Genomic DNA, 56,897 nt, shown 5'->3' with positions numbered 1-56,897 from the left:
GCTGCGCTTTGCGGCTTCGTGCCCCTAGTGTCTTTTAGGCCTGGTGCGATGGGAGGGGGTGACGCGAAGCTCGTTGCGGCACTAGGTGCCAGCGTCGGTATCCAGCACGGTCTGGAAATCCAGTGCGTGTCGGTGGCTCTGGCGGCCATGTACGGCCTGGCCCTGCTCGCCTTTCGCGGACAACTCCTCAGCGCCCTGGGCGGCATCGTGTTGCGTCCCGTGTTGCTGCTCGTGTGCCCGCAACGGCTACCGGCGCGACGCGCAGTTGCACCGCTCAGTCTGCGCCTTGGGGTTCCAATCTTGGTGGCCACCGTGCTCGTGCTCGCAGCACATGGATCGGTGCCCGACCACATCCTGTGAGGACCAGCGTGCCGTACGAACGTGCCCCAGCAGCTCCGCAGGCACGCGCGCAGCGCGGCATCGACACCGTTCCCAAGCAGGCACACCGGAAGCTGGGGACGTGCGCGCGCGGCTTGCGCCTGGCGATCCGCCGAAGCTCGGAGCCCATGAACGAGTCCGGATCGAACTCCCGGCAAGGAGCACAACGCTCCTGGTACCGCAACAGCGAAGGGAGCGTCTGCGTGGAATTCGCGATCGTCCTCATCCCCCTTTTGTTGTTCGTGATGGGCATCGCCCAGCTCTGCTTGCTCTACGCAGCAAAACTGGTGGTGCAGCACGCCGCGACCACCGCAGCGCGAGCAGCCATCGTGGTGCTGGACGACGAACCTAAGCGCTACGGCGGGACGCCCCGAGGGACACTCGAAGCTTCTGCAACAATCCGGTCCGAGCCTCGAGGAGGAAAACCGGGCGAAGCGAAATCGCTAACGAGCCTGCTCCGGGACGGCCTTGCAACCGGTAGGGGACGCCGGAGCGCCATCCAGCACGCCGCACACCTACCCTTGCTGTCGATTGCTCCGGATTACCGTCGGATTCTCACCGATCGTCATCGCAGCGTCCGAGCTGCCATCGGTGACCACGGCTCGACGCGACTGGTCGGCAGCATGCTCTATAACCGCGCCGCTGCTGCGGTCACCTTCCCGAATCGTCCTTCGGCTTCGGATTTTCACGGGCTTAGCTACGGTCCCAGCGACGAGGTCACCGTGCGGGTAACGCTTCTCTTTCCGTGCGTAGTGCCGCTGGCCTCCGCGTTTGTCTGCACCGAGGGACGCCGACTGCTTGCGGACTCAGCACGCGGCGCGTCGGGCCTGGCTTCGCCGAACACCGGCACCGGCGGCCGGCGCAACTCGGGCTCAGGCTCTTCAGCGTCAGGCTCGGCTCTAGCTTGGCAAAGCATGAAGGAGCTCAAGCGAGTCTTGTCGCCGGCGCTGCTGACCCCACTGCTCACCTCTGGCAGGCGTTTCGCGATCCTGCGCGCGGAGGCGACCCTTCCGAATCAGGGAGCGAGCTATGCGCGCTAGTGCTCGCGGCCGGATACCGGACGGGAATTGTCTGACCGATCAGCGCGGCGCGATCGCCTTTGCCGCAGTCTTTCTCGTGCCTCTCATGGTGGGGATGCTCTACCACGTGATCGGCATTGGGAACGTGATCTTTTTTCGAGAGCGCCTGCAAGACGCGGCCGATGCCGCAGCGTTTTCCTCTGCCGTGACCCACGCGCGAGGCATGAACCTGCTCGCGCTGGTCAATCTGGTCATGGCGGCGCTGATGGCGGTGCTGGTAGCTCTGAGACTGGCATCGGCATTGATCATTGCCGGCATCGCCATTTGCCTCGCGCTAGCTTGGCCCACCGCAGGCAGTTCGCTCGCGGCAGTGCCGAAGCTCCGCGTGGCCCAGCAGCAGACCGAGACCGCGTTTCAGCGCGTCAAGAAGATCGTCGACCCCATGCTCGAAGCGCTCAACCGAACGGCGACCTTCGTTCGCTACGCCACGCCCGTCACGGCGGAGCTGCGCGTCGTCAACGACGTAGTGGCACACTATGGAGACCAGGCAAGGCTCGGATTCGCGCTGCCTGCCAGCGCCGCCTTGCCGAGCGAGGATGGGGATTTCGCACAATTGTGCGGTAAAGCGGGCGAGCAGGTCGGTAACCTGGCCATGATGCCGCTCGACGGCGTCATGCCCGCGACCGTCAAGCGGCTGGTAGGTAAGGGCCTCAATCGGCTTGCGCACTCCATGTCCACCTGGTTCTGCGGCGAGTCCGGCGATCCGCCTCGCATCGAGCTGGCGCATCGATACCCGGCGAAACTGCCCAGGTTGCACAGCACCGAACGCTGCCTGAGCGCCCAGCTGGCGAGCCAGCAAGGGAGGGCGGCCAACACCGGGCGCTTGTGCGATCGCGCGCAAGCCGACATGAAGGCGGCCGCTGTCAATGAGCGTACTGGATTGTGTCAGGGCACCGGGGGCTGTGAGCGCAACGGCCCCTACAACGAACGCTTGGCGCTGGCGCGAACTCAATGCGACCCGACTCGCAACGAGGGGCTGTTTGACTTCGAGTGGCAAGAGCAAAGCATGGCAGTGGACTACGTGTGGGACCCTGCCAGCCGAAGATGGCGGGAGCGCGAGCGTAGCAAGCTCGGACTGCCCCGCCGGGTGACACGCAGCAACGGCGACGGTACGCCGCCGTGCGGCAAGGGAGGTAGCATCTCCGGGCATTGGCAGACCGCCCTGGAACGACCTGTTTGTTCGAACCGCCCTCGTCCGCCCGACCCCCCTGGTGGCTCAGCGATCACGGGCTGGGTCACGAAGCGACAGCGTTACACCGACGTGGTCCACGTCCTGGGTTGCTCGCGGTGGGAGAAGGGACCCAGCACCGTTCCTGCCCGAGGTAAACGCCACCAGCCCAGGCGGAGCTCGACACTACGCTGCGACGGCAAGAAAACCAAGAAAGCACCCCAACGGATGCTGCCGGGTATCGAGCTCGGCGGCGACAGGTTCCAGCAGCGGGCGGTCGTGATCGCCAGCAAGACCCCGGCTTGGGCTCGAAGCATCCTGCAGCTGGCAACCTGGAGGCAGGACAAGAAAGCATCGCCTCCTACCGCCGGCGTCTACTTCGCCCAGGCCGAATACTACTACGCTGGCGCGGAGCCTCGGGAAAGCTGGCTCTGGCATATGAAGTGGCGGGCACGCCTCAGGCGCTTTCGCCTGCCGGACCCCACAGCCGGTAGGCGCCAAGGCCGTCCTAACGGCCGAAGCAGTGCCACGCACGCGGGATCACGCTGCGCAGGCATGAGCCCAGCGAGCTCCCCGCTCGATGCTTGCCTGAGAAGCGGCAGCCATCCGGATCCGGCGGGCGTAGGAAACTCGACAAGCCTTGGCAACAACAACGCTGGACGACCGAGAATGTGTCATGGGGCGCTCGACACGCTCGCGGCACTGCAAGGGCTTGTCTTGCACTAGAACTGGACTCGAGGTCGCGCCTTGAACCGCCAGCTTTCGCGTGGATTTCGCTTCACCAAGAGTGCTGAACTCGAGACTAGCTCCTCACTACGGAACTTCATGACCAACACCCGTCGCACGATCGCAAGGAGGCGCACCAGAATAGACGATCCAGACCGGGCGTGTGAGCGGAGCGCGATCGGGAGCGCGCCTGGAGAAAAAGCCGCAGGAATGGCAGCGCTATTTCGAGGTTTTTTTCGAGGACGTAAGCCGTGAGCGCGCCCGCCGCGGTAGCGTCTATTCTGGCGCGCCTCCTAAGCGTTCAGGTCCCAGCAAGCCGGGTTTTCAGGCGTTTTTCTGGGCGAGTGCACCCGCAGGAGTCGCCCGAGGAGTACCAAGGCACTTCGCAGGGCAGCGACGAGGACGTAAACCGCCCAGAAAGGCGCCCGGGAAGCCGTCGCGGAAGCGAAGACCCCGGTGAACGGTTACGCACGATCTCATCCGAGCGGCCAGCCTGTCCGCCCATGGACAAGGACGCAACGGATCGCCGCTCTTGGGATGGACGGATGGAGGGCCGATGCGAATTGCGCACCGACACGCGGGGTGTCGCGTCCCTTGAGGCCGCGCTGATCCTCTGCATGTTGATGGTGATCTGGCTCGGAATCGCCCATTTCGCTCGCGCGCACGAGGCGCGGCAACTTGCGCTCACCACAGCTCGTAGCTGCGCTTGGAGCTATTCCAATAGGGGCTGCGTAGGACCGGCACCGCCGCAGTGTCAGGCCACAACCAAAGGAGCTCCCAAGGCCGCAGGCTGGAGCCGCACAGGCCCCGCGCTCGCTTCCAGCCAGTTGAACGAATCGCTGCTGCTGGGGGCCAGCGTCACGGTGGCGGGCGAGCACGATATCCCACAACCACGCCTCTTCGGCGGCGGCCTGCTCGAGATCAAGGGCCGCTATTACGTATCCTGCAACGAGCGGGAGCAAACGCTGGCTCAGATCGCGAAACGAGGCTTTGAATCCCTTTCGGCCGTTTTCTAGTCTCAAGGAGGCGCCCGTCGCGCCTTTTCGCAGGCGACTGACCGTCGCCGATTCGGAGCAGTGGTTTGGCAGCACCTCCCAAGACCCCCAGCGAACACGGAGCAAGCATGCTGAAACGGATGCACGAGCCCGCTCTCACGCAACCGCCAAGGCGTCGGGTCAAAATGGCGTTGCCATTACGATCCACCCCACCTAGACGCCGATCTGGCGAAGCTACTGTGACCCGATCATCACGCCCGCGGCAACGCAAACGGTTTGCGGGAACCCTGCGTGTGATCGTGATGTCGGGTGCAGTCACGGCGGCAACGGCAACGTGGCTCGTCAACGCGGCCTGGGTGCGAGCACAGGAGCTGTTGGCGGCTACGGGTGACCAGCTGATGCACTACGCCGGCGCAACCCAACAAGACGGCGAGCGCACCGTGCACCTCAACGGCTCGACGCTGAGGCTTCGCACCGGGACGACGACCACGCATATCAAAGAGCTTCTCGACGTGTTTCACGCACGCTGCCGCCAGCGCAACGGTCGTTTTGCGCAGCAGCTGCAGGAGCTGCAAGGGACCCGCGCTGCCCACGTCCCGGCCTCGGCCCGGAGCTGGCCCTTCGCGGACGGCGTACTGAGATTGGAAGCCGCGTCGGAGGGGTTCGTTGCGTGCCTCGACGCCGGCGGCGGACGGGTCACCGTTCCAGAGCTGCTGCGGCGCTTTGGAGCGCTGGCGGCAACAGGTGATCTGTCCCAACTCGGCCATCTGCGCTACGTGCGGGCGCGACGCGGGGGGGACTCCACGACGTTCGTAGCCCTTTGGACCGACGGTCCCATGAACCTGGCGTCGATGTTCCCAAACGAGGGTGACGCACCCGGACAGGACCTGCGGGGCCTGCCCCGCCCCGGGGGTTCCAGGCGACTGCTTTCCTTTTGGGAGCAGGACCAAGCTCCGTGGCTTGGGATGTATGCAAGCCCCTTGGGACGCCAACAGTTGCTCGAGAAGTACCTGGTGCAACTAGGCGAAGCCGGGTGGACGCCCTCGCAGCAGAAGCTGCTGCAGCCGACCGGAGGCTTCGTGGTCGGCCGTCACGGTGCTCTCGCTGCCGTGGCCGCTGCAGGCGGGCCGGATGCAACACTGGTCACCGTCTCGCTACTTCGGTGAAGAAGGAGCGATTCGCGGTAACCGTTCACCGGGGTGTTCGCCTCGACGACGACTTCCCAGGCGGCTTTTTTCCGGCTTTTGTCCTCGGCCTCGCCCTGCGCTGCAGCTGATTCCAACCGCAGCCGAGCAGTACACCTCGGGCGATTCCTGCGGGCGCGCTCGCCCGGAAAACCGCCTGAAAACCCGAATTCCAGGGGCCTGAACGATTACGATTCGCGCAACCTGCCACGCTGGCGATCGATAACGCAGACGTGGAAACGTCAAACGGCACGAACAAATCGGATCCGGGGGGGCAGCGACGCGCCTTTGTTGTGGCGGTGCTTGCCGCACTGCTGGGCATCGCGCTCATGACCGTCTACATGCGGAAGTTTGAACGCGAAACCTCGGGAGGACCCCGCGTGGATGTGCTGAGCGCGCTTCGCAACATCGCTCCCGGAACACCGGTCGACCACAGCGTGCTGGGGGTGCGTCAGATTCCCCAGGCATATCTGGAAGCGCGACACATACCCGCAGCAGATGTGGACGCTATTGTAGGCGTGCGCGTGGTGACCGCGCTTTCGAGCGGCGATTCCCTGCTCTGGACCGATATCGCCAAAGGGCAGTCCGGGACGCGCACGCTGGCCGCCCTAGTACAGCCGGGAATGCGGGCCGTCACCATTCGAGTAGCCAATGGCAGTGCACTCGGCAACATGCTGCGGCCGGGGGATCGCGTCGATGTGCTCTACAGCTCAACCAAACCGGCTGCGAATGCCACACACACCATCCTGCAGAGCATGCTGCTGCTCAGCGTGGGTGGCCGCATCGAGGGAGATACCGGCTGCAAGTCAGGTTGGGGCCTTGGAAGCGAGGTCACCCTGAGCGCGAGCCCGCAGCACGCTCAGCTCCTGACGCACGCGCAGCAGCACGGAGTCCTGACGCTGGTGCTGCGCAACCACGACGACGTAGTTCACCTGAAGCAACTGCCTGCGAGCGGCGTGAAACAACTCCAGCGGGTTCATGCCCCACCAAGCCTGTACCGCCAGCTGCAGCGGGCCTTGGCTCGCCCGCTCGACGGCGCGCAAACACCCAACCGGGAGATCGAGCATGTTCAATAGGGAGCGTTTCAGATCACTTGCGTTCGGCTGCGTGTTGGCCGCTTCGAGCACCGCATCGGTTCTGGCGCAAGCACCCGCAGAGCGGCGGGAGCTTGACTTGAAGGTTGGCGAGCAACGCGTGCTGCCTAGCGAAGGCGTTCGAAGCTACTCCGAAGGCATAGAGGGCATCGTCGATGTCCGGCTCACGCGTGACGCGTCCCAGTTCGTCTTGGTCGGGATGCAGCCCGGGCGGACCACATTGTTGTTCATCATGAACAACGGCAGTGAAAAGCACTACCACATCACCGTCGGATCACCCCAAGAAAGCCCGCTGCTGTCAGAGGGAGATTCCGAGTCGCTCCTCAAACGCGACAACGTTCGCCTCGATTTCTACTTCGTCCAGCTCAACCGAAGTGACCACTCGAAGCTGGGCGTCGCCTGGCCCGGGAGCATTGGAGGTGCTGGCTTGAACGCGTCGTTCGACTTCAAGACGGGCGCACTGCAAAGCGCCAACGCTTCGCTCATGGGCCAGGTGCTTCCGCGTCTCGATCTGGCCGAAGCGAGCGGTTGGGCAAAAGTCATGAAGCATGCGGCCGTGGTTACCGCGAATCGCTCGGAAGGCACCTATTCGGGTGGAGGCGAGATCAACCTTCCGATCCAGGGTGCGCTTACCGCCGACGTGGAGCAGATCAGGTTCGGGAGCACCATCAAGGTGGTGCCACGCTACGATCGCGACCTGGGACGCATCGAGCTCCAGATCGAAGCGGACATCTCGGAGCTCAGCAGCGACGAGGGGACCGGAATCCCGGGCCGGCTGACCTCGAACTTGAGCACCGTCGTCAACATGGAGCTAGGTCAAGCTCTTGTGTTGGCCGGCCTTCGTGCACACCACGAGAGCAAGTCGCGAGACGGCCTGCCATTCCTTAGCCGCATTCCCATCCTTGGCGCGCTCTTTGGCTCGCGTGCATCTCGAACTCAGCAGGTCGAGAATCTGATTGTGGTCATTCCGACCGTAGTGGAGGCGGTGCCACCTCGAGCCCGCAGGTTGGTCCACGAGGCCCTCGAGAGCTTCCGCAGGTTCGCGGGCGACCTCGAGCAGCCGCAGCTCCCTACCGACCATAAACGCAGCCGCATACGAGGGACTGGAAAATGAGCGTGCCACACGTCCTCATCCGGATAAAGCAGATCGAGTCGGACAAGCAGGAGCGCGACCTACGCCTGCAAGGCTCGGACTTCATCTACTTCGGTCGCGATCCGAAATGCGGCGTAGTGCTCGACTGCCCGTCGGTTTCCCGCCGACACGCCTCGATCGAGATCGTAGGCGAGCAGCTCCGTGTAAGCGACAGCTCTGCCAACGGCACGCGAATTGGGACAGACGGGGCAGACGAGCTGCACCACGAGAGTCGCCTTGTGGGACCCGAGGTGACGTTGACGATTGGCCCCTACGAAGTCACCGTCGCTCGTGGTGATGAACCGAAGCCTGCCTGCGGCTCCCGATCCGCCACCCCGGGACTCGACGCGCCCGAACGACGGAAGCTGCGTCGCCTGCTGCTCGAGCGCGTCGATCCGCGAAGCTTCGAGCTGCGAGGTCCGAGCGGTGATGAGCTGCGATCCGAGGTGCGTGCCGCGCTCTCCGAATTGGTGGCGGCGCACTGCGCCCACGTCCCCACGGCGGGGCACGCGCGTCTGGTGGACGAGCTGTGCAACGAGGTTCTAGGGCTCGGGCCGCTCGAGCCGCTACTCGATGATCCGGGGGTCTCGGAGATCATGGTGACCGATCCCAGGACGATCTTCGTGGAGCGCGATGGACGTGTCGAGCGAACCGACTTGACCTTCACGGACGACGAAGCCGTGCGCGCGGTCATCGAGCGCATCGTGACCCCGCTCGGGAGACGAATCGACGAATCCTCGCCCATTCAGGACGCGCGGCTGTCAGATGGATCGAGAGTCAACGCGGTCATTCCGCCACTCGCAATAAGAGGGCCCTGCATCACGATCCGCAAGTTCGCAAAGGAAGCGATCACCTTCGAGAGACTGCTCGAGTTGGGTGCGCTCGACTCACGTATGCTCAAGTTTCTCAGGCGAGTGGTGCGAGCCCGCAAGAATCTGGTGATCTCGGGAGGGACAGGGAGCGGCAAGACAACGCTCCTCAACCTCCTGTCGGGGCTGATTCCGAAGCAGGAACGGATCGTCACGGTCGAAGACGCAGCAGAGTTGAGCCTGGCACAACCGCACGTGGTCTCTTTGGAGTCGAGGCCGGCCAACATGGAAGGCAAGGGCGCGTGCACGATTCGCGATCTCGTGCGCAACGCGCTTCGAATGCGGCCTGACCGCATCATCGTGGGGGAATGCCGGGGAGGTGAAGCGCTCGACATGCTTCAGGCGATGAATACGGGGCATGAGGGATCGATGACGACCGTACACGCGAACAGCCCACACGAGGCCGTCGCACGACTCGAGACACTGTGCCTCATGTCGGGAGTCGATCTGCCGGCGCGCGCCATTCGCCTGCAGCTGGCGGCGAGTCTCCACGTTATCGTGCAACAAGCACGCTTCGCCGATGGCTCGCGGCGCATCACCAGCATCAGCGAGGTGGTCGCTTCAGAGCATGAGGGACTGGAAGTCAGAGAGCTGCTTGGTTTTCGCCGCAGCGCCGCGCAGGACGACCAGCGCGTGCGCGGCGAGTTCTCCGCGAGCGGCTACCTGCCGACCTTCGCCAGCGAGCTATTCAACCAGGGGTTGGTTAGCGACGGGGAGCTGCTGTGACCTTGACGAATGCGCTCGCGGTGCTGGGACCCGCGATAGGCGGCGCTGGAGCGGCGGTCGCGTTGGTCCTGGCGCTGCTGTCGCCCCGTTTCGCTCCCGGCAGATGGTTGCGGGCTCGCGCGCACGCGCTCGACAACGAGCTTCGATTCCTACGCACGCGGGTAAAGGCACTCCAAGTCCTGGCCTTGGCTGGCTGCGGTTGTCTGTTCGTGTTTGGGCTCACCAGCCAAATCGATCTTCCGGCCCTGCTTCCTCTTGCAGCTGTTCCCTTTTGGCTGCCTGGCGTGGTGGTACGTGCGCTGCGCCGGAGGCGGGCCGAGCGCATTGAGGCCCAACTCGACGGCTGGCTGCTATGCCTGGCCAACGCGCTGCGAGCCAACCCGTCTTTGGCCGCGGCCCTCAGTGGCAGCGCAGGCGTCACCCGTGATCCGATGAGGGCCGAAATCGTCGAGCTGATCAAGGCGTACCGTCTCGGCACGCCTCTTGGCGAGGCGCTGCGCGAGCTCGCTGGGCGGGTCCCCAGCGCCACGCTCTCGATGACGCTGGCGGCGCTGCGCGTTGCAAGCAACAGTGGGGGAGAGCTGCCCAGGACCCTCGAAACGATGGCGGCGAGCCTGCGCGAGGCAGCGCGGCTCGAGGGAGTGCTCAAGAGCAAGACTGCCGAGGCTCGCGTGCAGGCGGTGGTGGTCGCTGTGTTGCCGTTCTTGGTGATGGCATTGCTGTACGTCCTTGCACCCCAACTGATTACGCCCCTGCTCGAAGACACCATGGGTCACCTCGTAATCGGGCTGGCACTCATTCTGTGGCTGGCTGCTGTACTCACAGCACGCAAGGTGCTCGCGACAGCGCTCTAGCACGACCATGAGCCTGACCATGGAGCGAGAACAGATGTACCGCCACGGAGCCGAGCTCCTGTTTTGTGCAGCCATTGCGATCGTGGTCTACCTGATGGTTCGCGCCGGACCGGTGGCGCGACCCCAGCGAGGTATCCGGGGAGCCCGCCGCGCCCAAGCGCTGGGTAAGGTCGGTTGGTTCTGGATCTACGAGCTACCGATACGATTCGGCGCCCGCTGGATCGCATTGCTTCCCATTGGATCGCTACGCGCAAGGGTCCAGTGCAAGCTGGAACGCGCTGGGGACTACCTAGGTTTGGACCCAGACGAGTACATCAGCTTCGTCCTGCTCGTGGGCTGCGGCTTGGCTCTTCCGACTTGGCTCCTGCTGGGCAGCATGGCCGCCGGCGTGGCGCTCACCGCGGGTCTCGTGCTGGTATCGGCCCATCTGTCTGATCTGGCGCGACGCAGAACGACCGGCATCGCTGGGGCCTTGCCCCAGGCGATCGATCTTCTCGTCATGTGCATGAGCGGTGGACTCGATTTCTCTGGAGCCCTGCGGTTGCTTGCACACGAGGCTTTGGAGCCCCGGACGCCGATCGGCGCGGAATTCGCTCGCATCGTCAAGGAAATCGAGCTGGGTCGCACGCGTCAGGAGGCTTTGCTCGTCTTCGAGCAACGAACGCCTTGCGTTGCCGTGCAGGAGTTTGTAGGCGCCGTGGTCCAGGCGCTGAACAAGGGTACGTCCCTCACGCAGGTCCTGCGCATTCAAGCACGCGTGCTGCGCATTAGGCGTTCGATCGCGGCGGAGGAAGCCGCGGCTCGTGCCGGTGCGCTCATGATGCTGCCGTTGATGCTGCTCATGGCCTCGACCATGGTCATTCTGTTCGGCGCGCTGCTCATCGATGCCTCGAACGCGGGGTTCTAATGGGCCGGGAGCTCCGAGACATGACAGGCGCAGACGCTCGTTTAGACGGTTCGGTCGATGAAGCTAGGGAGGCGCCGAAGCGCCCACTAAGGCAGGTGAACGATGCGTGGTAGGATGCAGGGTGCAGTAGCTTGTGTTGCGGTGTTGGGGTCGGTGGCCGCTGCGGCCGGCTTCTGGGGCTGGTCGCTCGACCAACGGAGCCCAGCACCAAACGGTCCGCCGCCACAGGCCCCGGAAAGTCCCTTCGCCGCCGTTAGCGACTGCGGCCATGACGGGACTCGGGCGGTAAGGCGAGCCTTGGGCGCCGAAGCGCAGGGGTCGAGCCTTGCCGAGCGCTACGCCTTCGATCCGGGAGATGGAGTCGATGCGGTGCGTCTGCTGTCCCTTGCGGAGCGCTGCTACGACGCTGCGGGGCGATCCGATGACGTTGCCAGGATGCGCAGATCACTGGCGCAGCTCGAAGCGATGGTTCTCGCGGACTACAAGCGCACGCTGTTGCGACTCCGCTACTTCCTGCGGCGAGGCCAGCACGCCCAGGCAAAGGCAGAGGCGCAGTCGCTGCGTCGGATGCTCCTGCATCGTTCTGGCATCTTTCGTGGCTGGTTGGATCGCATCGTCTCCAAATCGGCCAAACCTGCGCAACCCGCAACCTGAGCGGCCGAAAACACCTGGGACTCATCCAAGAACAACCTTCCCGTTTCGCCGGCTCCGACCACCGCTGGCTGTGTTGCTTCTCCTCGAAATACCACCACTATTCCTCCTCGTCGCGCCTTGCCAGCGGCGCCCGGCCCTCGCCGATCCGGAAAAGTTGTTCTTGGATGGGTCCTTGACGGAGACCGTGATGACACACTCACCGATTCCCCAGCTGCTATCGGCCGCCATTGCGAGCACGCTCCTTGGCTGCGTCGGGACGACGGTCCACAAACCACCGCAACCTGCAAAAACAGCAGCTCCCGCTTCGTTCGACGACGTCCGCAGCGACGCTCTGTACCGCCGGGGCATGCTCCTGGCTGGAACGGGTGATCTTGTCAGGGCCGAGCAATACCTGTCAGCCGCGATCGAACGAGGCTACCCTGCAGACAAGGCGCTTGCCGCGTTGCTCAGCGTATGCGTTCGCGCCGGACGGCTGCGCAGAGCGCTCATCCACGCCGAAGCGAGGATGCTCAACCAGCCGGACGCCCGGCACTTGCGTCTGCTGATCGCACACATCGCGCTCGCGTTGGGGCAGCGCCATCGAGCTCACCACGAGCTTGTGCGTTTGACGAGCGCGGGCACCGGTAGCGCTCAGGCCCATTACCTGTTGGGTACGGTTTTCTGCGATCGCCTGCCAAGTCTCGAAGCAGCCCATGCTCACCTGCGGGCCTACTTGAGGCTCGCCCCTCGAGGCAAGTACGTAGCCGACGCGCGCGCAAGGCTCGGCTCGCCCGACTTGCTCTGCGAGCGAAACGAAGGAACAGGGCATGCGTCCACGGAGAGTCCGATATGATCCCGACCGAAGTCTATACGAAGACCCTGATGTCGTTTCTGACGCCCATCCGGCTCCTGCTCGAAGCGCCGGACATCAGTGAGGTCATGATCAACGGCCCCGACGAGATCTTCGTGGAGCGCCAGGGCAAGCTCGAGCGCAGCGAGGCCAGATTCCCCTCTGAACAGGCTCTGGTAGCGGCGCTACGCTGCCTCGCCCAGTACGTCGGCCGGCCGCTGGACGCCGAGCATCCCATACTGGAGGCGCGCACGCCCGACGGCTCACGCGTGCAAGCCGTGCTCGCACCCGCCGCACCGAGCGGCCCGCTTGTTAGCATCCGCCGCTTCTCACCGGACATCGCGACTCCAGAGCAGCTCGTGGCAAGGGGCTCCCTGACCAACGAGGCGCTCGAGCTGCTCAGGGCCTGCGTGACGCGCCGCAAGAACCTGCTGGTGGCCGGTGGCGCGGGGTCCGGTAAGACCTCGCTGCTTGCCGCGATCTCGTCCTTGATCGCAAGCGACGAACGCGTCGTAGTGATCGAGGACGCTCACGAGCTGCGCTTGAACGGCGAGCACGTAGTGCATCTCGAGGCCCAGCCGGGAGACCAGCGCAGCCGCGGTGCCGTAAGCCTGCGAACCCTCTTTCGTGCGACGCTGCGGCTACGGCCCGATCGTATCGTCATCGGAGAAGTGCGTGGTGCCGAGGCCCTCGATTTGGTGCAGGCGATGACGTCGGGACACGCCGGCTGCCTGTCTACCATCCACGCCTCGCACCCGGAAGACGCGCTGGGGCGCTTGGAGACCCTGGCGTTGATGGGATGCACGGAGCTGCCCCTGTTCGCCCTGCGAGCACAGATCGTGTCGGCAGTTGACGCGATCGTGCAGACTCGGCGGCTCTCCGATGGAAGGCGCATCATCAGCCACATCAGCGAAGTCTGTGACCTGTGTCCACAGCGAGGGTATCGGGTGCGTCCGTTGTTCGTTCACGAGCTCGCAGGCGACGAGGGTCCCATGACCTTCGCCAAGCCCCGGGTAGCGCAAGCCCCGCATGGCGCAGCCTGCGCAGATTCGTCAGGCGTTCATCCGCCGAACTCAACCGATTCGTCGAACGCGAGGAGACTCGAGCCATGACTGCCCCTGATCAGCTTCCGACCCGGCTGCTGCGTGCCTCACCTCAACGGGGGGACTCGGGTCATGCGTCCCCAGACCGCGTCGATCAGGGACTCCGCGCGCGTCCTTCGGGCCGGAAACGCGTGCTTGGATCGTCTGTGGCGAAAACCCGCGTGCAGTCGAGACACCGCGGGAACAGTCACCACGACGCTGCCAGCTGCCAGGCACCTGTGCGAGCGAGGCTGGCCAGTGACATCTCCCGGCACTGCAGCACCGACGCAGCCCTCGGAGTCGTACCCCTGCCGAACGGCCGCAGCGCTCAGAAAGAGCATCGGAATCGCTCGGCCGAAGGCGTGAGGGTTGGCGATGCGTGCGGACCCAGATTCCGATTGCGAAGCGCCCCACCTGGCTCCACCCGCTGCGCCCTGGCAGCCACCGTGCCGGCGATCTCAGGACAGCAGCTCGAGCTCGGTGGGACGCAGGCATCCTCGCCCACTACCGCTCACTCGGATCGGACACAGCGCTCGGAGCAACGAACCGCGACTCCTCGTGCGGCCCCTCCGCCTGCCAGTATCGGCGAGCCCCAACCGCGGCGGTCGCACGCGCCTAGGCGTCGTGGGTTGCTGACCGCGTCGCTTTGTGTTGCGATGATGGCGTGCTCACTATGGCTGGGCACCGCGGGGACGCGGGCGGTGCTTGCGTGGCGCCAGCCGCAACCCGCCGCTCCGCTCCTGGCTGCCGGCCCCGCCGAAGACGAGCGTCCAGAAGCCAGGGCGACCCCGACGAGCCCTGTTAGTGTCAAGGCGACGACGGTCGACCCGGAAGATCACGCAGCGTCTAGCGAGACGGACGGCGTCGCACGAGCCGTCGCCACGGCCGGGCCTGCCGGCAACGCCAGCAGCGCCGCTCGCACGCGCGAGATCGCTGAACTGCAAGGCCGTGCCGCCAAGCTGCTGTTTGCGGCTGACTACGCGGCAGCGCTTGATGCCTATCGCGCGCTGTCCCGTCTTGCTCCGGAACAGCAGGTCTACGACACGATCATCCGAGCACTGCAGCGCAGGGAGTTGCAGCAATGACCGTCCTCCGCCAATCCCAGACCAGACGCAGGGTCAAAGCAGCATTGCTGACCCGACACCCAACCGCCCAGCCAGCGGATCGGACCTATGAGGGTTTGGCGTTCCTCATGACCCTGCTACAGTTGGCCTGCGCCCCAGCCGAGCCAGAGCGTTTCTCGGTGGAAATCTCCGCTACGAACGACGAGCTCACACCCGTGGCCGGCGTAGAGGTAGTCTTGGGCGACGCGAGCATTCTAGCTACCGACGCCACCGGGCGGACAACCGCGGAGGTGGTTGGCGGGGAGGGTGACCAAGTCGCGGTTCATGCGGTCTGTCCGGAGGGCCACGGTTCCGCTCAAGTTGAGGACTCGTTCCGCCTCCGACGCATGAGCAGCCTGAATGATGCGCGCAAGCGGGTGCCCCTTGCGATTCCGATCCGCTGCCCGCGCAACCGCTTGGATGTGGCCCTCGTTGTAAGCTCGGGCGTCGCGGCGATTCCGGTACGCGTCGACGGCCAAACCCGCGGGCTGACCGATGAGAGGGGTTTCGCTCATGTGGGGCTCAGCGTCCCCAGCGGAGCGAGAGTCCAGGTTGAGCTCGACACGCGCGGCCGGCCCCAACTGCGTCCCATCAACCCGGAGCGCACATTCCTCGTAACGACGCAATCGACGCTGCTCGTTCACTCGCAACAACTGACAAAGAAGCGCCTCAAGCGTGCAAGGCGCAAGCCAGCGCGCAAGCCGCCATCGCACCAAACGCGGGCGCCCAAACTACGCCGACCGTATCGCATCGGTTCCGGCGACACTACGACCGAGGCCGCTTCCAGCGGTCCCGTTCGCCTGCTGCAAGCCAATCCGTTCTGAACGGCGGCTGGCCGGCGCGTCGTCTGAGCGCATTGACCGCTCGCAGGAGCGGAGGCCAGGCGATCAGCCGGCGCTGCGCCCGCCGCTTGCCCGGGAAGTCCAACAAGAGCGTCGCGATGAGAATGGTGACGAGTCCTTGCCCCGGCAGCACCAACATCGCGATCCCGGCCGCCAGCAGCAACAGTCCCAACAGATTCTTGGTGATAGCCCACAGAACAGCTCCTGGACCGCGACCAGAGCGCCGCCCATGGCGAACAAAGTAGTCGGCCGGCATGCGCGCGAGTATCCATGGAACAGCCAGTGCGCTAAGCGCGAGCAACACCACGGACGCGAATGCCAGGGCCGACCAGACCCGGGTGTCGGTAAGCAAGCTGCCAGCAGTTCTTGCCCAGGTGGTGTCCTGCATCCGCAATCCCGCGCGCGACTCGCCGAGCCTTGGGGCCCGTCCAAGAATAACTGGTCGAGACCGGCCGCGCAGGCTGGATGCGATTCGCCGGCGCGCCCGGAGGAAAGACCGCAGCAATAGCAGCGCTATTGCGAGGATTTTTGCGAGGACGAAAGCCGCGAGCGCACCGCCCTGCACGGCCGCAGCCGATCGAGTTCTTCTTGGACGGGCCCTTGGCACCGCTCGCGCCATCGATCGCCGCGCGCACGGCGTTGCGACTCAAGGTGTAGGCTTGACAGTCCGCTATCGCCAGCTCATAGCCTGTGCTCCGATTGCCTGTCCACCTGCCAAAGCCACGCTGCCCCGCCAGGCAGGACCGCCGGAGGCCTGCGTTTCGATGCTGCATGGCACTAGTGCGGCCGCCGTTCAGGTTCGCTCTGTGCGCGCTGCTCGGCCTCGGTTGCGACCGTCAGCGCGAAGCAGCGCCGCGCGCGGCCAATCTCGTACTGATCGTCGTTGACACGCTGCGAAGAGACCACGTGTCTGCCTACCATCAGGGGGCAGATCCCGCTCCAGTCGCCACGCCACACATCGATGCGTTGGCTCAGCGCGGGGTGCTGTTCGAAAACGCTTACACGCACGCACCCATTACCGGTCCTAGCCACGCCAGCATGTTCACGTCGCTTTTGCCGCGCGACCACGGTGTGCACAACAACGGACAACGCTTGGCCGAACGCTTTGGCACGCTGGCTGAACGACTGCGACGGAGCAAGCGCCACACGGCGGCCTTCGTCAGCTTGCAGGCCCTTGCTGGCAAGTTCGGCTATGCGCAGGGCTTTGACCACTACCGGGACGATTTCGAGCACTTCTGGTGGAAGTCCGCTGGCGAGCTCAATGAGGCGCTGTTGCCCTGGATCTCCGAGCACGCCAGGTCACCGCTTTTTCTATGGGTTCACTACTCGGATCCACACGAGCCGTATGCACCGCCCGCCTGGTATCAGCGCATCGATTTGAAACTGCAAGGCTCGGCACTGCCCGGGTTCAGCGCCGACGGCCGGCCCGTGCGTCCGAAGCTGGCTCTCGCCAGCGGGAGGAACAAGCTCGAGTTCGTACACCGTGGCGACCGCGCTGTCCGGATCCGCTTCTGGCATCCTCCCCCGCAGACGAGCTTCAGCTTCGGAGGAGCGTGGACCGCTTCCAGTAACCAAGCCAAGCTGCTCCGGCCGGGCGCTCGCGCAACCCTGGTAGTGACGAACCACTCGACCAAACCCAGGGACGTGACCGTCAAGTTTCGTCCCGAGATCGTGCTCAACGCTCCAGACAAACGACGTGGCTATGCGGAAGAGGTCGGGTATGTAGATGCCGAGATTGGTCGCTTGTTCAAGGCACTAAAGAGGAACGACCTGTGGGCGAACACCCTGATCGTGCTCACCGCAGATCATGGGGAAGAGCTCGGCGAGCGGCGTGGCCGATTCGGCCACGTGCACAACCTACGGGAGATCTTGGTTCGGGTACCCTTGATCATGGCGTTCCCAGGTCGCTTGCCGGAGGGAGTGCGGGTTGAGGATCCCGTCGGTCACATCGCACTCGTGCCAACCGTGCTCGATCAGCTGGGCCTGCCGCAGCCGGACAAGGTACGCGGTCGCAAACTCTTCCCAACAGGCGAAATCGGCATGCGACCTGTTGTAGCCCAGACCTTCCGTCCCCAAGCACACTCCACGCGGCATGCGGTGCGGCTCGGTCGCTACAAGTACGTGCGAAACAAGACGAAAAACGGAGAGGCCTTGTTCGACCTGGCTCTGGATCCCGACGCGGTAACCAATCTGCTGAAGCTCGAGGGATCACGGCCGGGCGGCTGGCCGCGAATTCCACTCCGGCGCGCTCGGGCCGTCCTCGAAGGCATCCTGGCTTCGGACGCGCGATTCCCCGAGGCGGCTAGCGAGCGCGCCGAAATGTCCGAAGAAGACATCGAAGCACTCAGGGCGCTCGGCTACACGTTGTAGCCAAGCTCAGGCAAAGCTATGGCCAAGCTCAAGCAAAGCTACAGCCAAGCTAGGGCTGTTTCTGCGCCAAGGCGCCGTCGTTGACCGAACCCCGGGATGCATCCCGCAACCGCAGCGCCTCCCTGTGCCAGCGTTCTGCTCCATCAGCGTCCCCGGCCTCCGCCGCAAGTGCGGCAGCGTCGCTGAAACACCGCTCAGCTAGAGCAACGTCGTGCTCCGACAACGCGACTTCCGCCCGCAAGCCGGACACGCGCGCAGCAAGGTGGGACCCACCCACACCCCGAGCCAGCTTTTGCGCGCGCTCCAAGACGAGCCGTGCCGCCGATCGCTGCTCGTGCCGGCACAGGAACTGCGCGTGCTCGAGCAGCGCACGACCGCGCTGCGCCGGAGCAGCTTCCGCCTCGTGAAGCAACCGACAGGCAACCTGGAACCCGCTGTCCGCTCCGTCCAAATCGTCGCTTGCGATGCGCAGCTTCGTGAGCTCCAACTGAGCCTCGGCTTGACCGATCTTATCGCCGTTGGCGGTAGCGATTTCCAGCGCTTGGCCCAAACGGCGACCGGCCTCGCGCTGCCGTCCCCGTTGCACGCCGATCCGCCCAAGCACACGCAGCATACGTGCCCGTTGCGAGCTATTCGGGGCCACCAATTCCAGTGTCTCGCGCAGCACACCGTCGGCTCTCACCAAGTCGCCTGTCTGTTCGAGCGCGATGGCGAGCTTCCGGCCGAAGGTCGCGATGGCTGCCTCGAAGGAAGCATCTCCCAGTCCGAGCATCTCCCGCCGCGCCAAGCCAAGGCCACGCTGAAATGACAGTATCGCGCTCTGTGGGTCACCTCGCCTGAGGGCCTCATCACCCACGCGCTCGGACAGCATCAAGGCGGTCATCAGCTCGTCGGCGTGAAAAGCGTGATCAGCACGCACCTCCAGCGGCGCACCGGTATCTACTGCGACCTGCAGCGCCCTTCCGTGCAACTCCCTGCGCGCTTGGGCAGGGATGGACGCGGCGACAAGGTCTCGGATAAAGGGGTGGGCAATCGATACCTCGTCATCCTTGTCGTCCATGCACACGAACCGGAGCGTCTTGAGCGTGCCAAGCGCCGACAGATCGTGCCTGTCCACGATCTGAGCCAAGGCGCTGCGCTGACAGCGCACCCCCAGCACCGCGGCCGCCTGCAGCACTCTACGAGAAGCGATGTCCAAGCGCTCGACGCGTTGCGCAACGACGTCAGCAAGCCGTGGAGGCACCGCGTCGCTGCTCTGGGTGCCTGTGGCGCTCAGCTCGCGCAACTGTTCGATGTACAATGGAGGCAGACGCGGCTGCGCCGCAAGTGCCTGCTCTACCGCCTGCTCTACCATGGAAGCGGAACCCGCACTCTGAGTAATCGACCAGAGCCGCAGCGCCTCGTCCGGCAAGAGGCCGTCGAGCGTGATCCGGAGGCTGCCCTCGGGAGCGTGCCCGCTGGGTGTGGGACCGGCTGTCACGACGAGCACGAACTTGTCGTCGATGAATCGGCCAAGCTGCAGCAGCACCTCGCCGGTCAGCCCGTCGCAGCGATGCAGATCGTCCAGGAGCAGAACGAAACGGTCGACCTTGGTGCGTTCGCCGGCGATGCGGAGACCCTCTGCAAGCGCCGCTGCCACCGCGCCGGCACGCGACATACGTTCGCTACCGACAAGTCCGGACGGGCAGCGTAGCTCGCACAGCCCCGCTCGGGCCAACGGCGGAAGACTGTGCTCCGACGGCAACGACTCCATGCTGTCGTCATCTCCGTCGACCAGCACCAGCAACAGATTCTTGACGGGTTCGTAGGGGACCAACGTCGCGCTCTGGTGAGGACCCGCCCCCACCACGAAGCACCCCTCGTCCGCCGCCCGGGCAGCGATTTCGGCAAGCATGCGTGTTTTGCCTACACCCGGCTCACCCTCCAATCGCAAATGGCTTACCCCTCGCGGCGGAGTCGCAAGCAGCTCCCGCACCTGTCTCATCTCGTTGTCTCGTCCCAGCAACGGCCCCGACGTGCCGCGCCAGCGGGGGACATAAGACATGCGTGGCCGCACGGAGGTGGGGCCCTGCGGCAACGATCCACCGCCCGCCTCGAGCTGATGCGGTGCGACCGGGGCCCCACACTCGCCGCAGAAGCGATGCCTGCGGGGCGTACGCGCGCCACAGGTTGGGCAGCGCACCTCCGAGCCTGTCAGAGGCTGCATCAAGGCAGACGCGCTGCGCAACGCGGCCGACATCTGCTCGGCACCCTGAAACCTGTCGTCGGCTTCCTTCTGGAGCGCGGTGAAAACGACATCGATGAGCGGCTTCGGGATATCCCGATGCGGACATAGCCTCCGCGGATCGGGCACGGGCTCGGTGATGTGCTTCAGCACCACCATCGTGGGCGTGTCGGCCTCAAACGGCAAGCGGCCGGTAAGCATCTCGAAGAGCAGTACACCTACCGCGTAGATATCGCCTCGCCCATCCACGCTCTGCCCGCGACCTTGCTCGGGCGCCATGTAATCCGGAGTACCACATACGAGGTTTGGCGCGGTGATCGACGAAGAACCTGGGCTGAGCACCTTGGCCAAACCGAAATCAACTACCTTGACCAAGTCCGTGCCCGAGCGCAGGCGCTCGACGATTATGTTTTCCGGCTTCAGGTCGCGGTGAATCACGCCGAGCTCATGCGCCTCTCCCAAAGCAGCGAGCACTCCGCACAGAATGTTGCAGATGCGGGTGAAGGGCAGCGGCCCTTCTTCAACCATCAGGCGCGACAGATCCTTGCCGCGCAGGTACTCCATCACCAGGTATAAGACACCGTCATCGGTGCGCCCGAAATCAATGATGCTTACGCTGTTCGGGTGATTCAGGCTGCTGGACGCCCTGGCTTCCCGATAAAAGCGGGCGACCGAGGACTCGTCAGCCAACAGCCGCGGGTGAATGACCTTGATGGCGACGGTCCTACCCAGCGTACTCTGCTCGGCACGGTAGACACGACCCATACCCCCGACCCCGATGAGCTCAAACACTCGGTAGGCGCCGCTGAAAGTACGGCCCACAAAGGAGTCGGCCGGCACGCCGGCGGCCACGACGGCACTGCCGCAAGCCGCACAGAAGCGGTCATCGTCCCGTAACGCAGTACTGCATTGATGGCACAAGTTCATTGATGGCACAAGTTCATTGATGGCAGTTCTTCGCGTTCTACAATGCACTTTAGCCTCGCGAGCCCTCGGGCTCAACGGCACCGCACGTGGACATGCTAGGAAGCTTCTCGAATGCGTGAATCCGGCTGGAGCACTCGTGCGTACATGCGCGCCAGCGCAACACTGGGTGCGTACGCATGGACCGCCGTTGTGGTGTGGCCGCGTCTTTCCCTGGCGCCACCGAGCGCCGACACGCTTGCCGTCGGCCTGCTGGCGCCGGTCATGCTCGTGGCGGGATTGCGTGCGATTCGCAACCGTCTGAGGCTGGCGCGCTGGCTGCTTTTTGCGGGTTTCCCGACCGCCTTGGCACTGGCCGTTGCCAAGGAGTCCGAAGCGACTAACCGGATCGTCTATTCGCCGGTGCTGCTGCTGATCGCTGCGCTTGCCCTGCTGGCGTTTGGAGCCTGCGCGCTCGGGGCCTGCTCGGGGGCGGCGCAGTTGCGCAGCGTGAACCTCTCGCTGCTAAGGAGCGACGCCTATCTCGCACCAAAACGAACGAATCGACTGCGCATCGTTGCCGTCGGATGGGTCTTGGCCTCGGCACTCGTGCTGGCCACGTGGCCCCCCAGCGCGGGTGGTGTGGTTGCGCTACGCGAGGCGTGGGGTGAGGCGTCGAACGAAGGCGCTCTGCTCACGGCGGTGGGTGCTGCTGCGCTGGCCGTCGTGTGCCTGATCGTGTTTGTTCCTAAGCTGCTGCGCGAGGAACCCGTGGCAGCAGACGGCACCTCGGTACGCACACTATGGTCGCTGCTGCTCGCCGGCGTCGGTTTCGCTACCTACCTGCTGCTGCAGGAAAAGGTGTGAGACGTAGGCGCTACTGATATCCGACAATCAGGGCGCGCGAGAGCAGACTCCATCCATCGACAAGCACAAACAGCAGCAGCTTGAAGGGCAGCGATACCGAGGTGGGCGACAGCATGTGCATGCCGAGCGCCAACAGGATGGCGCCGATGACCATATCGATCACCACAAAGGGGATGAACAGCAGGAAGCCTATCTCGAACGCTTCCGCCAGTTCGGTGATCAGGAAGGCCGGAACCACAACCAGGAAATCCTCCCTCGTGACCTGCAGGCCGGCTGCATCGGTTTCGCCCTTTCGCTTGGCGAGCTCCTCAAAGAGCGCCAGCTCATCGCCACCCGCATTGCGCTTCAGGAATGCCCTCAGAGGCTCCCTTCCGGACTTGAGGGCGTCCCAAACCGCCTGGCGGCTCGCGCCCTGGAGGGGCTCGCCTTGCCAATCGATGCGATCGGCCGCCGGAGCAACCGCGCGTGCCATCTGCGCTCCGACAGGCACCATGACGTAGAGGCTCAGGATTGCGGCCAGCACGGCCACCACGAGCGAAGATGGAACTTGACCCGTACCAAGGGCGTTACGCAACAGCGAAAGCACGAAGGAGAGCTTCACGAAACTCGTCGTAGCCAGGAACAGAAGCGGCAGCGCCGCGAAGATCACGAACGGCCCCCATGAGGTCAAGCTGGTGCTCATGGCCGGTGCGTCGGTTCACCGAGCCCCGACCTGTCCGTTTTGGCCTGCCGAAGCAGGCTCGGCGGTCGTTCAGCGTCGTCAAGGGGGCCGTTGCCCTGTCCCGATTCGAGCTCGCGCGCAGGCAGCTGGGCCAGCAGGCTGGGGGCTCCGTTGGCCCCGATCCCAATCAGGAGCAGCCGGCGTCCCGCCTCCACCAAGTACACGGCTTGCTTGGGCCCAAGAGGGAGCCGTTCGCGCAACTTGAGGTAGTGGCCCTCGCCCTGCCGCCCAAGACCGTATCGTGCGGCAAGTCTGAGTACGAACAACGCCAAGGCGCAAACGCCCAACAGGGCGAGCAGAGCCTTGACCGCCTCGCCCAGGTAGCCCCAGGGTGCGGTTAGCGACGAGGCATCCAGGTGCGCCCGCGACAGCAGGAGCAGCGACGCGTCGTTCGTGACGTCCACCAACATGCATCCACCGTTCGCGGCTCATCCGCGATTCATGCCTCGTGCCTTCCTCGGGCCTGTTGCTGCCCTTGCGGCGCGAGATCCAGCGAGCGTTCGAGCAGCTCGGCCACATCCAATTGTGCGACGTCCTCGCGGTCGTGTGCCTTTAGCCCATCGGTCAGCATGGTCATGCAAAAGGGACACGCGCTGGCGATGGTGCTGGCGCCTGTGTCGAGCAGCTGAAGGGTGCGCTTCACGTTGACCCTGCTCTCGCCTTGCTCCTCCATGAACATCTGAGCTCCACCCGCGCCGCAGCACAGCCCGCGCTTGCGATTCCAGTGCTTGACTTCCTTGACCCGAACCCCGGGTATCGACTCCAGGATCGCGCGCGGAGACTCGTAGATATCGTTGTACCGACCTAGGTAACAGCTGTCATGGTAGGCCACCTCCGCGGTCACCGTCTGGGCAGGTACAAGCTTGCGTTGGGCGAGCAGCCCCAACAGATAGTCCGTATGATGAACTACTTCATACTGGCCACCGAAATCGCTGTACTCATTGAGCAGTGCATTGAAACAATGTGGGCAGGTAGTGATGATGGTCTTGCGCATGGCGCCGTAGTTGTTCAGCGTTTCTACGTTGGCTGCCGCCAGCATCTGAAAGAGGTACTCGTTGCCCGCTCGTCTTGCCGGGTCCCCGGTACACCGCTCTTCAGTGCCGAGGATTGCGAAGTCTACGCCCGCCGCCTTCAGCAGCTTCGCCGTAGCGCGGGCGATGCGTTTGGCCCGATCGTCGTAGCTTGCCGCGCACCCCACCCAATACAACACGGGTGCATCGCGCTTATCCGATACCAGGGGCACGTCCAACCCCTCACACCAGGCCGCGCGATCCATGGAGGACAGGTTCCAGGGGTTGCCGTTGGTCTCGATGCCGTTGAAGGGTTTGGTGAGCTCGGTGGGAAACTCGTTGTCGATCATGACCCGGTCGCGCCGCAGGCGAACGAACTTGTCCACATAGCTGATCATGACCGGACACTCCTGCTCACAGGCTCGGCAGGTCGTGCATGCCCAGACCACCTCGGGCCTGAGCACGTGGGGCAGCAGCGCCACGGGGCTGCTCGGTACGAAATAGCTAGCCTCGGGCGCGCCCCGACCCAATTCCGGCGCCGCCTCCGATCGCTCTACGCGGCTCTCGGTTCCCGGAACGAGCTCGGCCTCGCAGGCGTATAGGTGATCGCGCAAGGCGAGCGTCACGTGTTTCGGCGAAAGCGATTTGCCGCTCAAGTACGCAGGACAGTTGTCGCTGCAACGACCGCACTCCGTACAGGTGTACAAATCAAGAATATCTTTCCAGCTCAGATCGCGGATAGTGACGATACCCAGGGACTCCTCGCGCTCGACTCTGCCTTCCAAGTCCTCGGTCTTCGGCAGCTTTCCCGGCGGTTCGAGGCTGCGGGTGAACACGTTCGGTATCGCGGTGATCACATGGAAGTGCTTCGAGTACGGCAGCAGGTTGAGAAAGATGAGAACAAAAGCAGAATGCCACCAGAAGCCGAAGCCACGCAGCACCTGCAGCATGTCGGCGTCCGGCTCCAAGGAGGCAAGGCCCAGAGCCAGCAGAGAGCCGGCCGGCTCGATGGGGTTCCAACTCGCTTGCCCTCCAGCTGCCTTCGCCAGCAGGACGAGATTCGCAGCGTCGTACAGCAGATCGGCCAGCATCATCGAGATGATGATGCCCAGGATGATCAGTCCTTCCAGGCCGAGAGCCAGACGCTTCGGGCGCGTCACGAGCCGCAAGTACACGAACACCAGCGAGCCTGCAATGACCAGAACGGCAAAGAGATCTTTGATCACGTTGTAGGTCGACCCAAGCGGGTGCTCGAGCGCAAGCAGGCCCCACACGGTGAAGGCTTCGTCGTAGCCTCGACCCCACAGCACCAGGGTCCGCACAAGCAGGATGCAAAAACCCGCGAAGATCATGATGTGCGCTACGCCCGCCGCCCGATAGTAGGGCATTCGACGCTGGCCGAGCGCGTAGACCAAGGTGTCGGTCAAGCGTCTCAGCCAAGCACCGTGTGCCAAGCCGAATGTCGGTTCCTGTCTGCCCGCCGCGAGCAGCCGCCAGCGCCGTGCGGCCGACCAGCTGAACGCCGCCCACAAAAGGACGAGCATCAGAGTCATGGCGACTGGATTCACGGCTCGAACGTGTCCTTGGTATCGGGCGGTATCGGGCTGAGAGCCCGGGAGAGGACTGGATTCCTCGTGGTTTCGGCCGCACTGCCGAGGGCTTGGTGAGTGCGTGCGGGAGATGATAGTGATGGGCTCGCCGCCATTCAAGCGCGGCACGCCTTGAGCGCCTGGCAAGACGCGATGACGAGGATTGGGGACATTTGGAGCAAGCGAAGTCCAGGCTGCGGCGCAGTGCTCTTGGCGAGTGCAGTGCTTTTGGCGGGTGCAATCGCGCTGGCCGGGTGCACGCACACGCGAACCGTGCCCGATACCATCACGCGCCGGCTGGGGGGGCAGCGCTACGCCGGGCACTTTGTCTCGCCCTACTCCTACGAATGGTTCGTGCGCGGTGAGCTCGCCGTCACGCGCGAGGACTACAGCCAGGCCATCGAGGCCTACCGTCGGGCACTGGCCGGGTCCGAACAGGACGTGCTGGTGCTCAGCCGCCTGGCCTTGGCCCTGACTCGGCTGGGGCAAACACGGCAAGCACAGGCGGTGTTGAAACGCGCCGCAGCACTGGACCGGCACTCGGAGAGCGTGTGGATCACACGCGGGCAGCTTGCCGAGAAGCAAGGGCGTTGGGATGCGGCTTTGGTTGCTTACGGCTGGGCGCTGGCACGAGCCCCGCATTCCGATTCCGCAGCGTCGTCGCTCGGCCGGGTCCTCGAGCGGTTGGGCGCACGCGAGCGCGCACTGGCCGTGCTCGCGGCGAGCGCCCGCATGCACGCGGGCGCACCGCTGAGCCCAACGCACACGCGGCTGCTGAACTCGCTTGTTGCGCAACGTCCTGCCCGGCTGCTTTCCTACACCGAAGCCTCGGCGAGCGCCGAGACCGCGCCCGGGGATCTGATGGTATCGGAAGCGAAGAGAGCCCTGGCCACAGGACGACCGGCAACGGCGGTACGATTGCTCGACGCGATCGGCGATCCCAGCGTCGCACGCGCTCTTCGACTCGAGGCTTGGTTGCACGCGGGACATAGGGCGCGGGCCGAGAACCTGCTGGTGCTCGAGCCCCTGGCCACGTTGGGCATTCCAAGCGAACTAGCGAGAGCCTACCTCAGGCTCGATCGGCCGGAGCGAGCCTCCGAGCTAGCCCGGGCAGCCTGGTCGGCGTCGGCCGATCATGCGACGCTGCTCGCCTTGGTCGAGGCGGAACTGGTGCTCGAGAACTACCGAGAGGCCACCAGGCAGCTCGGCCGGGTACTGCGAGCCGAGCCAGCTCTACCCGGGACGCGCGCCGCCCTGCGGGATTGCCTGGTTGCCAACGGCATGCAATGGCTCGCGAACGAGCTTGGCGCCCTACCTGCGACCGCTCAGTAGTCTCCAAACAGATCCTGGATGCGCACATCCAGTGCTACTGCAATCTTATATAGAGAGCTGATGGAGGCGCTCGACTCTGCGCGTTCGATTTGCGAAAGCAGCGAGACCGACAGGCCGGTGCGCCGTGCCATCTGTTTGAGCGTCAGGTTGTTGTCCTTGCGCAGCGTTCGAACCGTTTCGCCTATGACGCGGTGAAGGTTCTCTTCGGGTGAGCGCAGCAGGCCCTTCTTGCGCATCACCCTATCCACCACCTGGCGAAACTCTTCTGGGTTGAAGGGTTTCTTGAGGTAGTCGATCGCGTCCAACTTCATGGACCGCACTGCAGTGTCAAGCGACGGGTAGCCCGTGAAGATGACCACCGCGACGTCCTTGTCCACCTTACGAATCCGTTTCAGTACCTCGACCCCGTCGAGATTGGGCATCATCAGGTCCAGGACGACGAGATGATAGGTGCCCGTCTTGACCTCCTGTGCGACGCCTTCGGGCTCGGATAGCGTTTTTACATCGATCCCGTCCTTGGTAAGAAAGGTCTCCATGTAGTCACAAATGGCGGGGTCGTCGTCTACGACGAGCACGCGCATGGGCGGGACTGTCTTGCTCATTGTTACCTCATCTGCTGGTCGACCTCATGGCTGCGGCTGTTCACCTCGCTGCACACGTCCTCATCGAACCCTTGATTTGTTGTCGGGGCGAGAGGATTTGAACCTCCGACCTCACGGTCCCGAACCGTGCGCGCTACCAGGCTGCGCTACGCCCCGTATAAAATTCGCCGCGGAATGTATGAAAGGGTGCCGATGTGTGTCAAGTCACGACCCAACGCACTACCTGGTAGGCGTCCTGTGAACCGGCCCGGCCGCCCCACCAGGGACCGAGACGGATAACACCGTCCGCGTCGGTCCGAAGCGTGCTCAAGCGCAGCGAATCGAAACGCCTGCGTACCCCGGGGACCTGGGTTTCGAAGCGCTCCGCGACCTCCAGCCCCTCCCCGGCCAAAGGTGAGCAGACAGCAAAGACGAGCTGGCCTCCCGGCCGAACCAGCTCCGCGCTGTGGGTGAGTATGGCGAGCTGCAAGGCGGCCAGGCGGGGCACATCGCCAGGACGCAAGCGCAGGAGCACATCCGGTCTACGGTGAAGGGTTCCAATACCGCTGCACGGCGCGTCCACCAGCACGTGGTCAAAGCGGCGTCCCAGACCGCCGCTGCCCAGGCTCAGGTCCACAGCCAGCGTCTCGAGCGTTGCCTTCAGCCCCAGACGCTCGAACTCTTCACGCAGACGCTGCAGCTTGCGCTCGTGCAGATCCAAAGCCGTCACCGAACCCTGTGCGCCCACGAGCTCCGCGAGTCGAGTGGTCTTGCCACCGCGACCCGCGCAGACATCCGCAACGCTCTGGCCAGGCCGCACATCCATCAGCTCCACCACCAGCTGCGCTCCCTCCTCCTGAGCTACAAAGAGCCCCTGCTCGTAGCCCGGAAGCGCACGCGGGTCACCGACAGACCAGGCGAGCAATGTTCGCTCACTGCATGCCCCCGGCGACAGCCGGGCGCGAGGCTTGGATCGACGCACCAGTTCGGCCAGCTGCTGTCGCGTCGTGCGGCTGGTGTCCACGCGCAGGCCGATGGGCGGCGGCAAGGTCGCAGGCCGCACTAGCCGTGCCAGCCGCTGCTCGCTCAGGCCGGCGCGCAAGGCCTGCACTAGCCACTTCGGAACTTCGGTTCGCGAGGGTCGAGTGGGTCGTGCTGGACGCGCGCTGGCAAGCGCTCGCAACACCGCATTGGCGAAGGCCGCCAGGCGCGGACCTCGGTGGGCTCGAACGAGGGCCACCGCATCGTTGACGGCGGCGTGGGCTGGCACGCGCTCTAGATGCCGCAGCTGGTAGGCAGCCACCCTCAAGGCTGCACGCGTGAGAGGATCCAAGCGCGCTTCTTCCCGCACCATCCTTTCGCGCAGCAGCGCGTCCAGCGCAGGCAGGACCCGTAGTGCTCCATAGACGATCTCGGTCGCGAGCGCCGCGTCGCGAGCCGAAAGCCCGTGACGACCCAGCGTGGCGTCCAGTACGCGCGAAGCAAACGCGCGCTGGTGAGCGACTCGGTACAGCGTGTCGGTCGCCACCGCTCGCGCAGGCGAAGTGCCCATCACTCGAATGCCGAACTGATCAGGCGGGGCCACAGCCTCTCGATATCGTTCAGGAAAGCCAACGACGTTACCACCAGCAGCACCAGCAATCCGGCGATCGACGCGTACTCGCGTGTACGGGAGCTGAGCGCCCGCCGCGTCACCGCCTCCACCGCCAGAAACACCAGCTGACCGCCGTCGAGCATGGGAATAGGCATCAGGTTGAGCAGCGCCAGGTTCACGCTCACAAAGGCCATGAGCATGAGGAAATTGAGTGCCCCTTCACGCGCCGCGGTGCCCGCCACTTCGTAGATCGCCAGCGGACCTCCGATGGACTTTACCGTGAGGCGACCCTGGAACAAACGAACAACCGAATAGACCGTGAGCTCAACCGCTTCCGCCGTCGCCCGCATCGACTCCCGCAACGCGTAGGACAAGGGAGCCGGGTTCGGGACGGTCCCGTCCAATCGACTGGGCAGCCAGTTCTCGATGTGAAGCACGTGACGGTCGTACACCTGACCGTGCTTGGACACACCGCTCTGGCGTCTTAGCGTAAGCTCACCGCGATGAAGCTGAGAGTCGCGTTTCCAGGTCACCACGTGCGGAAGGTCGCCGCGCTCCTTGATCCGCTGTTCGAAGCTCGCCCACGAAAGGAGCGGCTCATCGTCCAGCAGAAGCAGTCGGTCGCCGGCACGCAGACCCATCCGGTACTCTGGTGAGTCTTCGATTACATGACTGACGTACAGCTCCGCGAGCTCGAGTCCAGCCCTTGCGGTGCCTTTGGCGGGCCCGGAATCGGGAGCCAAGGCCGCAACACTGGGTTCGAAGAATTCGAAATCAGCGAGCCCGCCGAAGGCTCCGGCCACCTTGGTGGGTCGCAGGTAGCTCAGGGGCACGAGCGAACCCCGGTTACCGTGCAGCGCGCTTTCCAAATCAAGCCAGCGGCGAACCGTGTGACCCGCCGCCGCGATCACCACGTCAAAAGTCTCCAGGCCCGCGCTCGCCGCTGGACTCGACGCAGACGCCACGCCCACAACCGCGGCCGGTTGGTAGGGAACCACACCGATGCGGCCTACATGCTCGATCCGATCGAGAGGCCGGACCTCACGCGACCGCATCGGAGTGATCCGTTGTCGCAGGCGATCCTCGCCCCTCTGCACTTCGAACTCAAGCGCTACCCCGGCGTTCTCTTCCACCCTGCGAGCCAAGCCATAGAACGTACGGATCGGGTCGCCGTTGACCGAAACGATGCGGTCACCCGCCTGCAGCTTGCCATACGCAGGGTAGTGAGGGAGCACGCGCCCGACGACCGCCGGTGTAAGTTCGCTGTCTCCGAGAAACACAACGGCGTACAGCACTATGGGCAGCAGCAGGTTCATGGCCGGCCCAGCGATCACGATCAGGATTCGCTTGATCAGACTCTGGCTGTAGAACGCATGCGAGCGCTCGTGATCACCAACCTGGTCAAAAGGATTCTCCCCGAGCAGCCGCACGTAACCGCCAAGCGGGACAGCAGCCAGCACGTACTCGGTTTCCCCCCGTGTGATCCCGGCGATCCTCGGCCCAAACCCAAGACTGAAACGCAATACGCGAACCTTGAACAGCTTCGCCCACATGAAGTGTCCGAGCTCATGAACGAAGATAAGGACACCAACCATTAGAATGAAGTACACGAAATCCATCTTGAACTGACTGTTCGTCTCTCTTTGGGCAAGTGTTGCTTGGAGTCGCGCTTGCGACCGTGCTAGCCTACGTCTTGTTCGTGCGAACGCCAGGGGGCGAGGCTGTGCCTTGTAGGTGCGCACACCACTCCGACGGGGCCGCAAAGCCACAAGGGGCTGCGCTCGCAGCCGTGAATAGACAACCGCTTCGTGGTTGAAAAAAAGGAAACCCAGTGAGCCTGCTGGTTCTGGTCGCCGCGAGCGACCCCTTCAATCTGGGCCTGTTGAGCGACCTGTGCCAACACATGGGCTGCCGAGTGGCAACGGCTGCCGACGGCGGCGCGGCGCTCGACATCGTGGCGCGGAGCCGGCCGGACCTGATCGTACTGGAGGCGGCGCTGCCTATCATGGATGGCTGTGAGGTAACCCGGATCCTCAAGAGCGACCGGAACCTGGCTGAAATCCCCGTGCTGCTGGTGACCCGCGCCGACGATCCCGAGGAACGGGCCCAATGCCTTGCGGCAGGGGCTGCCGATTGCCTGACAAGCCCCTTCAAGGTCACCGAAACTCAGGAACGGGTGCGCCGGGCGCTGCGCGGGCTGCGCCGATCGGGCCCAAGCGCTATCGCGGGCCCGCTGCAACGGGAGCGACCAAGTCATCCCCCCTACGAGCTTGCAGACGAGCTGACCGGAGCAGGGACTCTGAGCCAGCTGCACATCACGCTCGATTACGAGTTCATCCGATCGGTTCGCTACGGGCACGCGTTGACCTGCCTCGTGCTGAGAGTCGCTGACTACGATGCCGTGATAGCCGACTCGGGCCTCGCCGCGGCGCAGCAGCACCTAGTCAAAGCCGCAGAGAAGCTCGCCGTCTGCGTTCGAGGAGTCGATCAGGTGTTTCGCTCCGCCGCAGACGAGTTCGCCATACTGCTGCCAGAAACGAACCGCCGAGGCGCCGCGGCTGTCGTCAAGCGCATCCGTCAGGCCCTTGACTCATTCCAAAGGGCCGATTCCGAAGGCACCGATGCCGTCGGCACTAGGCTCGGCATTGCAACCTACCCTCAAACAAAAGCACGGGAAGGTCTCGACCTCTTGAACAAGGCGCGCTCCGCGCTCAAGTGAGTGGGTGGGCCGTGATCTTGGCGCCGAATGCTGCTACCTTTTCTACTGAACGCCGAATGGTCTGAATCCCCAGGCTTGGATTCCTCGACCTGTTCAAACCGATCGGCGTTCCAGGTGTGCCTGGAGCAAGGAGACCCCATGATGAAGGGCGGTTCGCCCCTGGTTGGATACAACACCAACGTTCGGCATAAGGGCAAGCTCTATCATATCCAGACCGAGGATTCGGGCGTCGCACACCCACACATAGTTACCCATCTCTTCGCCGATGGTGGGCGGGTCATCGCCTCACGGAAGACCGACTACCGAAACCAGCTGGCCCGTGAGGACCTGCGCGCATACGTGAAACAGCAGATGCGTGCGCAGCACAAGGCGATGTTCATTGCCTTGCGCGACTGCAAGTTCGACGAGGACACAGCGGCAACGCGGGTCCACGGCCCGGACCAGGTCACAGCTGTGCCACGAGCTCGAAGGCCGGTGGCCGCACCGGCAGCACCCGCAGACTCCACGAGGGAAAAGGACGAGCGGTCCCTGGACCAAGTCATTCTGAGCTACCTCGCCCGGGAGCCCGATTGCGTCGAAGACTAGGTCCCGGACCGATCAGCGGCGACGGGGACCGAGCGCAATGTGTAGGTTTCGACCGCGCGCCCAGACCTTGTAGCGGGGTGTGTACCCCGGAGCGAAGCGAATGGTCAGCTCGGCACGGTCACCCCGGTTGAGGATCATCGAACGAGCAACGGCGTGATCGGCCGCGGCAATGGGACCCGCGCGGTCGAGGCTCAGGCTGCCAGGTATCAAGACCGTGAAGCCTCGCGTGTCGGCCACGCCCTGCAGCTTCTTGATCGGGTTGGTCATGCGCAACGTGTAGCGGCTGCCTTGCTCGAGCTTGGCGGCACCGAAGCTCGGGCCACGCCCGTCGTCCTTTGCCACGCCTCGGGGACGATCGACCGCCCGCTGCGTTGGCTGCGGTTTACGGCTAGCCGCCGGGGCGGTCTTGGCGACTCTCGCAGACACGGGCTCGAACGGGCCTACGGTCAGCTCGGCAGGTGCGCCGACCTGAGTGGTCGCGGTGAGCTCGGGTGTGACCCTTTCCCTAGACGGCGCAGCCTGCTCCACCGTCGCCTGGGCTGCCCGCGTGCTGGTCTTGGGATCCATCGCATGCTGCGATCGCTCGAGCACCGTGTGGAGCACGACGCCCATCAGGCCGAAACCAAGCAGCGTCGGGGCGGCCGCACGAACGAACACTGCGCGGGCGGCCCGTCGGCCGCGGCGCTGCGTCGCTTGCGTAGGTCCGGTGGTGCGCCTCTTCCGGCGCAGGATACTGGGACGAGGAAGCCGGACCGAGACCTTTTGCTTGAGCTCATCCCCGAGCGCGGGCAGTGCCTGGCCGAAGTCGCCGAACCGGCCCCGCAGCCTGTCAGTCACGCCTCGACACCGGGTCCGCCACGAACGAAGGCCCGGGACCTCGACGTCTTCAGGGAAGTCGTCCTCGAATGACGCTAGCCCGCATCGGTCACCCGCTTCGAGTCGCCTTGTCGATGCGGAAGCGCATGCCGGTGGCGTCTGCGATAGCGACCGTTCCGCAGGCGAGATGCCGGAGGCATGGTCGGCACTACCGGAGCTCTCGTCGCTGCGCTTGTCGCTCTTCACAAGTGCGTCAGACACCGGCACCGGTTGGCTGTCGGCAGCGATCATCGTAGCGTCCACGCCGGGATCCGCAGCAGGATCCATGTCGCGCAGCGTGTCGCGAAGCTCTTCCTCGACCTCGCAGTCCGCGGCCACCTGCAACGCGTCGAGCTCGGGTTCGTCCACGGGTCGGACGGAGTCGACCCTGAGCACGAGCTTGGGCATGCCCGCGCGGACCTGTAGCTCCACCTCAGCGATGCGGCCACGCCAGCTCTCCGCACCGGTTTGCTCCAAGTCGATCAGTCGCCCTGCCTCGAAAACGGGTAGCTCGTGCTCGACCACGGCATGTTCGAAACCGCGGTCCACGACTCGCATCGTGACAGCGTCGGTGAGCCCGTCGAGCACGACCCTTGCAGTCTTGGCGCAGGCCGCATCCGGTACTTGGCGGCGCGGCTGATCCCACGGCATTCGCCTTGGCGATCGGGGTTGCTGATCCACATCCGTCTCGGCCGCCCTGCGCTCGACGAGCTTGCCGATGCTGCGTTGCGTGCGGGGGTCAAGCTCGAGAAAGCGCAGGCCGAACTCGCCGCTGCGCACACCCTCGAGGTTTGCCCACACGACTTCGCCGTACGCCTCCAAGCCTTCCTCGCTGAGTGGACAGCGGAAGCGGCACAGCAGGCGCGTCCCGACGTCGGGCAGATACGCAGACCTCAAGGCCAAGCCGCCCGCGCTCAGATCCACGGACTCTGCCTCGAAAGCCTCCTGGAAGCCGTCGTGGCTCAGCTCGATGGCCGCTTCGAAACGGACACGACCAAGCTCATCGGATCGTCGATCAAGCGAAATGTCCATGCAGCGTTCCTCGGGTTGGCGCTGGTGCCCTTGAGCCAGCCCCCCATTCTCACTCGCAGAAGTACAAAGGTGCGTCCAGTTTTCTGCATCTGCCGCTGCCGATTGCTTGACCCGCGCGCCAGCGCCGCTCAGGCTGGGCTGGACGTGGGAATCCGGCTGGTGCTTCGCTCGTCCGGCAAGCGCACGCTTCCGGAGGGCATGCGGTACGAATTCGAGCAGGCGCGCGTCGTCATTGGACGGGCTGTGGGCTCGGATGTCTGCATTCCTCACCCGAGCGTTTCTGAAACGCACGCCATTATCGAGCACAGCGGCAGCCGCTGCGTCATTGTCGACCAGGGGTCGCTCAACGGTACACGCGTCAACGACACGCCGCTGGTCAGCGGGCGGCCCAAGGCCCTGCAGCGCGGGGACATCATCCGAGTCGCGGACTTCACGTTGCTCCTCGAGCCGGGTCTGGTGGTGGCCCATGGTACTTCCCGTGAACGCACGGCGTCGCTTGCACGCAGACTGATCCGCGAGCTCTCGGACGAACCCTCGCCAGGAACGGCCGCGCCGCGTCTGGTGGTCTTGAATCGCATCCACGTGGGAGAGCAGCTTCAACTCGCGCAGGTGCCGGCGAAGCTGACGGTCGGGCGGGGCGAGCAGTGCCAATGGCGACTGGACGATCCGGACGTGTCTCGACAGCACCTGGAGGTAGTACGAGACCACGAGGGCGTGTTGGTGCGGGACCTGGGTAGCAAGAACGGCTTGAGGGTAACCGGCCGCGCTGTCACGGAGCGGCGACTGCGCGATGGCGATGAGCTGCAGCTCGGTGAGCTTCGACTGCTCTTCGAGGACCCCGCCGAGGAGGCGGTTCGACGCGCGGCTAGTGAGCCGGTCTCGCCCTTGAAGGTAGAGGCTGCGCCAGTGCGGGCGAGCCCGGATGGCGACACAGGCTCCGCCGGCAGAGCAGCAGCGCCGCCTGTTGCGGCTGCCTCGCAGCGCAACAAGACGCGCCCCTCCACGGCATGGGGCGCGGAGCTCGTAGTCTACGCCCTGGCCGCAGTGGTCGTGGCGGTCAGTGCCCTCGCATTGTTTGCGCTGCTGGGAGCTCCTTAGCGTCCGGCGGGCCCTAAGCGTTGCGTGCATGAAGGATGCGCAATCCTTCCAGCGTCAGGAAGGGGTCCACCCGGTCGATGCTCCGAAGCTCGCGCTCGAGCACGGACGCAAGCCCGCCCGTGGCCAGCACGACACTGGGAAAACCCAGCTCCTGCCGGATTCGACGCACCATGCCGTCTACGAGCTCGACGTAGCCGTAGACAATGCCAGACTGCATCGAATGCACGGTGTTGCGGCCGACGACGCGGGGAGGCATTGCGACCTCGACACGAGGCAGCTTGGCGGCGCTTGCAGAAAGCGCTTGTGCGCTGATGCTCACGCCAGGCGAAATCACACCGCCCAGGTATTCGCCGCGCGGCGAGATGCAGTCGAAAGTCGTAGCCGTGCCGAAGTCCACGACGATAGTCCCCTTGCGTGTCTGCTCGTAAGCGGCCACGGCGTTTACGATCCTGTCTGCGCCTACCTCCCAAGGATTCTCGTACAGAATCGGCATGCCCGTCTTGATGCCCGGGCCGACCAGCAGGCTTTCGCTTCCATACGCTCGGTGTATTGCGTGCGCGAACACGGTGTTGAGGTCGGGTACGACCGAAGCCAGAATCGCGGCGTTCACATGCGCGTGCGAGATTCCGGCGAGCTGCGCAAGTCCCATGAGCAGGATCTCGAGCTCGTCTGCCGTGCGACCCTTGGCTGATTCGACACGAAAATGCCGGACGAGCACGTCCCCGTCGTACAGGCCGAGCACGGTATGCGTGTTGCCAACATCGACCGCCAACAACATGGGGCTGCACCAATGCTGATCGCACCGAGCCCGCTAGCGTGCTCGGAGCGACAGCGACAAGGCCACCAGCTCGCCGAACGTGGGCTCGTCGCTGCTGGGCAGCTCGCCCACGAAGGTAGCAACGGGGCCGCTGGGCGCAGCAAACGGTTGCGCCTCGATCGGTTGGGCGCCTGGCGGTGCAGCGAGCTCCTGCGGCGCCTCGGGCGCAAGCACGGGCGCAACGGGCGCCGTGGCCGGCGGTTCCAGGGTGGCGGCGAGCTCGTCCGGAGCCCCTGGCGGCTCGGTCACCATCTCTTCGAGCCGGTCGCCGGCCTGCGCGACTGCCGCCGGCGCCACTTGCGCGGGCACAGGCTGGGGCTCGGCCGCTGGCTCGGCTGCTGGCTCGGCCGCTGGCTCGGCTGCTGGCTCCGCATCCCGATTTTGCTGGGGAGCCTGCTGCGGTGGGACGGTGGCTGGCGGCTCCTCGAACGGTGACCCTGCGGTCAGCGCGGCCTCGACGCCGGACATGGCGACGTCCGTGGGAACCGGTTCCTGCGGCGCCTCCTCCGGCACTGGGGCCGGCGGCGGTGCAGATTCGGCCGGCTCGATGAGGGCAGCCGGCTCGGACGGGGCAGCCGGCTCGGACGGGGCAGCCGTCTCGGACGGGGCAGCCGGCTCAGCTAGCGCACCCGGCTCAGCTGGCGCACCCGGTGCATCCGGCACACCCAGCCCGTCCGAGGCCGTGGTTGGTTCTGTGCGGGGCGTGCCGACCTCCTCGACCGAGGCCGCTACCCTCACCGAAGCGAGCTTGACGGCCGCCAGCTTCACCCCCGCGGGTGCCTCCATGGAAGCGCTAGCGTCGGCTACCGCGGCTGCCGGAGCCTCTTCGCGCGGCGGTTCCGCGGCGCCAGGCGAAGGGCGCGAAACCAGCTCGTCCGGCCGAGGCCCAGGCTGAATCACCGTGGGCATCGGTGAGGTGCCGCCCCCCTCTTCCATCGACAGCGCGAAATCGGTCTCTGCTGCCGAGCCTTCGCCGTCATCGCCGGCCGATGCGGCGCCCGTGTGACTCCGGCGCCGCTCCAGCCCCCGATTGCGCCGAACCACCGACAGCAGCGCCTCGAGACGTTGAACCTGACGTTGAACAGGCGCGCTCATCCCGCGCCAGCCGGCTCGAGTTTCGACAAGATCACGCCAAGGTCGTCACCCTCGCGCGACCAGTTCCAAATCCGTTCGGCGATGCCCGGATCAACCATGAGATAGCGGCCGGCTTCGGTTACAGGAACGCATGCGACCTCGCTCCCGCTCAGCCGGGAAAAGAGGCCCCCAAGGAGCGCTGCGCAGGCCAGGTGGTCCGAGTCGAGGGGGGCTGCTCCGGTCACTTCGAGCACGACCGCCGGGCCCCAGCGCTCTGCGCTTAAACGCCCCCAGCCGTAAAGCGCCACCACGGCGGCAGCCGCGCCGAAAACTCCGGCCGGCGTTTGATCCACTGCGGATCCAGACCCGGGTAAGGCCCGCTCCGCCAACTCACCGAGCTCGCTTCCAAGCACCCGGACCGCGGTCAAGTCGCCCGCCTCCACCGCGGTGGTGACCAGCCGAGCTACCGCCTGCTCGGACAACACCAGCGTACGCCTCCCGTCGCTGGTGCGTACCGCACCCTGCGCAAGGTCGAACTCGAAGAAGCCCGTCGGATCCAGAGGCAGCTCGGCCATGTCGTCAGGCTTGGGTGTAGAGGCTATCACGGGTCCGTGTCAAATCCCGAGCGATGAGCCCTCCCGCCCAGATCGTTTCCGTACGCATGCTCGTCCTCGTGCCGTGCGCCAGCATCGTGCTGTCGATCGGTGCGCCGGCGCTGCGGGCCGAGCTGCCCGGACTGCGAGGCTGGGCAGAGGCCGTGATGGGTGGAACGGGAGCTGAGGGAGCGCGCGTGCCTTATCCGTCGAGCCCCACCCGCCCCCATGGACTCGGCCTGCGCTTGCCATCGCAGCGTCTGCCTCTCACGGTGCACGCCCCGGAGACGAACCGCTCGCTAGCCCGTGCGACCAAGCTGCTCGCAGCGCTCGAGGCCGGCTACGACCTGCTGTTTGCGGAGTCCTGGCCTTTGCCGTTGCCCGACGGCGGCGCAGGCGACAGCCTCGGCTTCGATTTGTACCTGCGTCGAGCAGTGCCCGGCCGCGCCGGGGCCGGTCTGGACGGGCCCGTGCCCTGGGGCTCGCTTGACAGCGCGTCGAGCTTCGGGCTGGTAGACGACGAGCTGGATCCCTCATGGTTCCAAGCTTGCGCACTGTCCGCGCTAGCGCAAGCCGCGCTGTGGGGCCAGGATCCCGGCGAGAGTGCGGCCTGGCGCCGCGCGACCAGCAGCTACCTTGCATGGCGGGCCACCGGAAACTTCGGTTGCGGCAGCGAGACGTCGGTGCGGCTCGGACAAGCCTGGCGCAGTTGGCTTGGTGGCGGCGGTGGAGCCGGTGGACTGCTGCTCGCCATGCTTTCCGCACGGGAAGACGGCGGTGACGGCAGTTTCGTGCGGGAACTATGGCAGTTCGCCCGCCAGCGCAGCGCCGGCCGAAGCGGCGTACGGGTTCGACCGGATTTGTGGGACGCGCTCGATCGCGCGTTGTCCAACGCCGGCGAGGCACTCGAGCAGGTGCTGTCCGATTTCGCCGTGGCCCGCTTCTTTTCTGGGACACCCGCCCGCAGCCTGGCTGCCCCCATGCCGTGTCTTCGATCGCTCGCTACCGAGGCGGCCGTGGCTCTCGAGCGGTCGCTGCAGCAGTCCCATCTGCCGACGCATGTCTCGGCTCGAGGGCCCGTCGAGGTCCTCGGAAGCCGTTACACGCTGGTGGCGCTGGACGCGTCCGAGCCTGCATCGGAGCTGCGGGTATGGCTGCGGGGTGAGCTTGGCGTGCGTTGGCTGCTGACGGCGGTGCGACTCGACTCGGGTTACGGCGAGCTCGGCCGCGTAAGCGCCCCGCCGCGGGGCACGGGGCGCAGCTACGTTCCCGTCGTACTCACGCCCGACACCGCGCGTGTGCTCGTGGTCGTCACGAATCTGGGCCGGGGGCTCGAGAGCTTCCGCCGGCCCACAGTCTTGACTCGGGCCTTCCGCCTGGTGCTTTCGTTGGGCACTGGTGTCCTGGATCAGCGCTGACTGCGCCTGCGCGTGCGACGGGGCGAACGCACTCGAGACGGACCCTGGCGCTGCTCGGGTCGATCGGCCCAGTCAGGTGCCTGCTGGCCGCCCGCGCTGCACTGCAAGCCGTAGAAGGTGGCTGCATCGGGGAAAAAGTCGCGCCGCGCAAGCCTCTCGACCTGGCCCGCCTTGAGGCGGTCTTGCGAAAACGCGATGAGCCGGATGCGGTCTTTGATGCGACGCGGTACGGCAAGACGCTCGCTGAGCTCCGTGAAGAAGCTCTCGAACGCCGTGGGCGGTTGTGGCACGCATTCGAGGACTTCGGCGATGGTACCCCAGAGCAACGCAGCCAGCAGCACCGCGTCCGACGGGGCTTCGCCTGCACGGACGCGCTCGTCGATCGCCGACAGGCGCCCCCAAAGCAGAGAAGCCCCTGCTGCCTCGTCTTCCAGGAAGGCCGTGAGCTCAGGGAGCACCACTCCGAGCACGCCCACGTCCCACATGAGGTAGATGGAGCGGTGCGCTGCGCCGCCCCGCAGCAGGCGCAACAGTTCCTCGAGCACGCGAGGCCGTGAGCAACGATTCAGCCCGTGTCGCTGCGCGACCATCGCGTCGTAGACCTCGGGGTCGATGCCCATGTCCAGTCGCGCGCTGAACTTGATGGCTCGCAGCAAACGAACTGGATCCTCCCGAAAACGGACTGCCGGCTCCCCTATGGTCCGCACTACGCCCGATCGCAGATCGTCCATTCCCTGGACGTAGTCGATCACCTCCTGGCGCTCGATGTCATAGAATAGGCCATTGATCGTGAAGTCTCTGCGAGCCGCATCCTCGTGCGGCAAACCGAATACGTTGTCGTGGTGTATCAGCAGATCCTGCAGCGGCCACCGGTCGGGCTTCGGGCTGAGGGGAATGGGCACGCCGTTGTCTCCTACCGCTGCCGTCGATGAATCCGAGGTTCTGGCTCGGGGCTGGCCGTCGAAACGTGGATCGCGTCGAAAGGTGGCGACTTCTATGACCTTGCCACGAGAGAACAGGATGTGGGCCAATCGGAAGCGCCGTCCGATGATCCTGCAGTTGCGAAAAAGGCGTTTCACCTCTTGCGGACGGGCACTGGTGGCAATGTCGAAGTCCTTGGGCGCGCGACCCAGCAGCAGATCGCGCACACCTCCGCCCACCAGGTACGCTGTATGCTCGCCGTGTGACAGCCTGCGCAGTACCTTGACGGCGTCGGGATCGATACGGTGCAAGGGAATAGGCCGCGGGTACACTCTCGGCTTGGGTGTCTGCTGCGGCTCGCTGTCAGCTTCGGACTCTGCGGCGGTATGCTGGATGCGTGGTGAAACGGATTCCATGACGTGGAGCGTTCAGCGCAAACCGGTCGGCGCGCAGTCGCCGCGGACTCCAAGGCGGCAGCGCTGCCGCGGGCGCGACGACACCCTGAGCGCCACCTCCGACTGCTCTCGGCCCGTCGACGCTGTGGCGACGGGCGTTCCGCGACGCGCAGCGCAACGCGGAAACGCATCGGGCAGCCTGTTGGACTGTGTGCCGGGCCGCCGGATCGGATCGATCGGAGGCCAACCAGCGGCCGATGCTGCGCGAATTGCTGCACAGGGTAGGTGCAATGCACAGGGTCGATGCAACGCGCAGGGTCGATGCAATGCGCAGGGTCGATGCAATGCGCAGGGTGAGTGCAACACACAAGGCGTCGCAGCAGCACGGGGTACGCGAGTCAGACGCAAAGCCAGACCGGGAAGGCCAGGCCGGACCAACAGGGCCCAGCCTCGTGCCCAAGAGCAACCCCCATCTTCACCTCTACCAGGTCACAGGCGTGACCGCAATTGGCCCACATCATGACAGCTACGAGCGCACTGGCGGGACAAGTTCTCATTGCTGGCTTTGGCGGACGCCAAATGCCCGATTCGTTGCGGGCCGCGGCCCGTACGGGCGATCTGGCTGGTTTCGTTCTCTTCAAGCGCAATCTGGGTGCTGCCGAGCAGAGCATCGAGCTCACGCGCGCGCTGGTCCACAGCTTCCCGGAGGGTTTTCCTCCCGTAATCGCCGTGGATCAGGAAGGCGGTCGGGTGGCGCGGCTCGGGCCGCCCGTCCTGCAGCTGCCGGCCATGCAAGCGCTCGGCAGGCACGACGATGTCGGCCTGACGCGCAGGGCAGCCGAGACCCTCGGGGCACAGCTGCACGCCCTGGGCTTCAGCATCGACTTCGCGCCCGTGCTCGACGTCAACAGCAACCCGCTTAATCCGGTGATCGGGGATCGGGCCTTTGGCAGTTCCGCCTCCGTGGTGACACGACATGGGCGCGCCTTCGCCGCGGGGCTGCAAGCCCAGGGGGTGGCCGCATGCGGCAAGCATTTCCCCGGACACGGGGACACCTCGGTGGACAGCCATCTCGCCCTGCCCCGCGTGGATCATGCGCGAGCCCGGCTGGATCAGGTCGAGCTTGCGCCCTTTCGTGCACTGGCTCCGACCCTGGCCTGCGTGATGACCGCCCACGTGGTGTTCCCTGCGCTCGATCCGCAGCTTCCGGCCACCCTATCGGTCAAGGTGCTGGACCGTCTGCTGCGTGAAGCGTGCGGCTTCAAGGGCGTCGTGTTCGCCGATGACCTGGAAATGAAGGCCATCAGCGATCACCATGGGATCGTGGAAGCTAGCTGTCGCTGCATCGCCGCCGGCTGCGACGCGCTGTTGATCTGCAAAAACCCTGAGCTCACGTTGCAGGCGCACGAGGGACTCGTGCGTCGTGCTGAGAACGACAGCAGTTTCCGTGCTCGCCTCGAAGCCGCGGCCGCCCGCGTGCACGCGCTGCGCCAGCGCTACCGCCCGCGCCCCTCGCTCGAAGCCTTCGAGCGTACCTTGGCGGCTGCTCGGGACCTGCAAGCCGAGCTCCAGATCGTGCTGCAGCGAGGTGAAGGGGTGCCATGAGCTCCTGGTCCGACCGGTTGTCGACCAGTGGGACCGCACCGAAGCTCGCCAGCGCCGGCGGCCGCAGCCTGTCGTCCAAAAGCCGCAGCCTGTCGTCCAAAAGCCCCAGCCTGTGGTCTGGAAAGCGCAGCCGGCCGCCCGCGGCAAGGACGCGGCTCTCCGTGTACGTGCTGCTGCTCGTGTGGGCCGCACCCCATCCTTCAGATGCCCAACAAGGCCCGCAACTCACCGCCAACGACTTCAACATCGACATGGTGATCGGTCCGGTGCTCGGCTCTGGACGCACCGTGGGACTGGCTGGGGCCTACACGGCGCTCGCCACGGGCATTGATGGCGCTCCATGGAATCCGGCTTCCTACGCTTCGCGCACCCTGTGGGACCTCAACTGGTTCAGTTGGGAAGTCACCTTCAATTTCATGACCCCGGTTTTCTTCGCGGAGAACGACTTCGACAACAACGGACAAACCGGATTCAAGTACAGGGATTTCATCTTCTATACTCCCGGTCTGCGGTTGCAATTTGGAGAGTTCGGTCTGGGGGGGATTCTGCATGTGCAGCAGTATGCGATTCCCCCACCCGAGAGAGACCGAGCTCCCGCCAGGTTGCAGATGATCGTGGGGAACTACGGGCTCGGCTACATGCTCTTCAATGGCCAAGTCGTGCTTGGTTTGGGTGCACGCACGGCCGACTTGGTCGTGTCAGCCCCTCCCGCAAGCGGCGGTCTCTTCACGCCTTCCGAGGAGCTGGCGAGCATGACGGGTACCGGACCCGAGCTTGGTGCGCTGATCAAGCCGGCCGGCAGGCGCTTCCGCATGGGTATCGCCGCGCGCTTGCCCGTCGCTTCCGTGATCGAGGAGGGCACCCAAGCGAGCGGCCCGCGCCGGGAGGCAGGGTTTGTGCTTCCCAACGAGGTGCGGCTTCCGTGGCAATTGCAGCTCGGTTTCGCGTACCAACTCGGCAAGCGCCCCATGAACCGGGCCTGGGATAACCCGCACGATCTGGACGACCAGCTGAGGATCGAGATGCTGGCAAGGCGCTGGAAGCGCTACACGGAACAGGCTCGTCGCGAGAGGTCGAGGCGCCGTGGGGGCGTCAATCGCCGCCAGAGCCACGCGGACGATCGGCTGGAATCGGATGTTCCGCCAAGGGCCTTCTTCGATCAGGAATCGGAAGCTCCACAGCCCGGCAGCGACCCCTACCCTTGGATCGAGCACAAACCACGCGACGCACGTTGGTGGGCGCAGGAGAAGACGCGCCGCATCGAGGAAGAAGCCGAGCTCGCGCTCGCGATCCGGCGCGCCAAGAAACGGCGCAAACGACAAGTCAAATCGCTTCCGCGTGACTACGTCCTGATATCGGCCGAGATGATCGTGACCGGGGCCACCAAGGACGGCGTGGGGCTCGAGGGATTCCTCGCGCAGCGACGCGAGCGCTCGGGTCGCACGGCATCGTTCGGATTCCGGGTGGGTGCCGAAACGGAGCCGATCGCGCATCATCTCAAGATCCGCACGGGACTCTACCTCGAGCCGAGCCGCTTCCGGGGTATCGGCTATCGGCCTCACGTCACCGCGGGCTTTGACCTGCGTTTGTTCGAGTGGGACCTGTTCGGCTGGCTGTGGAAATTCGACGTTCGCCTCGGCGGCACTGCAGATTTCGCCCCACGCTACCGCAACTTCGGACTCGGCGTCGGCTTCTGGCACTAGGGAGTGTCTTTCCAAATACTCCCGTCGATCCCGAGGCACCTTCTTGTCGATGCCGCGCTGCGGGCGGTCGTGCCCGCGGCCTACCCGGGAGAGAACCGGATCGGACTTCCGGCCGCGAGCACTAGCTTTGCCGCTTGCACCGCATTAGATTGGTCTTGAGATGCACATCGGGTCCCGTTACCATGCGCCTTTCGGTTCTCAAGGGCAGGCGCCGATCGACAGCGAGACCGCGCGCCGCTTGCTTTCGGAGGCGCTGCGGCACGGCGGCGACTATGCCGACCTGTTTTTCGAGTACGCGGCTTCCGGCAGCTACGTGCTCGACGAAGGGATCCTCAAAGCAGCGGGGCGGGCCGTCGGTATGGGCGTTGGTGTGCGTGTGATGCGGGGCGACGCTACCGGGTATGCGTACACGCAGGAGCTGACCTTCGAGGCGATGCAAAAGGCGGCTCGCACCGCCGGCCAGATCGCCACCGCAGGTGGCGGCGTGGCTCCCGTGGAACTCGAGACGCGCGGCCTTCCGAGCCGGTACGAAGTCTCTGAGCTGTCGCTGGAGGTTGCCGGGCAAGCCAAGCGAGACCTGCTTCTGAGGGCCGACAAGGCCGCCCGCGCGAGCGACTCGCGCGTGATTCGCGTCGAAGCCTCGCTCAACGAGGAGGTGCGCGAGATCTTGATCGCGACGAGCGATGGCAAGTTGGTATCGGACAGGCAGCCGCTGGTTCGTTTCGGGGTGCGCGTGATCCTGGAGGCCGGGGGCAAGCGTCAGAGCGGTTCCTCCGGTGGCGGGGGTCGTTTGGGTCTCGAGTACTTCGACGAGGTTTCGCCGGAGTGGCACGCGGGTGAGGCCGCGCGCCAGGCCAGTGCCATGTTCGATGCCAGGAAGTCGCCGGCCGGCGAGATGACCGTGGTGCTCGCGCCAGGCGACAGTGGCATCCTGCTCCACGAAGCCGTTGGTCACGGCCTCGAAGCCGACTTCAACCGCAAGCAGACCAGCAACTACAGCGGCCGGATCGGTGAACGGGTAGCGGCTCCGCTGTGCACCGTGATCGACGATGCCACGCTGCTCAAGTCGCGAGGATCCATCAACGTCGACGACGAGGGCAACGAGCCCGAGCGCATCGTGCTGATCGAGGGCGGCGTGCTGGCCGGCTACATGCACGACCGCCACTCCGCGGACTACTTCAAGACGGCGCTGACCGGCAACGGCAGACGCGAGAGCTTTCGCTCGCATCCAATGCCCCGCATGACCAACACGCTCCTGCTGGGCGGCGAGCACGATCCCGACGAGATCACCGGCAGCGTTGAGCGCGGCGTATACGCCTGCAAATTTGGAGGCGGTCAAGTCGACATATCGAACGGAGACTTCGTGTTTTCCCTGACCGAGGGCTACCTGATCGAGCACGGCAAGCTCACCGCACCTCTCAAAGGCGTGAATCTCATTGGCAACGGTCCGGAAGTCATGGGCAAGGTGAGCATGTTGGGATCCGATATGAAGGTGTCGGACGGCATTTGGACCTGCGGCAAGGAAGGTCAATCAGTGCCCGTCGGCGTGGGCTGTCCCACGGTCAAGCTATCCTCGGTGACGGTCGGCGGAACCGAGCTGGACGGAGCATGAGCGTAACCGCGCCAAAACTGGACGAGCTTCTGACGCAGGCGGAGCAGGTCGTGGAGCGGGCACGCGGCCGCGGGGCCGACGTTGCCGAGGCGTTTGTGAGGCAGGGGGCCCATCTGACGGCCAAGGTTCGGCTCGGCCAGGCGGAGCTGGTGGAGGAAGCATCCTTTCGTGCGATCGGCCTGCGCGTGATGCGCGGCCAGCAGGTCGCCGTGACGAGCACGAGCGATCTGACGCCGCACGGGATCAAGCGCTTCGTCGAAGATGCGGTGGAGCTCGCGCAGCTGTCGCAGCCGGATCCGTTTGCCGGTCCGCCGGACCCGGCCCAGCTGTCACGCGCCGAGCAACATGCCGATGTGGACGCTTTCGACGGATCGGTGGACGATCTCGACGCGAAGCGGGCGCTCGAGCTGGCAACCGCAAGCGAAAAGGCGGCCCTGGCGACCGACCCGCGTCTGAGCAACAGCGACGGCGCCTCGGTAACCCGGATCAGCAGCGCTTCCGCACTGGTGACCAGCGGCGGATTTCGGGGCGCCAGCCGCGGTACCTATGCCTCGCTCGTAGTCAGTCCGGTTGCTCAGGACGAGGACGGCAAGAAGCGCAGTGGCCACTACTGGAGCGCTCGCCGCCACCTGGCCGATCTCGAGGATCCCGAGGAGGTGGGCGTCGAGGCGGGCCGCCGCACGATCGCGAAGCTCGGCGCCCGCAAGATCGCTACTCAAGAAGTCCCCGTGATCTTCGACCCCGAGACCGGCCGCTCCATCATCGGCCTGCTGGCCGGATGCGTCCAAGGCGGCGCGATCTGGCGCCGCGCAAGCTACCTGGTCGAGCGGCTCGGGACCCGCGTCGCCAGCGAGCTCGTCCGCATTGTCGACGATCCCCTGATCGCTCGAGGACCCGGCTCGCGTGCTTTTGACGGCGAGGGGTTGCTTTCGCGGCGCAACGTCGTTGTCGATCAGGGCGAGCTCAAGACGTTCCTGCTCGACAGCTACGGCGCGCGCAAGCTCGAGGCAACGAGCACGGCGAGCGCTGCACGGGGAAGCGCCGGCGGTGTAGGGGTGGCCACCAGCAACTTTGTGCTGCAGCCTGGTGTGCCGAGCCCCGAACAGCTTCAGGAGCGGTCGGAGCGGGCCCTTTTGGTAACGGAGCTCATGGGCTTTGGTTTCCATGCGGTCACAGGAGACTTCAGCCGCGGTGCCGGTGGATTCTGGATCGAAAACGGCGAGCGCGCTTTCCCGGTCTCCGAGGTCACCATCTCGCTGAACCTGGACGAGCTGCTGCAGCGGATCGACGCCATCGCGAACGATCTAGACCTACGGACCTCGACGGCGTGCCCGACGTTCAGGGTTAGTTCCATGACCGTCGCCGGTAAGTAAGGCGTCTGATCAAGACCGCATCGCCGCTTCGATTTCGGTCCATCCCGTCCAGCGGTGTTGCGCCGCCTTCGAATACAGGAGCATTCGCGCGGCAGCGCGCCTTGCCGGCCGGGCGCCTCAAAACCCACCTGGCAAAACTCGTGTGTTTCGATGAGGATTGGGCGCCGCTGGCAAGGCGCGACGACGAGGAGTAGACCCTGAAAGGCCCAAACGTTGTGGCCCGGTTTGGTTGCGCCCACGTGAGGCGCCGGTGCCGCAGCTACTTCTCGTCGCTCGCAGGCTCCTTGGCGAACTTGCTCGCCTCGGCCAGCATGCGCTCGGCGAGGTACTCGGAGACGACGTAGATGACCGGGTTGCCCTCCCGTTTGACATAGCGGTTGTTCTGATCGGAGCCGGTCTTGCCGCCGACCCGGAGGCGTATCTCGTACGGCGGTGGAGGCTCTTTGGTTTCCGCCTTGGCCTGGCCCTCCTTCGCGACCTCGGAGGTCTTGTCCTGCTCGCCGGCCTTGGCTGCCGTTTGCGCCGGCTTCGGTCTTTCGGTCTTGGCTGGCTTGGGCTGCACCTTCAGCGTGACGGCGACAGTGCCTGCCGGACCGACACCGGCTTTTTCTTCGCTGACCTCGGTGGCGTCGGCGAAATCGGTGGCTTGCAGGTGGCTAAGGGAGGAAACGAGGGATTGAACCTTGCTGGCGTCGAAGCGCTTGATGGGTTTTTCGCCCGCAGCCTGGGCCCAGGCGCTGCCCTCCTTGACGAAACGGAAGCGCCGCCTGCCGTTGACGAGGCTCAGCGCCGTGACCTCGTCCGTGCCGACTTCCACGATGGATCGATTGCGCCAGTCCTTGATCTCCTTGTCGAAGACCCATCGGATCGAGCCGCGGATCGAAGCCACGGGCACCGCGCCCTGTTTGCGCACCATGGTGTTGCCCGAGCGGTACGCGCCCACCAGCAGCTCGGCAAGCGGCTTGCCCCCCTGCTTGGGAACGACTCGAATCGCCTTGTCGTCCGTGACCTCGAGCACGCTGTGGTTCATTTCCTTGGTTGCGGCAACCCCCGTGACCTCGAGCTCCGCCAGCTTGTTGAGCGCCGTATCCACGGCGTTCTTGTCTGCCTCCGCAGCGACCGGCTTGATGACGCGCCAGGCATCGTTTTTCTTGGCAAGCACGACCGCGTCCTTGCCGGGCCGCGCGACTTCGAGCTCGTCGATATCGTCCTTCTCGATGCTCGGGATGGCCGCCTCTACGTGAGGCTCATCGTATTGCTCGCTCTCGTCCCGATTCAACTTCCAGACGGTCAAAGCGAGCAGTGCCACCAGAACACCGGTGGCGATCAACAGGCGGTTCTTCTTCATAGTCAGAGCTCGATGTGTCGGTTCCTGCGCATGCGCCAGCGAAACACCCCCAACAGGGCAATGATCCCTGGCAAGGCGAGCGTGTTGGACCAGCGGTAGAGCCTGCGCTTGGTGTCCCAAGCGCTGATGGCTGTCTTGCGCTCTTCGAAGGCCTCCTCGGCCTTCTTCTGGTCCTGTTGCTCGACGGCTGCCAGGATCGACTCCTCGGCGGCGCGCACCGAGTTGGGAACCTCGAGGGTAGGCTCCTCCACGTCCTTGGCGCGAATCGCGATCAGGTCGGAGTCCTGCGACAGCCAGTCGATCGAGTTCAGAGCAAACGCCACCGAGCTGCTGATCTGCTGGCGGCGATCGCGCGCTGGTCGAGGCAGAAAGTCGTCCTGCACGAAGAAGCCCGAACCCACCACGATCACGCGCACGTCTTGCCCGGCCCGATCCGGCCCTGCGGGTGGTGCGTCCTTGGCTTTGGGCGTGCTCACGGGGGCCGCCGCGAACGCCGATGGAAGCTTGCCCTCGATCGCGACCGCCACGATGTGGGGGCCTGGCTTGCCCGTCATGCGCCACTCCTGGGGACGCTTGGAACGCAGCGGGATGGAATCGCCTTCGAGCAACCACGAGTTCTCGGTCGAGCGCGCGAGCACCGTGCGCTTGACCGACTCGTCATTGGCGAGCGCATCGGTGAGCGTGATCCGCGAGGGATAAGGCAGCGGCACCTGATCCAGGCGAAACAGGCTGGGGTGCTTGCGCTGCTCGTCGTCGAAGGTAACGATCGGCACGGGCGGGTAAGGCACGGCCACTGGAATACCGATGCCCCCAAAGCTGGTATCGAGACGCGCGCGCCCGCACTGGGCGTCGGCCACGAAGCTGTCGTCCAGCTTGACACCCCACTTTTCCAGCAGTTGGTTGAGCCCCGTGTCGGCCCGGCTGCCCATGGGTACCGGCTGCATGTCCACCTTCATGGAGCCGCCGAGAATCGCCAGCCCCCCTCCCTTCATCACGTAGGCGTCGAGCCGCTTGAGCTCGGCTTCGCTGAAGGCGGTCTTGGGCTGCACTACCAGAAGCGCCCGCAGCTCGGGATCGACGTCCTTGTCCAGCTTGACGTCGGTCAGATCGTAGGTGGGCAAAAAGGTCCGCAAAGAGCTTAGACCCTTGGCGACGCTCGCGGCCTCGTGGTCGCCGAGGACGCCGATCTTGATCTTGTCGCCGGTAAGCTCCTTGATGATCTGGGTGATCTGGTACTCGAGACCGGTCGTGCCGGTGATCGCCGAAATGGCCTTGTTTTGGCCGAGGTAGTGGAACGACACACCGCGATAGCCTTCCTTGACGCTGAATGTGTCGCCCTGATAGCTGGGATCCTGCACCCGCGGTACGCCATCCCGTTCGGCTGCTTGCCGCTCTTCGTCCGTTTCCGGATGAAGCTGGCGCACCCGTACCTTGCCACCCGAGGCGGCTTCGTACTCGGCCAGCAGGTCGCGTACATAGCGCTCGGTGGCGTTGTGCGGCGGCGGCAGGTCCTTGCTGAAATAGGCGCGTACTTCGAGGCGGTCCTCGAGCTCGGACACGACCCGTTTGGAGCCGTCGGACAACGAGAACAGGCGCTTTTGCGTGAGATCCATGCGCCCGAAGAAGTAGACTCCCAGGATGTTGAGCAGAACGGCAATGCCGGCCAGCACGGCCAAAAAGCCCAGTGACTCGGTTGCAGCACGCTTCCTTTCGTATTTCTGAGTTGCCATCGCCTACCTCCAGCGCCGGCTTTCAAGAGCGCGGAATGCCAAACCCAAGCTCAGGGCGGTTACCGACAAGAAATAGATCACATTGCGCGTATCGATGACGCCGCGCAGCATGCTCCGGAAGTGGTAATCGAACGAGACCCACTCGATCACCGATGCGAGGCTGGTCGGCAGGAAGGGCAAGAACCGGTCGACAACCCAAAGAAAGAACACGATGGAAGCGGCGGCGAAAAAGCCGATCAACTGGTTGTCGGTCCAGCTCGACGCCAGCACGCCGATGGCGAGCATGGCTGCACCCTGCAGCAGCAGCCCGAAGTAGCCCGACCAAACCGGCCCCCAGTCCAGATTGCCGAGCGTGGCCACGCTGAGCGGATAACACAGGGTGACCGCCATCAGGGCCACGAACAACCCCAGCGCGCCAAGGAACTTGCCGACGATCACCTCGGTGTCGCGCACCGGCATGGTCAGCAGCAACTCGATCGTACCGGTGCGCTTCTCCTCCGCGATCAGCCCCATGGTGAGGGCGGGAGCCGTCGGCAGCAGCAGGATCGACATCAGCTCGAACATGCTGCGCACCGAGGCGCGGTTCACCAGAAAGAAAGGCTCCCAGAAGAACAGCCCCATCAGGAACAGAAACAGGCACGCCACGATGTAGGCGGCCGGGCTGTTGAAGTAGCCGACGAATTCTCGCCTGCCGATGATGAGCGCACGTTGCATGGCTAGGCTCCCGCTCCCTGGCTCGGCTTGGACGTGCCCCGGGGCTCGTCGCCGAGGGTCAGCTCCCGGAAGATCTGCTCGAGGTTCTGGCCCTCGCGACGCAGCTCGACGAGCGTGTAGTTGGCGTCCACCGCCGTCCGGAACAGCAGCGGGCGCAGGTCATCGTCGCCGCGCGGCACCACCTCGAAACGCAGCTCGCCGTTGGCCGGAGCCGCCTCGCGCACGCGGTCGACCGCGCTGATTCCAGCGAACTTGCTGCGAATCGCATCCGGCCCGTCCGCCTTGCTGTCACGCAGCACGGACACGAGGTAGCGCGCCTTGCCGGCCCTGTCGCGCAGCTTGTCCGGGGTGTCGTCGGCCACGAGCTTGCCGCGCGCGATGATGAGCACACGGCCGCAGGTTGCCTGCACTTCGGCTAGATTGTGGGTCGACAGGATGATGGTGCGCTCGCGGCCGAGCTCCTTGATGAGATCGCGAATCTCGAGCGCCTGGTTCGGATCCAGCCCGCTCATGGGCTCGTCCAGGATCAGAATCTGAGGCTCGTGGATGAGCGCCTGTGCCAGCCCCACGCGCTGCCGATAGCCCTTCGACAGCACCCCTATGGGCTTCGAGTAGACATCACCCAGACTGGTCTCCTCGACCACGCGGCGCAGGCGGCCTTGCAGCTCGCTTCGGGCCACCCCGCGCAGCTCCGCCACGAAGGCGAGGTACTCCAGCACGATCATGTCCAGGTACAGCGGTGTCGTTTCCGGCAAGTACCCCAGCGCGTCGCGCACACCCAGCGGATCGTCGAACAGATCGCAGCCGTTGACCTTGGCCGTGCCCGACGTCGGAGCGGTGTAGCAAGTCAGGATCTTCATGGTCGTGGTCTTGCCCGCACCGTTGGGTCCGAGCAGACCGAGCACCTCCCCTCTGCGAACCTGCATGCTCAAGTCGGAAAGTGCGCGCACCGAGCCGTACTGTTTGGTCAGCTCGTGCGCCTCGATCATCACATCTGTCATCGCAGGGCCTCATCCCTCGGGCCTCGAGGGCAAAACCGTCCAGAATCCGCTCAGGGAATTCGAGACAGCAGGGCAACTCCCTCGCCCGGCCGACAAATCCCTCGGTCGGTCAGGCCGGCGGCGCGGATGGTAACTCCGCATCCGGGTGAGTCAAGTTGGCCAGTGGCGGTCCGTATAACCGTCTTATCGTCAAGTTATTCCCAACTTGTTTGAATTCCCTGCAGGCGGCTTGGGCCTGCCGAGCCCGATGGATTGACGCGCGCCTCCCGAGGCCATGGGCGATCCGGGCCCATGCGCCACATGTATGTTCAGGTGGTAAGCCTCGGCACCGGACGCTCGTCCGCAACCGCGCAATACTACAGCGAAAACGCAACTCGGCGTTGCTAGGGGCCAGAACCCTTGCCGAAGCGTTCCACAGTTTCCATAATGGGGGGACGCTGGCCAAAGCGATCGCAGCCCGCTTGCGCGGTGGAGGGCGCGGGCATGCTGAAGCTTTGAGTCGCGCGACCTTGTGGCCCCGGGGCATCTTCGATGTTTAGTCCACGAATTCAAGCGGTTACCCTAGCAGCAGCCGCGCTGGCCACGGCCTGTACCGGCGGACCCGAGCTCGAAGGAGACAGCAGCGGGCACCTGGCGGGCCGCATCGCTATGCTCACGCTCGAGCGCTGTTTCGAGATCGCGGCCAACCCGCGGCCCACCTGTTCGGAGTCCGTACAAGCCGCGTTCGCCGACTACCAGGGCATGGACGCCGATTCCGTGGCGCACCTGCTGGGCGCGGAGCTGCCCGGGTCGGCGCAGGGCTGCTCCGTGGTGAGCGAACGGGTCGCCGCCATCCCGCGCACGCAGCCCGGCATCGACCTGCTCGACCTCGGGCACTTGCAGCTACAGCGCGGTCCGCTTAGCGACGAGCTGTGGCCCCGCACGTTTCCCGAGGTTGGAGGGGTCGCCGCCGGGGTGTTCTACGCCGGCGACCTGACGCCGGTCTCCGAGCCCTCCTACTACGCCTTCGTCGCAGACGGCAGCGCGGACGCGGCGGGCTTTCGGGTCTCGGTGCAGGCGCCTGCGGATGTCGCCGCGCTGACGCTCGACGGCCAGCCGGCACGCATGGTGCAGCAGGCGTCTCGCGACCAAAGCCTGCAGCTCCGCTGGCAGCGTGGGGCTCCGCGAGACGTCGTCGAGGTCGAGCTGCGAGCAGCGGCCGGCAGGCTCGTGTGCACGCAGCGCGATGCCGGCCACCTGGAGCTGCCTTCGGCCATGCTGCAGGCGCTGCCCCCGGCCTCGACCGCCCGCCTCACGATCCGCCGCCTGCGCATACAGTCCTTTGACGCCCCAGGCTTCGACCTGGCCTACGTGAAGCTCGCCTCCGCGCTGACTACCGAGCTCGTGCTCCAGTAAGGCCAGTACCACAAATCATGCAGCTAGCCCCGGGGCCGGCGACTCGCGCGGCAGCCGCTATAGCGCTAGGCTCTGTCCCAAGACGTCGGGTCAACATAACATTGCCAGGTCGGCGTTGAGGCGCCCGGCCAGCAAGGCGCGCTGTCGCGCGAATGCTCCCTGTATTCGAAGGCGGCGCAACACCGCTGGACGGGATGGATCGAAATCGAAGTGGCGATGTTACTTTGACCCGGCGCCCAAGAACAGGGACCAGGATTCCGGGTGAGCGACGCCGTGGCCGTGCCGTGCTCGAACCAAGCAATACCGGACGATTTCGGGCGGGAGAGGACGCGTGCTGATGGCTGTGAGCCCGCCCGCAAGCCGACGCATGGCCAACGATGACAAGCTAGCTCCGCGCTCGAGCCGCGCACAACTCCACGCCTTCTTGGCGGAAGCCACCCGTACGCCCGTGCGGCTGTCCGAGGGTCGTGGCCGGCTGCTTTTCGCCTTGGATGCCACGGCCAGCCGCGAGCCCACCTGGAGTCAGGCCTGCGCTCTGCAGGCCGAAATGTTCAAGGAGACCACTGCGCTCGGGGGCCTCGAGGTCAAGCTGTGTTACTACCGGGGTCTCGGGGACTTCGGTTCGAGCCCATGGCTCGAGCAGTCCGAGCAGCTGCTCGGCCACATGGCGGAGGTGCACTGCGTCGGGGGGTTGACCCAGATCGGGCGCGTGTTGCGCCACGCCCTGGCCCTGTCGCAAGGCGCGCGAATCAACGCGCTCGTCTTCGTGGGCGACTGCGTCGAGGAATGCACGGACACGTTGAGCCAGCTTGCCGGAAAGCTCGGTTTGTTCGGTATCCCCGCGTTCGTGTTTCAGGAGGGCCACGATCCGCGAGCCGAACAAGTGTTCCGGCACATCGCAGCCTTGACTCGCGGAGCCTACGGCCGCTTCGATGCCGGCAGCGCCCGGCAGCTGCGCGACCTGCTGAGGGCGGTCGCCGTGTACGCGGCCGGCGGCAGGACAGCCCTCGATCGCCACGCACGGCTCAAACGGGGAGCGGCCCTGGATCTCATGCGGCAGTTGCCAGGCAGTTCGTAGGACGTGGCCAAGCTGACGCTGCTAGCGCTCGCGCTCGTGGGCATCTTCTTCGGGGCACGCTGGCTGTTGCGGCGGGGGCTGGGTGCGTCGCGCTTCTTGCGGGTTGTGGCCATAGCCACGGCAGTCGGCCTGCTGCTTTACCTCGCGCTCTCAGGGCGCCTTCACTGGCTGTTCGCCGCTGCCGGTTCGCTGCTGCTGTTTGCGCGCCGGCTGATCGGGCTTGCGGGGCTGCTGCCGTTGTTGCAGCAGCTACGCGGCCGGTCGGCGGGCGCAGCACCCGGCCGGGGGGCTGGCTCGGACTCCAGAGCGTCGAGTGTGCGCACGCGCTTTGTTCGCATGTCGCTCGACCACGACAGCGGCGTGATGACCGGCGAGGTCCTGGAAGGACCGTTGAAGGGCCGCCGCATCGAAACCCTGAGCTACGAGGATCTGCTGCAGCTTCTGTACAGCTGCCGGCAGCAGGACCCGGACTCCGCCTTGCTGGTAGAGTCCTATCTCGATCGCGTGCACGGTGCGCGCTGGCGCAAGGACGATGCGGCGCAAGGCGAGCGGGACGCTGCCAACGGCAGCGCGCGATCCGGCAAGATGACACGCGCGGAGGCCTGCGAGGTCCTCGGTGTTTCCGAGGATGCGACCGAAGAGCAGATCAGCGCGGCACACCGCGAGCTGCTGCGCAAGGTGCATCCCGATGTCGGTGGCTCCACCTACCTGGCTTCGAAGATCAACCAGGCGCGCGACCTGCTGCTGGGACGGTAGGCTAGCTAGATCCATGTCGACTCCACCGGATTTCGAACCGGCTCGGGCGCTGGATTTGCTGCGAACGAGCTACGGCCTTGACTTCGATGCACGACTGACCCAGCTGCCCAGCGAACGCGACCAGAACTTTCGCATGACCACGCCGAGCGGCGACGCTTTCGTGCTTCGAGCAGATTGTGTCGGAACATCCTGACCTTGCGGCGAGGTCTCTCGAGTCGCCAGAGCGCCAGCGCGATCGCGAAGACCAAGTGGGCGTGGTGGTCCAGGTTGTTCGCGCCAGGGGCACGCGCGGCGCGCAAGCTGGCCCGCGAGCGAAGCCGCTATCCCGGCGGCGGATACCTCCACGCCGTCCAGTCGGTCGCGATGCTGCAGGCACAGCTAGGCGCTTTGACGAACTGCCTGCAGAGGGTGGATGCCGCCAAGGATCCGGACCTCGACCTTGTGCTCCACCTGGTCGCCAGCCACCACGGGGAGTGTCGCCCCTTTGCACCGGTCCTCATCGACGAGAGCCCTGTCGAGGTGTCGCTCGACGGCCACGAAAGCGAGCGGTTCGGTCAGATCGACTTCGCCGCGACGACCTCGAACAATGGGCTGCATTCGGCAATTTTGGACCCTCATCGGTGACGAACTGATGAGAGCACGTTCGATGGACAGGCCGATGACTCTGGGCATGTTCGCTCCCAGGCCGTTCTTGGTCCTGAGCGACGATAGGCAACCGATAGACGCCAGCGCAGGAGGCACTTGCGCGGTCGCCGCCCCGCGAGGTCAGAAGGGGGACTCCATGACCGCTTGGCTCCAGGAGAGATCGTCGAGCTCAATCGCGGGAAGATCGGCGTGGTCGCCAAGTCCATGGACGAGCCGAATGCGGGCTGCCCGTACTGCGAGAGGCAAATATCTCAAGCTAGCGCGGCGAACGCCGGCGGCGCGGCGGCGGCGCCGATCGCAGTAAAGTCCCAGGCGCCAACAATTCAGTCCTTTCACCTCGGCACAGCCGTTGCATTCCGAGCGGGTGTGACGCAGCCACGTCAGTACCTGCCTGGCTCCACGTACATGTTGACGCGCCGGGTGGTCGGGCGACACTATCTGCTGCGGCCCGACGAGCTCGTCAGCCAGATCTACTTGTATTGCCTGGCCACCATGAGCGAAAAGCACGGGATCGCCGTACACGGTTTCACCCTGATGAGCTCCCACGCCCACTTAACCGTGACCGATACACGGGGTGAGATGGGTGCTTTTTTGCGTGACTTCCACCGTCTCGTGGCCAATGCCATGAAGCTGGTGCGTGACTGGGATGGCATCCTGTGGGACGGCAGCGAGCCCTCGGTCGTGCGGCTTGAAACGCCCCATGCATTCGTCCAACAGGCGGCTTACTTGATCGCCAATCCGGTCAGTGGAGGCGCCGTGCCGCGCTCCAAGCAGTGGCCAGGGCTCATCGTGCATGCCGACGAGCTCGGCCGAAAGTGCTGGACCGTGAAGCGGCCCGACCTGTACTTCGACGCCGAGAGCTGGCCCAAGACCGCCACGCTCAAGCTCAAGATGCCCGAGGATCTCGGCATGACCGACGCCCAGGTGCGCGAGGCGGTGGCCGAAGAGGCCGAGCGGCTGGAGCAGGAAGCTCGCGACGCCATGCGAGCCAAAGGCCGAAGCTTCATGGGCGTCGAAAAGGTCCTCTCTGTCTCGCCACAAAAACGTGCCACCACCCCCGAGCCGCACGCAAAGCGCAATCCCACCTTCGCCGTCGGCCGCCATCAACCCGAAGCCTATCGCGCCGCCGTGGAAGCGCTGCGTGCCTTCCGCACGGCCTACCGCGACGCCCTGCATCAATGGCGACAGGGCCTCCGCTCCGTGCAGTTCCCGGCGGGCACCTATCTAATGCGGTGGCTGCATCACGTCGACGTCGCCCCAGCGCCCGGATAGCGCAGCGCTTCAAGGCTTCGAGCACCCATGCGGCACGGATGGCAGCATCCGGCCGCATCGGTCCGTCCGTTCCGGACCCTACGGTGCACAGCACCGCTGTCAGTCAGCGAACGTGTGGCGTTGCCTCGAGCGTCTCCCCCGCCCTGTTGTCAGGCGCGAAGGCTCATGGCACGCTCGCAGAACCTCGTCGGCGTCACCGGAACCCAATCCTCGCGTGGTCAACGCCGGTCAGTGCGCGCTCGCGCTTGCGCGCTCGCGCTTGGTTGCCGGCTGACGTGCGGGGTAGGCAGCGCATAGCCTCTCGATGTCGTAGCTCGTGAGGTCGGGGCGCTCGGCGCTCGCCAG

Annotated in this window: 49 protein-coding genes and 1 tRNA gene; 32 read left to right on the top strand and 18 right to left on the bottom strand. The window is 65.2% G+C overall.

What is annotated here, in order from left to right; translation table 11 throughout:
• From MJD61_06790 to MJD61_06720, 15 genes are all read left to right on the top strand, one after another.
• A partial coding sequence (locus MJD61_06790; protein ID MCG8554982.1) for a prepilin peptidase occupies positions 1–360 on the top strand: 360 nt, incomplete at its 5' end.
• An 8-nt stretch (positions 361–368) separates the two neighbouring features.
• Positions 369–1,418, top strand: a complete 1,050-nt coding sequence (locus tag MJD61_06785) for a pilus assembly protein (GenBank protein ID MCG8554981.1) — start codon at positions 369–371, stop codon at positions 1,416–1,418.
• Positions 1,408–3,351, top strand: a complete 1,944-nt coding sequence (locus MJD61_06780; GenBank protein MCG8554980.1) for a pilus assembly protein TadG-related protein — start codon at positions 1,408–1,410, stop codon at positions 3,349–3,351. The genes MJD61_06785 and MJD61_06780 overlap by 11 nt, the downstream gene beginning before the upstream one ends.
• Before the next feature lie 545 nt (positions 3,352–3,896).
• Entirely contained in the window at positions 3,897–4,367 is a 471-nt protein-coding gene (locus tag MJD61_06775; GenBank protein MCG8554979.1) for a pilus assembly protein, read from the top strand.
• 218 nt (positions 4,368–4,585) lie between these two features.
• Positions 4,586–5,512: a hypothetical protein gene (locus tag MJD61_06770; GenBank protein ID MCG8554978.1), complete on the top strand. Its 927-nt coding sequence runs from the start codon at positions 4,586–4,588 to the stop codon at positions 5,510–5,512.
• A gap of 251 nt (positions 5,513–5,763) precedes the next feature.
• Positions 5,764–6,606: a Flp pilus assembly protein CpaB gene (gene cpaB, locus MJD61_06765; GenBank protein MCG8554977.1), complete on the top strand. Its 843-nt coding sequence runs from the start codon at positions 5,764–5,766 to the stop codon at positions 6,604–6,606.
• Entirely contained in the window at positions 6,596–7,738 is a 1,143-nt protein-coding gene (locus MJD61_06760) for a pilus assembly protein N-terminal domain-containing protein (protein MCG8554976.1), read from the top strand. The genes cpaB and MJD61_06760 overlap by 11 nt, the downstream gene beginning before the upstream one ends.
• Positions 7,735–9,351, top strand: coding sequence for a Flp pilus assembly complex ATPase component TadA (tadA, locus tag MJD61_06755; protein MCG8554975.1), 1,617 nt, complete (start codon positions 7,735–7,737; stop codon positions 9,349–9,351). Before MJD61_06760 ends, tadA (MJD61_06755) begins: the two co-directional genes overlap by 4 nt.
• Positions 9,348–10,205: a type II secretion system F family protein gene (locus MJD61_06750; GenBank protein MCG8554974.1), complete on the top strand. Its 858-nt coding sequence runs from the start codon at positions 9,348–9,350 to the stop codon at positions 10,203–10,205. Before tadA (MJD61_06755) ends, MJD61_06750 begins: the two co-directional genes overlap by 4 nt.
• A 19-nt stretch (positions 10,206–10,224) precedes the next feature.
• Complete coding sequence (locus tag MJD61_06745) at positions 10,225–11,112, top strand: type II secretion system F family protein (protein MCG8554973.1); 888 nt, start codon at positions 10,225–10,227, stop codon at positions 11,110–11,112.
• A 102-nt stretch (positions 11,113–11,214) separates the two neighbouring features.
• Complete coding sequence (locus MJD61_06740) at positions 11,215–11,766, top strand: hypothetical protein (GenBank protein MCG8554972.1); 552 nt, start codon at positions 11,215–11,217, stop codon at positions 11,764–11,766.
• Between the two features lie 187 nt (positions 11,767–11,953).
• Positions 11,954–12,598, top strand: coding sequence for a hypothetical protein (locus MJD61_06735; protein ID MCG8554971.1), 645 nt, complete (start codon positions 11,954–11,956; stop codon positions 12,596–12,598).
• The gene (gene tadA / locus MJD61_06730; protein ID MCG8554970.1) at positions 12,595–13,707 is read left to right on the top strand and encodes a Flp pilus assembly complex ATPase component TadA; all 1,113 of its coding nucleotides are present in this window, start codon (positions 12,595–12,597) and stop codon (positions 13,705–13,707) included. Before MJD61_06735 ends, tadA (MJD61_06730) begins: the two co-directional genes overlap by 4 nt.
• A 626-nt stretch (positions 13,708–14,333) precedes the next feature.
• A complete protein-coding gene (locus tag MJD61_06725) occupies positions 14,334–14,762 on the top strand; it encodes a hypothetical protein (protein MCG8554969.1) in 429 nt (142 codons plus the stop codon).
• A complete protein-coding gene (locus tag MJD61_06720) occupies positions 14,759–15,604 on the top strand; it encodes a hypothetical protein (protein ID MCG8554968.1) in 846 nt (281 codons plus the stop codon). Before MJD61_06725 ends, MJD61_06720 begins: the two co-directional genes overlap by 4 nt.
• On the opposite strand, the gene MJD61_06715 is transcribed toward MJD61_06720, so the two are convergent.
• Positions 15,546–16,010: a hypothetical protein gene (locus MJD61_06715; GenBank protein ID MCG8554967.1), complete on the bottom strand. Its 465-nt coding sequence runs from the start codon at positions 16,008–16,010 to the stop codon at positions 15,546–15,548. The two genes, MJD61_06720 and MJD61_06715, sit on opposite strands and share 59 nt — an antisense overlap.
• A gap of 383 nt (positions 16,011–16,393) precedes the next feature.
• Here MJD61_06715 and MJD61_06710 point away from each other — a divergent pair, with 383 nt between their 5' ends.
• Complete coding sequence (locus MJD61_06710; GenBank protein MCG8554966.1) at positions 16,394–17,992, top strand: sulfatase; 1,599 nt, start codon at positions 16,394–16,396, stop codon at positions 17,990–17,992.
• Positions 17,993–18,041: 49 nt separating this feature from the next.
• Here the strand turns inward: MJD61_06710 and MJD61_06705 are convergent, their stop codons facing one another.
• Positions 18,042–21,143, bottom strand: a complete 3,102-nt coding sequence (locus MJD61_06705; protein ID MCG8554965.1) for a protein kinase — start codon at positions 21,141–21,143, stop codon at positions 18,042–18,044.
• A gap of 144 nt (positions 21,144–21,287) precedes the next feature.
• On the opposite strand from MJD61_06705, the gene MJD61_06700 reads away from it, so the two are divergent.
• On the top strand, positions 21,288–21,986 hold the full coding sequence (locus MJD61_06700; protein ID MCG8554964.1) for a hypothetical protein: 699 nt from the start codon (positions 21,288–21,290) through the stop codon (positions 21,984–21,986).
• A 10-nt stretch (positions 21,987–21,996) separates the two neighbouring features.
• Here the strand turns inward: MJD61_06700 and MJD61_06695 are convergent, their stop codons facing one another.
• From MJD61_06695 to MJD61_06685, 3 genes are read right to left on the bottom strand one after another with little or no spacing between them, the layout of a single operon-like run.
• Entirely contained in the window at positions 21,997–22,668 is a 672-nt protein-coding gene (locus tag MJD61_06695) for an EscR/YscR/HrcR family type III secretion system export apparatus protein (protein ID MCG8554963.1), read from the bottom strand.
• Positions 22,665–23,117, bottom strand: coding sequence for a flagellar biosynthetic protein FliO (locus tag MJD61_06690; protein MCG8554962.1), 453 nt, complete (start codon positions 23,115–23,117; stop codon positions 22,665–22,667). Before MJD61_06690 ends, MJD61_06695 begins: the two co-directional genes overlap by 4 nt.
• A 29-nt stretch (positions 23,118–23,146) precedes the next feature.
• Positions 23,147–25,285: a (Fe-S)-binding protein gene (locus MJD61_06685; protein MCG8554961.1), complete on the bottom strand. Its 2,139-nt coding sequence runs from the start codon at positions 25,283–25,285 to the stop codon at positions 23,147–23,149.
• Between the two features lie 174 nt (positions 25,286–25,459).
• Here MJD61_06685 and MJD61_06680 point away from each other — a divergent pair, with 174 nt between their 5' ends.
• On the top strand, positions 25,460–26,638 hold the full coding sequence (locus MJD61_06680) for a tetratricopeptide repeat protein (GenBank protein MCG8554960.1): 1,179 nt from the start codon (positions 25,460–25,462) through the stop codon (positions 26,636–26,638).
• Here the strand turns inward: MJD61_06680 and MJD61_06675 are convergent.
• From MJD61_06675 to MJD61_06660, 4 genes are all read right to left on the bottom strand, one after another.
• The gene (locus MJD61_06675) at positions 26,632–27,240 is read right to left on the bottom strand and encodes a response regulator (protein ID MCG8554959.1); all 609 of its coding nucleotides are present in this window, start codon (positions 27,238–27,240) and stop codon (positions 26,632–26,634) included. The genes MJD61_06680 and MJD61_06675 overlap by 7 nt on opposite strands.
• A gap of 82 nt (positions 27,241–27,322) precedes the next feature.
• Positions 27,323–27,396, bottom strand: a tRNA-Pro gene (locus MJD61_06670).
• A 43-nt stretch (positions 27,397–27,439) separates the two neighbouring features.
• Entirely contained in the window at positions 27,440–28,804 is a 1,365-nt protein-coding gene (locus MJD61_06665; GenBank protein ID MCG8554958.1) for a class I SAM-dependent methyltransferase, read from the bottom strand.
• Complete coding sequence (locus MJD61_06660; GenBank protein MCG8554957.1) at positions 28,771–30,408, bottom strand: site-2 protease family protein; 1,638 nt, start codon at positions 30,406–30,408, stop codon at positions 28,771–28,773. The genes MJD61_06665 and MJD61_06660 overlap by 34 nt, the downstream gene beginning before the upstream one ends.
• A 236-nt stretch (positions 30,409–30,644) precedes the next feature.
• On the opposite strand from MJD61_06660, the gene MJD61_06655 reads away from it, so the two are divergent.
• Both MJD61_06655 and MJD61_06650 read left to right on the top strand, forming a co-directional pair.
• Positions 30,645–31,532, top strand: coding sequence for a response regulator (locus MJD61_06655; protein MCG8554956.1), 888 nt, complete (start codon positions 30,645–30,647; stop codon positions 31,530–31,532).
• 138 nt (positions 31,533–31,670) lie between these two features.
• On the top strand, positions 31,671–32,117 hold the full coding sequence (locus tag MJD61_06650; protein MCG8554955.1) for a hypothetical protein: 447 nt from the start codon (positions 31,671–31,673) through the stop codon (positions 32,115–32,117).
• A gap of 12 nt (positions 32,118–32,129) precedes the next feature.
• Here MJD61_06650 and MJD61_06645 read toward each other — a convergent pair whose 3' ends face one another.
• Positions 32,130–34,004, bottom strand: coding sequence for a PilZ domain-containing protein (locus tag MJD61_06645; GenBank protein MCG8554954.1), 1,875 nt, complete (start codon positions 34,002–34,004; stop codon positions 32,130–32,132).
• A 144-nt stretch (positions 34,005–34,148) separates the two neighbouring features.
• Between MJD61_06645 and MJD61_06640 the strand changes: the two genes are divergently transcribed.
• Positions 34,149–35,102, top strand: a complete 954-nt coding sequence (locus MJD61_06640; protein MCG8554953.1) for an FHA domain-containing protein — start codon at positions 34,149–34,151, stop codon at positions 35,100–35,102.
• Positions 35,103–35,115: 13 nt separating this feature from the next.
• On the opposite strand, the gene MJD61_06635 is transcribed toward MJD61_06640, so the two are convergent.
• Genes MJD61_06635 through MJD61_06625 form a run of 3 tightly spaced genes read right to left on the bottom strand, consistent with a single transcriptional unit; the run spans position 35,116 to position 37,598 of the window.
• Positions 35,116–35,880, bottom strand: coding sequence for a type III pantothenate kinase (locus tag MJD61_06635; GenBank protein MCG8554952.1), 765 nt, complete (start codon positions 35,878–35,880; stop codon positions 35,116–35,118).
• Between the two features lie 33 nt (positions 35,881–35,913).
• Positions 35,914–37,014, bottom strand: a complete 1,101-nt coding sequence (locus tag MJD61_06630) for a hypothetical protein (GenBank protein MCG8554951.1) — start codon at positions 37,012–37,014, stop codon at positions 35,914–35,916.
• Positions 37,011–37,598, bottom strand: a complete 588-nt coding sequence (locus MJD61_06625) for a hypothetical protein (GenBank protein ID MCG8554950.1) — start codon at positions 37,596–37,598, stop codon at positions 37,011–37,013. The genes MJD61_06630 and MJD61_06625 overlap by 4 nt, the downstream gene beginning before the upstream one ends.
• Positions 37,599–37,621: 23 nt before the next feature.
• On the opposite strand from MJD61_06625, the gene MJD61_06620 reads away from it, so the two are divergent.
• Positions 37,622–39,004, top strand: a complete 1,383-nt coding sequence (locus tag MJD61_06620; protein MCG8554949.1) for a hypothetical protein — start codon at positions 37,622–37,624, stop codon at positions 39,002–39,004.
• On the opposite strand, the gene pcnB is transcribed toward MJD61_06620, so the two are convergent.
• Positions 38,995–40,341 (bottom strand): polynucleotide adenylyltransferase PcnB, encoded by a 1,347-nt coding sequence (gene pcnB, locus MJD61_06615; GenBank protein ID MCG8554948.1) that lies wholly within the window; start codon positions 40,339–40,341, stop codon positions 38,995–38,997. The genes MJD61_06620 and pcnB overlap by 10 nt on opposite strands.
• A gap of 498 nt (positions 40,342–40,839) precedes the next feature.
• On the opposite strand from pcnB, the gene nagZ reads away from it, so the two are divergent.
• The 4 genes from nagZ (at position 40,840) to MJD61_06595 (ending at position 46,613) form a co-directional block, all read left to right on the top strand.
• Complete coding sequence (gene nagZ / locus MJD61_06610) at positions 40,840–41,925, top strand: beta-N-acetylhexosaminidase (GenBank protein MCG8554947.1); 1,086 nt, start codon at positions 40,840–40,842, stop codon at positions 41,923–41,925.
• Entirely contained in the window at positions 41,922–43,628 is a 1,707-nt protein-coding gene (locus tag MJD61_06605) for a hypothetical protein (GenBank protein ID MCG8554946.1), read from the top strand. Before nagZ ends, MJD61_06605 begins: the two co-directional genes overlap by 4 nt.
• Positions 43,629–43,788: 160 nt before the next feature.
• On the top strand, positions 43,789–45,240 hold the full coding sequence (locus MJD61_06600) for a metallopeptidase TldD-related protein (protein ID MCG8554945.1): 1,452 nt from the start codon (positions 43,789–43,791) through the stop codon (positions 45,238–45,240).
• Complete coding sequence (locus tag MJD61_06595) at positions 45,237–46,613, top strand: metallopeptidase TldD-related protein (GenBank protein ID MCG8554944.1); 1,377 nt, start codon at positions 45,237–45,239, stop codon at positions 46,611–46,613. Before MJD61_06600 ends, MJD61_06595 begins: the two co-directional genes overlap by 4 nt.
• Before the next feature lie 259 nt (positions 46,614–46,872).
• Here the strand turns inward: MJD61_06595 and MJD61_06590 are convergent, their stop codons facing one another.
• From MJD61_06590 to MJD61_06575, 4 genes are read right to left on the bottom strand one after another with little or no spacing between them, the layout of a single operon-like run.
• Complete coding sequence (locus MJD61_06590) at positions 46,873–47,961, bottom strand: DUF4340 domain-containing protein (protein ID MCG8554943.1); 1,089 nt, start codon at positions 47,959–47,961, stop codon at positions 46,873–46,875.
• A gap of 2 nt (positions 47,962–47,963) precedes the next feature.
• On the bottom strand, positions 47,964–49,691 hold the full coding sequence (locus MJD61_06585) for a GldG family protein (GenBank protein ID MCG8554942.1): 1,728 nt from the start codon (positions 49,689–49,691) through the stop codon (positions 47,964–47,966).
• Between the two features lie 3 nt (positions 49,692–49,694).
• Positions 49,695–50,405 (bottom strand): ABC transporter permease subunit, encoded by a 711-nt coding sequence (locus MJD61_06580; protein MCG8554941.1) that lies wholly within the window; start codon positions 50,403–50,405, stop codon positions 49,695–49,697.
• Between the two features lie 2 nt (positions 50,406–50,407).
• Complete coding sequence (locus tag MJD61_06575; GenBank protein MCG8554940.1) at positions 50,408–51,406, bottom strand: ABC transporter ATP-binding protein; 999 nt, start codon at positions 51,404–51,406, stop codon at positions 50,408–50,410.
• Positions 51,407–51,937: 531 nt separating this feature from the next.
• On the opposite strand from MJD61_06575, the gene MJD61_06570 reads away from it, so the two are divergent.
• The 6 genes from MJD61_06570 to MJD61_06545 all read left to right on the top strand — a co-directional run bounded on the left by MJD61_06570 (position 51,938) and on the right by MJD61_06545 (position 56,552).
• Positions 51,938–52,801, top strand: coding sequence for a hypothetical protein (locus MJD61_06570; protein MCG8554939.1), 864 nt, complete (start codon positions 51,938–51,940; stop codon positions 52,799–52,801).
• Between the two features lie 337 nt (positions 52,802–53,138).
• Entirely contained in the window at positions 53,139–53,879 is a 741-nt protein-coding gene (locus tag MJD61_06565) for a VWA domain-containing protein (GenBank protein MCG8554938.1), read from the top strand.
• Positions 53,880–53,882: 3 nt separating this feature from the next.
• Positions 53,883–54,635 carry a DnaJ domain-containing protein gene (locus MJD61_06560; protein ID MCG8554937.1) on the top strand — a complete coding sequence of 251 codons (753 nt, stop codon included), beginning with the start codon at positions 53,883–53,885 and terminating at the stop codon, positions 54,633–54,635.
• A 13-nt stretch (positions 54,636–54,648) separates the two neighbouring features.
• The gene (locus MJD61_06555) at positions 54,649–54,828 is read left to right on the top strand and encodes a hypothetical protein (GenBank protein MCG8554936.1); all 180 of its coding nucleotides are present in this window, start codon (positions 54,649–54,651) and stop codon (positions 54,826–54,828) included.
• A 2-nt stretch (positions 54,829–54,830) separates the two neighbouring features.
• On the top strand, positions 54,831–55,259 hold the full coding sequence (locus MJD61_06550; GenBank protein MCG8554935.1) for a hypothetical protein: 429 nt from the start codon (positions 54,831–54,833) through the stop codon (positions 55,257–55,259).
• Between the two features lie 387 nt (positions 55,260–55,646).
• A complete protein-coding gene (locus tag MJD61_06545; GenBank protein MCG8554934.1) occupies positions 55,647–56,552 on the top strand; it encodes a transposase in 906 nt (301 codons plus the stop codon).
• Positions 56,553–56,897 lie beyond the last annotated feature (345 nt).

Source organism: Pseudomonadota bacterium (assembly GCA_022361155.1).
Classification (GTDB): Bacteria; Myxococcota_A; Polyangia; order Polyangiales; family JAKSBK01; genus JAKSBK01.
The sequence above is the reverse complement of the archived record's forward strand: the minus strand, read 5'-3'. Positions and strand labels throughout refer to the sequence as shown.

What these genes read in the sequence shown, in the direction of transcription:
- MJD61_06780 (MCG8554980.1), top strand. Translation starts at nt 1,408, where the DNA reads ATGCGCGCTAGTGCTCGCGGCCGGATACCGGACGGGAATTGTCTGACC.
- MJD61_06775 (MCG8554979.1), top strand. Translation starts at nt 3,897, where the DNA reads ATGGAGGGCCGATGCGAATTGCGCACCGACACGCGGGGTGTCGCGTCC.
- MJD61_06760 (MCG8554976.1), top strand. Translation starts at nt 6,596, where the DNA reads ATGTTCAATAGGGAGCGTTTCAGATCACTTGCGTTCGGCTGCGTGTTG.
- tadA (MCG8554975.1), top strand. Translation starts at nt 7,735, where the DNA reads ATGAGCGTGCCACACGTCCTCATCCGGATAAAGCAGATCGAGTCGGAC.
- MJD61_06745 (MCG8554973.1), top strand. Translation starts at nt 10,225, where the DNA reads ATGGAGCGAGAACAGATGTACCGCCACGGAGCCGAGCTCCTGTTTTGT.
- MJD61_06740 (MCG8554972.1), top strand. Translation starts at nt 11,215, where the DNA reads ATGCGTGGTAGGATGCAGGGTGCAGTAGCTTGTGTTGCGGTGTTGGGG.
- MJD61_06735 (MCG8554971.1), top strand. Translation starts at nt 11,954, where the DNA reads ATGACACACTCACCGATTCCCCAGCTGCTATCGGCCGCCATTGCGAGC.
- tadA (MCG8554970.1), top strand. Translation starts at nt 12,595, where the DNA reads ATGATCCCGACCGAAGTCTATACGAAGACCCTGATGTCGTTTCTGACG.
- MJD61_06725 (MCG8554969.1), top strand. Translation starts at nt 14,334, where the DNA reads ATGATGGCGTGCTCACTATGGCTGGGCACCGCGGGGACGCGGGCGGTG.
- MJD61_06720 (MCG8554968.1), top strand. Translation starts at nt 14,759, where the DNA reads ATGACCGTCCTCCGCCAATCCCAGACCAGACGCAGGGTCAAAGCAGCA.
- MJD61_06715 (MCG8554967.1), bottom strand. Translation starts at nt 16,010, where the DNA reads ATGCAGGACACCACCTGGGCAAGAACTGCTGGCAGCTTGCTTACCGAC.
- MJD61_06710 (MCG8554966.1), top strand. Translation starts at nt 16,394, where the DNA reads ATGGCACTAGTGCGGCCGCCGTTCAGGTTCGCTCTGTGCGCGCTGCTC.
- MJD61_06705 (MCG8554965.1), bottom strand. Translation starts at nt 21,143, where the DNA reads ATGAACTTGTGCCATCAATGCAGTACTGCGTTACGGGACGATGACCGC.
- MJD61_06700 (MCG8554964.1), top strand. Translation starts at nt 21,288, where the DNA reads ATGCGCGCCAGCGCAACACTGGGTGCGTACGCATGGACCGCCGTTGTG.
- MJD61_06695 (MCG8554963.1), bottom strand. Translation starts at nt 22,668, where the DNA reads ATGAGCACCAGCTTGACCTCATGGGGGCCGTTCGTGATCTTCGCGGCG.
- MJD61_06690 (MCG8554962.1), bottom strand. Translation starts at nt 23,117, where the DNA reads ATGTTGGTGGACGTCACGAACGACGCGTCGCTGCTCCTGCTGTCGCGG.
- MJD61_06680 (MCG8554960.1), top strand. Translation starts at nt 25,460, where the DNA reads ATGACGAGGATTGGGGACATTTGGAGCAAGCGAAGTCCAGGCTGCGGC.
- MJD61_06675 (MCG8554959.1), bottom strand. Translation starts at nt 27,240, where the DNA reads ATGAGCAAGACAGTCCCGCCCATGCGCGTGCTCGTCGTAGACGACGAC.
- MJD61_06660 (MCG8554957.1), bottom strand. Translation starts at nt 30,408, where the DNA reads ATGGTTGGTGTCCTTATCTTCGTTCATGAGCTCGGACACTTCATGTGG.
- MJD61_06650 (MCG8554955.1), top strand. Translation starts at nt 31,671, where the DNA reads ATGATGAAGGGCGGTTCGCCCCTGGTTGGATACAACACCAACGTTCGG.
- MJD61_06645 (MCG8554954.1), bottom strand. Translation starts at nt 34,004, where the DNA reads ATGGACATTTCGCTTGATCGACGATCCGATGAGCTTGGTCGTGTCCGT.
- MJD61_06635 (MCG8554952.1), bottom strand. Translation starts at nt 35,880, where the DNA reads ATGTTGTTGGCGGTCGATGTTGGCAACACGCATACCGTGCTCGGCCTG.
- MJD61_06630 (MCG8554951.1), bottom strand. Translation starts at nt 37,014, where the DNA reads ATGAGCGCGCCTGTTCAACGTCAGGTTCAACGTCTCGAGGCGCTGCTG.
- MJD61_06620 (MCG8554949.1), top strand. Translation starts at nt 37,622, where the DNA reads ATGAGCCCTCCCGCCCAGATCGTTTCCGTACGCATGCTCGTCCTCGTG.
- pcnB (MCG8554948.1), bottom strand. Translation starts at nt 40,341, where the DNA reads ATGGAATCCGTTTCACCACGCATCCAGCATACCGCCGCAGAGTCCGAA.
- nagZ (MCG8554947.1), top strand. Translation starts at nt 40,840, where the DNA reads ATGACAGCTACGAGCGCACTGGCGGGACAAGTTCTCATTGCTGGCTTT.
- MJD61_06605 (MCG8554946.1), top strand. Translation starts at nt 41,922, where the DNA reads ATGAGCTCCTGGTCCGACCGGTTGTCGACCAGTGGGACCGCACCGAAG.
- MJD61_06600 (MCG8554945.1), top strand. Translation starts at nt 43,789, where the DNA reads ATGCACATCGGGTCCCGTTACCATGCGCCTTTCGGTTCTCAAGGGCAG.
- MJD61_06595 (MCG8554944.1), top strand. Translation starts at nt 45,237, where the DNA reads ATGAGCGTAACCGCGCCAAAACTGGACGAGCTTCTGACGCAGGCGGAG.
- MJD61_06590 (MCG8554943.1), bottom strand. Translation starts at nt 47,961, where the DNA reads ATGAAGAAGAACCGCCTGTTGATCGCCACCGGTGTTCTGGTGGCACTG.
- MJD61_06585 (MCG8554942.1), bottom strand. Translation starts at nt 49,691, where the DNA reads ATGGCAACTCAGAAATACGAAAGGAAGCGTGCTGCAACCGAGTCACTG.
- MJD61_06580 (MCG8554941.1), bottom strand. Translation starts at nt 50,405, where the DNA reads ATGCAACGTGCGCTCATCATCGGCAGGCGAGAATTCGTCGGCTACTTC.
- MJD61_06575 (MCG8554940.1), bottom strand. Translation starts at nt 51,406, where the DNA reads ATGACAGATGTGATGATCGAGGCGCACGAGCTGACCAAACAGTACGGC.
- MJD61_06570 (MCG8554939.1), top strand. Translation starts at nt 51,938, where the DNA reads ATGTTTAGTCCACGAATTCAAGCGGTTACCCTAGCAGCAGCCGCGCTG.
- MJD61_06565 (MCG8554938.1), top strand. Translation starts at nt 53,139, where the DNA reads ATGGCTGTGAGCCCGCCCGCAAGCCGACGCATGGCCAACGATGACAAG.
- MJD61_06555 (MCG8554936.1), top strand. Translation starts at nt 54,649, where the DNA reads ATGTCGACTCCACCGGATTTCGAACCGGCTCGGGCGCTGGATTTGCTG.